Raw genomic sequence first — 57518 nt, forward strand, 5'->3', positions numbered from 1 at the left:
GACAGAATCATATGGTCCAAGTGATTCATCAAATGATGAAAAGAAAGTGGCCAATCACCGTTTCGGGTGGGTATGATTTTGTGGATGTGCGCGATGTGGCTTTGGCTGTCTTACAAGCGGAAAAAAAGGGAAGAGATCATGCCGTTTATATTGTGAATGGGCATGAAATATCGATGGCTGATTTGACGCGGTTTATCACGCATAAAGAACCCAAAGTCATATCGGCTAAATGGTTAGAAAGGATCGCGCCAATGATCGAGCATTTGTATCCAAATATGAGTCCCTATGCGCTTTATACGTTACAGTCTCCTTCGCAATTTAGTCATCATAAGGCAACGGTTGACTTGGGATACCAGCCACGACTGTGGCAAGAAACCATTCAAGATATGGAGATGATAAAAGATGGATTTGATTGGTGATATGCATATGCATACGCTGGTGAGCGGACATGCGTATGGTACGATTCGCGAAATGGCGCAAGCCGCACAAGCAAAAGGTTTAGAAATGATCGGGATCACCGAACATGCCCCGGGCATACCGGGTACGGTGGATCCGTTTTACTATAACAATCTACAAGCTGTCCCTCGAGAATTATATGGGGTTCAAGTGTATCATGGCAGTGAGATCAATGTCTTAAAGGATGGGACCTTATCGTTGGCCCAATCGTATATTGATCATTTGGATTATGCGATCGTTGGGATCCATGTGCAATGTTATGAAAATGCCGGAAAAGAGCAGAATACATCCAATTTGATTGCGTGCATGAAAAATGAAAAGGTGAAGATCGTATCGCACCCGGATGATGATCATACGCCGTTAGATTATGAGCGATTGGTCAAAGCAGCGAAACAATATCATGTGGCTTTAGAGGTCAACAATAGTTCGTTAAAAAAGGTCGATCAGCGATGGAATTGTTTGGAAAATTATCGAACGATGCTCTCGTTGTGTCAAAAAAGGCGAGTGCCTGTCATTATTGATTCCGATGCGCATGATCCGAGTCAAGTTGGCGAATTGAATTTAGCCAAAGCGCTTGTGGAATCGGTCGGGTTTGATCCAAGTTTGGTCTTAAATACCAATCCAGAGAAGTTAAAGAGCTTTTTATTTTGATGAAAAGCTCTTTTTTTTGTATACTATGGGTACTATGAAAACAATTGACGAAATCAAACAAGAATTGATGACAGATCCAAGAAATCAAGACTATACGCAACGGGATATTCCGCCCATCTTTCAAGCGGATCCCCAAGCGAAGATCTTGATCATTGGACAAGCACCAGGAAAAAAAGTAGAAGAATCTTTGATTCCTTTTCATGACAAGTCGGGGGAGAAATTGATGGCTTGGATGGGAATCGATGCGAACACGTTTTATTCCAAAGACATTGCGATCGTACCGATGGATTTTTATTATCCGGGAAAAGCGAAAACGGGGGATAAGCCACCGCGAAAGTTCATTGCGCAAGAATATCATGCATCGTTATTGGCATGTATGCCACAAATTCAATTGACGATCTTGATAGGGAATTATGCGATGAAATATTATTTAGGCAAAGAGATGGAAAAGAATGGAACAGAAACGGTACGAAATTATCAAAACTATTTGCCTACCTATTTTCCGATTGTCCATCCAAGTCCATTGAATTTTCGTTGGCAGAAAAAGAATCCATGGTTTGAAGAAGAAGTTGTACCAGTATTAAAGGATAGAGTTGCACATATTTTAAGATGAGGTTTTTATGAAAAAAGTAACGAAGAGAAGAAATAGTAAAGATGGTGTAATCATGTATCAGAGAATCATCATTGTCTTGATCATTGCGCTTGGTGTTACGATTGCCAGACCATTTGTGAAAGAACGATTTTTTCCAGAAAACAAAGCGGAAATTACGACTCGAGCAGTGAAATTGCGTTTAGAAAATGTAGGAGAATTGGCAACTCAAGATGCCTATGTAACTTCAGTCAATACAGTTGATCAGTCACAGAAATTGTTTGGTTCGTTGAAGATTCCGTTTACACAAACCAAATATGTCTATAGTTATGATTGTAGAGTGAAAGCGGGATATGATTTTGAAAAGATCAAATATACGATGGATGCGGATACGAAAACGGTGACTTTCACTATGCCAAAGTGCAAGATCTTAAGTACGGAAATCGATACGGATTCGTTTAAAGTGTATCATGAACAAGAAAGTATATTTACACCGATCACATTGACGACAAACAATGAGGCATTGGATCAAATGAAAAAAGATGCGCGTAAACAAGCGATTGCGAATGGTATCAAGACGGAAGCCAAGAAAAATGCGGAAACGATGTTAAAAGCATTTGTGAAGCAGGCCGATCCAGAGGATGACTATACATATGTCTTTAAATAAAGTGAAATTGATCATCTTTGATGTGGATGGTACTTTATTGGATAGTGAAAGGCTCTGGAAGGAAACGTTAGGTATCATTAGTAAAAAGTACCATATGCCAGGTCTAGAAGAGCGTTTGTTTCATCGTTTGGTTGGAATCAGTGAGGAAGCGGAAGATCGCATCTATGATGAAATGTTGGATCCTGCCATTCGTGATCGGTTTGTGTCCGATTGGCGACAGTTAGCCAATGCGACCATTGATGAAAAGGTTCCTGTCAAACCGGGTGCTTATGAATGGTTTGCGTGGGTCAAAGAACATGGTTTATGGTTGGGTGTGGCTACGAGTTCCCATCGAAAAGAGACCGAATATCGATTAAAAAAGGCAAAGCTATGGGATGACATCGATCATTTACTTTGTGGTAATGAGATCGAACATAAAAAACCACATCCAGAAATCTATCAGAAAATGTTGGAACACTTTCATCTAGAACCCGATCAAGCATTGGTCATTGAAGATTCATCGATTGGGGTAGAAGCGGCATATCGTGCCAATATTCCTGTGATCCATGTTGCCGATTTGATAGAACCAACGACACAAGATAAAGAAAGAGCATGGATGACCTGTAAAAATTTAAAGGAAGCCTTAGTTTATTTGGATACCGACTAAGGCTTTTTTGGTGTCTTTAAAATTGGACAAATCCTATGATAAGGTGTAGTTGGATAAGTGGGTGGTTCAAATGACAGCACGTAAAACAAAGGTATTCTATTATTTGGATGATTATTTTCATTTTGATAATTTGATCGATCGTTTGGATGTGTCAAAGGTAGATGTGTATTCTTTGTTGGGAAGCTATGGACGAATGAAAGCTTTTAAAAAAGGGCTTTTTACTTCGTATGAAAACAAGAAAATAGAAGAAGATTTTTTTCAATGTGGTAGATACTATGATTTTGATCTTTCATCTTCTATTGAATCGTATTTTAAGCAGCATACAAAGGAAATATTTGAACAGATACAAGAAGAGGATGATGTTGTTTTTTTGATCGAAGATATCGATGCACAACTTCGTTTCTATGATCTGTTTCGTGAATATAAGAAACAGTTTCCTTATCATTTTCATGTTTGTGCTTTGGGCAATTATGATGTGCGTGAGGGCGTTACCGATGGCATGGCGCGTATTTTCCCCTATTATTTTGAAGTGGATTCCATCCATATATACAATGAAAAAGATTTAATAGAAGCAGGAAGTGGTGAAACAGATAGAAGGACGGCACGACAGCTTTTGATCGAACAGATGATGCAGGATGTCAATAGTATCCATTTTTCTCTTTATCATTCGGATCGGGACCATATCTGGTTTTATCAGGATGGATATAAGGAATATAAGGTGGATGTAACGGCGGCATGTAATGCGGTAAAGGAGCATCATGATTTGCATGAAGTGATTCCACGATGGGAGCAACCGGATCAATGTTGTGATCGATTCAGAAAATTACGAAGAGCATATGTACATAAACATCGGATACGGGGATGGGCCAAAGAGAAGGAATGTACGCATCGACAGATTTGTACAGGGCCATGTCCATATTGTGAACAAATAGCTTATGCATTGATGGATCGAAATCCCGAGGAACAACCACAAATGGCACCGAATCCCTATGCCCGCATCACAGGAATCATGCGTTTTCGCGAAGATATCGATGGACCTGGCATTCGATCTTTGGTGCTCTTTGATCGATGTGAGATGCATTGTGCTTATTGTTTGAACAAGGCAACAGTCAATATCTTGCCGGTTACTGAAATGATCAGTGTCAAAGAATTAACGGATCATTTAAAAAAAGATCGTGTCTATCAGGATGTTAGTGGTGGTGGTATTACGTTTGGTGGGGGTGAACCTCTTTTGGAAGCTGATTTTATCAAGGCTGTCCATACGATGTATCCACATTGGGATATTGGGATTGAAACCTCTTTCCATGTAAAAACCGAAGCCGTTGCACTCTTGTTGCCATTTGTATCCTTTTGGTATGTCGACATCAAAGATATGAATCCCGATATCTACTTGGCGTATACGGGTATGACAAATTCATTAGTGATTCGTAATCTTAAATTCGTAGTAGCACAAGGGTATCAAGATCGCTTGGTGGTCCGTGTCCCACATATTCCAAACTATAATACAGCTGAAGATGTGAATCGTTCCAAGCAGATGTTGTTGAAAATGGGCATTACCCATATCGATGAATTTGACTATAAAGTTGTATTGTCCTAATTTGTATGTTACAATGCGAGCATAGATTTCTTCAGGGCGGGGTGTGATTCCCCACCGGCGGTATAGTCCGCGAGCGCAAGCATGAACCGGTGTAATTCTGGTACCGACGGTATTTGTGAAAACATGAGTCCGGATGAGAGAAGAATTTTTTTTAGTATTCGTCCCGGAGAAGGTAGATCTTCGGGCTTTTTTGTTGGCCCGAAAGTAGGAGGACAACATGAAGAAAACACAAATCTACAAATTCACTTTGATCGCCTTATTGAGTGCTTTGGCTGCCATCTTGATGGCATTTACATTTCCTTTGCCTTTGGCACCGACATTTTTAACCTTTGACATTTCGGAATTGCCAGCCTTGTTTGCCGGGTTCTTTTTAGGACCAGGCGCGGGATGCCTTGTCGTCTTGATCAAAAATCTTTTGCATCTTATGATCAATGGCACCACGACGGCTTTTGTGGGCGAGGCCATGAACATCGTGGGATCGATTGGTTTTGTCTTACCAGCGGCTTTGATCTATCGTAAGATCCATACTAAGAAAGGCGCCATCCTTGCCTTGACGATTTCAACGATAGGGGTCAGTATCTTAGCTATTTTCTTAAATGGATGGGTGGCCTTTCCTATGTATATGAAGATGTTTGGTCTTTCGATGGATACGATTGTTTCCATGGGATCGATGACCAATCCTTTGGTGCATAATTATTGGAGCTTGATGATCTTGGGCATTTTGCCATTCAATTTGATCAAACATGGAGTGACCTCTTTCTGTACGTATCTGTTGTATAAAAAAGTCGGAAATGTGTTGCGTACCATGATTGGCATGGAGCCAGATCCTACGTTTTTGGAGCGAAAGCATGCCTAAGTTTGAATGGGCTTTGCCACCTGCACCGATTCCAAAAGAGAAGATCGTACAAGAACAAGAAGCGGATGTGATCATTTTGGGTGCAGGGCATGCGGGTACATGTGCGGCACGATCTGCAGCGGAAGCCGGCGCTTCTGTTATTGTGGTGGAGCAACAAAAGGATGTATCCCAATGGATCTTAGGCATTGGCGAGTGGGGCTATATGAATTCTCAATGGCAAAAGGAACAAGGTGTACCGGAAGTCGATATTGATACATTTGTGAAGGATTGGCAATTGCGTACAAATAATCGGTCGAATGTGGCTTTGATTCGTCGGTATGCCCGGCATTGTGGGTCAACGTTTGATTGGTTGATCGAGCCTTTGAGCGAAGCTGAAAGAAGGAGCATTCATCCGATGATGACACCGCCTTCGAAGCATATGCCCCTTGCACAAGATCATCTTCATTCTTGGACGGGGACACCGCATTTCAGTATGGATTTGATGCGCAAAGTGATGAAAGAAAATCAACAGATTGCGAAAGAACAAGGAGCCCAGTTTTTGTTTGAAACCAAGGCTTTGCAGCTGGAAAAAACCAATCATCGTGTATATGCAGTCTTATGTGAAACAGCCAATCATACTTACATTCGTCTTAAGGCCAAAAAAGGCATTCTGTTAAGTGCGGGGGATTATAGTAAGAACCGCCAAATGTGCGAAGATCTGTTGACGGAAATGGCGGATCTTGTGGATGAGGGAGATTTTTGTGGGCATGGCTGGAATGGGGATGGCATCCGTATGGGTGTCTGGGCCGGTGGTCGTTTGGAGCCTCGTTCGCATGCCGGTATGGGTGGAAATTATTCCTTTCCTGGCTTTGATACGATTGGTTCGACAGCGACGTTGCGTTTGAATACCCATGGACAACGCTATTCCAATGAAGGATTTGGCACCCATGTATTAGCGGCCATTCCCGGTGCAAAACAGCCCAATGGCTTGTTGTGGAGCCTCTTTGATTCGAATATCTTGGCGGAAACAACCTATCAGGCAGCCTGTCATGCTTCGTTTGATTATACCGATTCGAATCGGGTCCAGGATCTGGTGAATCTGATGGGTCGAGCGCAACAACACAAAGGAGAGATGATCTTCCATACGGATGTGGCTGGGGATGTACGGCCGTTTGCGTGTGCGGATACAATCGAGGACTTGGCAGCTACGATATATCCACAAATTGAAGATCAACAACATATGATCCAGGCCGTAGCGCGTTATGATCAATTGTGTGCGTTGGGTAAAGATGAAGATTTTGGCAAGGAAGCCTTTTTGATGCATCCCATCCAAAAACCACCTTTTTATGCGAGTGGACAATATAAAGATTCGCATCGGCCCTTTGGACAATCCATGAAATTATTGGTGACGGTCAGTGGTCTTTTGACGGATGCCTATCAAAATGTATTGGATGCGAATTTTGAACCCATTCCCGGTTTGTATGCGTCGGGCAATTGTTGCGGAGGTCGTTTTGGCTTGCAGTATACAACTTCGATTCCGGGACAGAGCATCAGTATGGCCCAGACGTTAGGTCGTTTGGCAGGGATCGATATGGCTAAGCTTGTGATATAGCGATGGTAGTAGTACTCTTAAAGTAAAGGTGTAGGAGGAATACCATGGCAATACATGTAATTGAAGAAGCCAATCGGTGTCTGCAATGTAAGGTACCTAGATGTCAGCAGGGATGTCCGATTCATACAAACGTTCCCCAGATGATTCGTTTGTTTAAAGAGAGTCAGGTTGAAGAAGCCGCGCAAATGTTATTTGAGAATAATCCTTTATCGGTTGTTTGTTCGTTGGTGTGTGATCATGCGTCACAATGTGAAGGGCATTGTGTGCGTGGCCTCAAAGGGGAGCCCGTTCATATTTCATCGATTGAAAATTATATTTCGGATTCAGCGTTGGAGCGGGTCCAGATTCCTAAAAAAGCGGATAATGGCATGAAGGCAGCGGTCATTGGCGCAGGACCAGCCGGCATCACGATATCCATGATCTTAGCATCTCGTGGATATAAGGTCACTTTATTTGAAAGTCGGGATAAGATTGGTGGCATCATGCGCTATGGCATTCCTGAATTTCGTTTGCCACATAGTATCTTGGATCGTATTGCGCTTAAGATGAAAGAATTGGGAATTTTATATCGACCGAATTTTTCCATTGGCGGCAATGTGACCTTGACCGATCTTTTCAAGGATGGCTATAAGTCCATCTTCATTGGTACGGGTGCTTGGCGACCAAGACGCATGATGATTCCAGGCGAAACATTTGGAAATGTACACTATGGCATCAATTATTTGAACAATCCCGATTCGGTGAATCTGGGTCGTTCCACGGCAATTTTTGGGGCAGGGAATTCGGCCATGGATGTGGCACGAACCGCCGTTCGAAAAGGTTGTCGGGATGTGACGGTCTATGTGCGTCGAAACAAAGTGGCAGCCAATGAAGATGAATATGAATTGGCTAAGATCGATGGGGTAAAATTTGCCTTCAACAAAATTGCGATTGAAGTCAAAGATGAAGGACCGGTCATTTGCGATACGAAGGTCACGGAAGATGGGAAGGTGGAAATTTTAAGAGAAACAGCTCAATTAGTGCCAACCGATTCGGTGGTCATTGCGGTTTCACAAGTGCCAAGACATCGCATCGTGGACAACAATAAAGATTTGAAACTCAATGAACGAGGCAATTTGGCCGTGGATGAAGAAGGCGAAACGACAATGTCCGGTGTCTTTGCGTCGGGTGATGTAGTAACCGGAGCCAAAACGGTCGTCCATGCGGTGGAAGATGCGAAAAAGATTGCGGATGAAATGGACCATTATATGCAAGGTCTTGATCAATAGGCAAAGATAGGGCAGTTTGGACTGCCTTTTTTAGATAGAAGTGGGCTAAAAAGTATGGTATCATCAAAGTAGAGGTTGGAATAAAGCAATGAAATACGAGGAAACAGGATTTCAAGGGGTCGACCACCAGTTTTGCGTATTTGAGATGAAACCGTGGTTGCGAAAAGCAGTGAATAATTTTCCAGGTAGTGAGGATGCAACGCATATTCTGACGTATGGCTATATTGATCATGATGCAGGTGTTAGTTTAGAGGTTTTGGCTTGTGTCCAAGAAAAGGATCCGAAAATCAAATTATGTGATGGCAATGATGCGATATCTGTCAAGATCCGCATTGGACAAGTTATGGATGATGAATTTTATATTTTAGATGAAGATGATGATTTGAATGATCGTTTCCAAACCAAAATTGATGCATTAAAACAATACGAGGCGACAGATGCGATAAAAAAAGCGCGTACATTTCCCTTTGTACGGCCATATCAAAATATTGAATATCCGGATGATATTCAGATCCTATTGTATCGTGAGAATTTGGCACCCGAAATGGTCTGGGTGCGCATGGAAGATGTGACTGATCATTATATCGAAGCAAAACTTTTGAGTGATCCGTATGATCCAAGTTTTGGAGTGCATGCGGGAGATATGTTGAAGGTCTATGCGAATCAGCCACAAAATCAGCCGGTGTATTGTTATAGTGATGTCAGTGAAAAGTCGCTTTCTTGAACCAACGAACAGAAGAGGCTGTTATGAAACATACAAAAAAACTAGAGGATGCCTGTAAACGGCGGCCGGTCACGAATAAATGGTATCAACAATATCTTTCAATCGTTGATGATTTTTCACATGCCGATGGACAAAGTGCCATTGATTTAATGAGCTTATCATCTATTGTTGGTACGAATGGACAGGTAGAAAAAGAATTAAAAGAACAAATCCAAACAATGACGCAAGTGGTTTATCATTTAGTCGATGATCAATTGAATGGGAATGTTATTAACTACGACAAATTAGAGGAATTAGAGAATCAATAAGAAGCGCATTCACGCAATGTCATTAAGTTAAGAAATGACGGCTTTGAGGGGAACACAAAAAATGTGCTCCTCTTTTTTTATGGAAAATTTGAATTTTTTGTTGACATACAGGTTGNCGCAATGTCATTAAGTTAAGAAATGACGGCTTTGAGGGGAACACAAAAAATGTGCTCCTCTTTTTTTATGGAAAATTTGAATTTTTTGTTGACATACAGGTTGAAATGTGTGGCCTATTATCATTTCTGATAATAGGCCAATTGTTTATAGGTATATGTTTTTGGAGGTACTTATGAACAATTATAAATCGTTAAAAAAGCAATTAAAATTTTGCATCAAAACCATGAATGATTCTCCTTCACTATTTGTTGTTGATTCAAATAAGGATTTTACACGGAAAAGAAAACATCTTTTTGGAAGTACTCTTTTCAATGTGCTTTTATTAGAGTCTGGATCTTTAAAAGATGAAATGTTCAAATTGTTTGGATATAAGCTTGATACGCCCACAGCTTCTTCATTTGTACAGGCACGTAGTAAGATTCGTCCAGATGCATTCCGTACATTATTCAATATGTTCAATGAACGAACACAGAAAATCAAGCTTCACAAAGGCTATCGCCTTCTCGCTGTTGATGGTTCTGTTCTGCCTATCAGCAGTGCTATCAAAGATACTAAAACCACTTTTTATAAGGCTAATAATTCGAATAAACCTTTCTCCGCCTATCATCTGAATACAAGCTATGATCTATTGGAATGTACTTATGATGATATTGTTCTTCAAGGAAATGCCGTAATGAATGAAAATGGTGCATTCAATGAAATAGTGGATAGATACGATGGTCCTAAAGCTATTTTCATCGCGGACAGAGGCTATGAATCTATCAATTCTTTTGTGAAAGTAGGTATGAAGAACCATAAGTATTTGATCAGGGTAAAGGATATTCATTCTAGAACAAGCGTACTGCGTAGTTTTGGTCCTTTTCCAGATGCAGAATTTGATATGCATGTTCGCCGTACCCTAACTATTAAACAAACGAATGAAATTAAAGCTCATCCTGAAATATATAAGTTTGTCCCTAAGAATCAGAGATTTGATTTTTTTGACGGAAGCCCTTATTTTGATTTTGAATGTCGTGTTGTACGTTTCAAAATTAGTGATGATACCTACGAAAGTATTATTACAAATTTAGATGAATCCGAATTCAATATACAAGATATTAAAGAACTGTACCACCTTCGTTGGGAGATTGAAACAAGTTATCGTGAATTGAAATATCATCTAGATTTAAATACATTGCATTCAAAGAAAAGAATGTTTATAGAGCAGGAAATCTATGCAAAGCTGGTTCTATATAATTTCTGCAGCAGAGTAAGTAATAATATAAAAATCAAAGAAAAAGACAGAAAATACGAGTATCAATTAAATTATGTACGTGCTTTTCATATAATACGTAACTACCTAAAAGAAAAAGGTGGAAAGAATCCACCTGATATTGAATCACTGATAGCTAAAGAAATACTGCCAATCCGTCCTAATCGCCAGAATGAACGGAAAGTGAAAGCCAAATCACCGGTATCTTTTAACTATCGATATGATTAACAATTAATATTATATAATTTTTAAAATGTAGTAGCAATACTACAATTTTCGTCGTGCCTTCAAATAAAAATACCATCCAGACAATAGTATCTGGATGGTTCGTCATCTCTTAACTTAATGGCATTGCGCATTCACGCTTCTTTTTTCGTCATGATCATACTATGAAATCATTACCTGGATTCGAAACTTCATTTCAATGATGAAATGGAGTTTCTTTTTTTTAGATTTTGAATAAAAAAATAATCTTAGTCGTGTTTTTTACTGTATGTTTTTCATTATAAAATAAGCCCCAATCATTGGATTGGGGTTAGTTCTTTTTTATTTCTTTACTGATCAGTACACACAACAGGATGGTGATCAACATATCGGGGAAGGTATTTCCAAGAATGAAGTCTACATGCATCAAATAGCGATAGAGAATGAAACCAATGATCCAGATGATCATGTTCAGTTTGTGATTGGTTTGGTGTTTTAGAATGAAGTGATCGGCAATTTGAATCGCAATCATAGGAGCAAAGACCGAACCAATGAAATACAAGAAATTGGTGATATCATCCATTGGAAAGAGGATGGCACCAATGACACCTATGATGGTCACTATGATCGCAATCTTAGAGCCATTCCAATCGTCCTTGATGGCTTGGGTGGAAATACCGGCAGAATAGGCATCTAAAAAAGTGGTAGTGACGGTGGATAATACGATGATCAAAAGGCCAATGACACCGAATCCGGCTTTTAAGAGAATTTGGGCAATATCACTTTGTTGGGTATAAATGGCAGCGCCCATCCCAATCATATACATCCAACAAGATGTCAATCCATAGGCAATGCTGCTTACAGCCGTTGCTTGAATGGGATTTTTGGCTTCCTTGGTGTAATCACTGATCAAAGGTAACCAAGAAAGGGGCATCGCAACCGATAATTCAACAGCAGCTCCAAAGGATAAGGTACTATTTGTTTGGATGGTCGTTCCGGTATTCTTGAAAATTGTAAAGCTCAATACAATCGTCAGGATGAATAAGGCCATCATAGTGATGGTATTGACTTTACCTAAATTGGTGATGCCGAGGAATAACCAAACAATGATCAAGGCACCAATCAGGATGGCCCAAAACCATTGACCGGTCGCAAAAATGCCATTGGCAGCTAAGGCTCCATCATAGATCATGATGGCGGTCCAACCCACCAATTGAATGACATTTAAACCGGCAAAGAAATCGCCGCCTTTGTCGCCAAAGGATACTTTGACACTTTCCATGGCACTTTTTCGCATCGTACCACCAATGGTACCGGATAAGAACAATAAAACACAACCAATCACATGACCAATGATAATCGCTAATAAACCTTTGCCAAATCCAAGAGGAGCAAAGTAGGTACCGGTTAGAATTTCGGCTAGAGAAATGGCAGCTCCAAACCAGATCAATCCATTCTCAAAAGTACTAGTTTGTTTCATTGGGCAAATTCCCCCTGCAAGTCAAACATATGATTCATTGGTCCTTGGCCTTTGCCGAGGTCCAACATCGCAGCTAAAGCTTTGGATAAGTAATCTTTGGCACGTTGAACGGATGTTTCTAGATCATATCCTTTGGCTAGATTGGAAGCAATGGCACTGGATAAAGTACAACCTGTACCATGGGTATTGGGATTATCAATACGTTTACCATAAAACCAATGGACTTGTCCTTTTTCGACTAGGACATCATTGGCATCATTGATTTGATGACCACCTTTACATAAGCAAGCACAACCATAGGTGGATTCAATGATCGTGGCGGCCTTTTCCATATCGGTCTCATTTTGGATGGACATATTCGCTAATAATTCAGCTTCTGGAATATTCGGAGTGCAAACCAATGCTAAAGGTAATAGTTTGGTTTTTAGGGCATCTATGGCTTGTTCATCAATCAAACGAGCGCCACTGGTTGCGACCATGACAGGATCAACCACAATATTTTTGGCAGAATATTGCTTTAATTTGTTGGCAATGGTTTCAATCAATTCTTGTTTGGAAACCATCCCAATTTTGACGGCATCGGGAAAAATATCCGTAAAGATGGCATCGAGTTCATGGCCTAGAAATTCGGGGGTGGCATTGAAAATATCGGTTACTCCTGTGGTATTTTGCGCTGTTAAAGCCGTGATGGCACTCGTGGCAAATACGCCATTGGTTGTCATTGTTTTGATATCGGCTTGGATACCGGCGCCTCCGCTGGAATCGGATCCAGCGATCGTACATGCTGTAAACATAAAAATTCCTCCTTTGCATGTATTTTCTATAGCGATAGAAGGTGGTGTCCCCAATCTACCGCTTCAAAACCGGGCACAAAAAAATCAGCCCGGGCTTTGATCAATGTTTGTTTGTCCTGGTTGGATGGATCAGCTATACCAATGGTTTTACAACCCGCTTGATGAGCCGATTGGATCGCATCCAAACTATCTTCAAACACAAGCAGATCTTGTGGTTTTGTGTGTAATTGTGTCGCTATATTTTCATAGACATGTGGATTCCGTTTATCCATGACGGTAAAGATCTTTTGAAAATACGAACGAATATGTAATCGTTTGAAGGCTGCATTAATCAAGGTTTCATCGCCAATGGATAACACATACATGGGCATATGTTGGTCTTGACACGCTTGTAGACACGATACAATGCCTGGCTTTAATGTCACTTCTTCTTTATAATACGTTGTCAACATTTCAATGATTTCGTGTTGGATCTCGATGGAAGATGCATTGAGTTGATAGTGTTCTTTCAAATACAAGCTCGATTCTTCTAAGGACATCGGTGCAATGATCTTGGCAAGATTGGTTTGTGGTATCTTGCCTTTGGATCGAACGTATCGTATGGGTAATGTATCCCAAATGGCCATGGAATCCAAGATCACACCATCCACATCAAAGAGAGCAATCATTTAACATCTGCTCCGTGGCTTGTTTTAAGTCTTTGGTCGCTTGAGTGATATCTTTTTGAGCAAAGATGGCACTGATCACGGCAATGCCAACAATACCAGAACCAGCCAATTCTTTGACATTGTCTTGGGTGATGCCCCCAATCGCAATGACCGGAATGGATACGGCTTCGCAAATGGCTTTTAAGGTCTCATAACTGACATCTTCCGCATCATCTTTAGAACCAGTGGGAAAGACAGCACCCACACCGAGATAATCCGCGCCATGGGCTTCGGCTTTTTTAGCTTGTTCTACAGTTTGTGCGGAAACACCTAAAATAACATCGTTGCCCAATTCTTTTCGGACATCTAAGGCTTCCATATCGCTTTGGCCAACATGAATGCCATCAGCATGCATGGTTTTGGCAATGTCCACATTGTCATTGACAATAAAAGGAACATGGTATTCTTTACATAATTTTTGAATTTCAATCGCTTCTTTTAAGAAATTCTCTTCATCCAATTGCTTTTCTCGCAACTGGATACAAGTAGCCCCACCATCCAAAGCTTCTTTGACTTGATCGAACAAAGTTTGCTTGCCCAACCAATGACGATCGGTTACGGCATAAAGTTCCAAATAGTTATTTGATTTCATACTTGGCCCCTTCTTTAAATTGCATGGTCGTCATTTGATTAAGGGCATCAATGATGCGATTGCGATAGGTGCTGTTGCCTTCATAAGCGGCTAAGTGCGAATAGCCAATTTCACCGGCCAAGCCCATGTCACAGACAGCAGCTGCACAAGCTTCTAAAGGAGTATCGGGATTGGCAGCTAAGAAAGCGGTCATGATTCCTGATAATTGACAACCGGTTCCGGTAATTTGGCCCATTTGCGGCTTGCCATTGCGAATCACATAACAGGTATTGGCATTGGCCACTAGATCAATGGCACCGGTAATGGCAATGACACAATCTTGACTCGCCGCAAAGTGCTTGGCAAAAGTAACCATTGTATCCAGGTTTTCTTCCGTTACGGCATCCGCGGCATTGGCATCGACACCTTGCGTTGTTGAAGTGCCTAAAGCCAACGTTTTGATTTCCGAAATATTACCGCGAATGACATCAAAATGAATCATCTTCATGAGATCCAAAGCCGTTTGTGTACGTAAATGCGAGGCACCTGCACCCACAGGATCCAATAAAACAACATGACCTAATTCATTGGCTTTTTTACCAGCTCGTTTCATGCCTTCAATGGACTGCTGATTCAATGTGCCAATGTTGATATTCAATCCTTGGCAAATGGTCTGAATGTCTTCGACATCTTCGGGCTCATCCGACATGATGGGACTGGCACCAATGGCTAAAATGGCATTGGCCACATCATTGACCGTGACATAGTTGGTGATGTTGTGCACTAAGGCACCGTGATTGCGTACATTCTCTAAACAAGTTTCTAACATAAGATCCTCCTTATAAAAAAAGTGGCATACCAACAAGGGTATCCCACGATATTTGCGTATTTCCCTACGTTGGCATTATCCAAATCAGGTTATTGGTCAAGACCATACAGTCTTTTCTCAGCCGGTTTCGCCAGCTCCCATTTTTGTAACATATTCATCATACGCCGAATAGTGGTATTCATCAAGATAAAAAATCATCACATTGACAAATATCAAAGTGATGATATACTATCACATAGACCAAAATCGATGTGAGGAGAAGAAATATGGGATCTTTTATTCAAAAAGAAATACTAGGTATGCAATGGATCTATAGTTGGGTAGGTCAACTTTTGAAACATATGGGTGTGGATATGCATACCCGCATGGGAGGATCTATTCAATTTTTTCTTTATGATGTGATCAAGATCACGATTCTATTGTGTGCATTGATCTTTCTAATTTCTTATATTCAAAGTTATTTTCCACCCGAACGCAGTAAAACGATCATGGGTCGTTTTCATGGCATTGGTGCCAATATCATGGGCGCCCTACTAGGGACAGTCACGCCTTTTTGTTCCTGTTCTTCCATTCCCATTTTTATGGGATTTACCAGTGCAGGGTTACCTTTGGGCGTTACGTTTTCGTTTTTGATTTCATCACCCATGGTCGATCTAGGCAGCTTGGTCTTGTTGATGAGCATTTTTGGCTATCGCATCGCCTTGGCTTATGTTGCAGTAGGTTTAATCATTGCGGTAGTCGGTGGGTGTGTGATTGAACGAGCGCATATGGAAGATCAAGTCGAAGATTTCATTCGTATGGCCTCATCCACCTCGATTGAATCCCCTACTTTGACCATACCGGATCGATTGGACTATGCCAAAGATCAAGTTGTTTCGACCTTTTGTAAGGTCTTTCCTTATATTTTGGTGGGAGTTGGCATAGGGGCATTGATCCATAATTGGATCCCAGAATTTATGATTGAACGCATACTTGGGAACACCAATCCGTTTGGTGTGATCCTGGCCACCTTTGTTGGGGTACCTATGTATGCCGATATTTTTGGGACCATTCCCGTTGCGGAAGCATTGTTATCAAAAGGCGCTTTATTGGGTACAGTATTGAGTTTCATGATGGCAGTTACCACATTGAGCTTGCCGTCATTGATCTTATTGCATAAGGCTATCAAACCCAAGTTGCTTGGATTGTTTATTGGCGTATGCGTGATTGGCATTCTTTTGGTTGGGTATGGATTCAATCTATGCCAAGGTCTGTTTATCTAGGAGGTTTATGTATGAATGCGATGGATGCAGCTGTTATTTGTAAGGCATTGGGAGATGCCCATCGAATCCAGATCGTGGAATTATTAGTCGATGGCGAATTGTGTGGATGCAAATTATTAGATCATTTTCAAATTACACAGCCTACGTTGTCCCACCATATGAAAGTATTATCCGAATGTGGTTTGGTTGTCAGTCGAAAGGAATGGAAGAATACGTATTATTCGTTAAATTGTGAGACGTTGATGGCATTTCGAGCCTATATCGATCATTTGAATTGCACTTGTAAGGAGGATAAGACAGATGAAATCAAAGGAAGGAATTAGTTTTTTTCAAACCTATTTATCTGTATGGGTATTCTTATGTATGGTTGCCGGTGTCTTGATTGGTCATTTTTTACCCATCATTCCCAATGTATTAGGAAGATTACAGATTGCGGGTATTTCCATGCCCATTGCGATCTTAATTTGGATCATGATCTATCCCATGATGATCAAAGTCGATTTTCAACGGATCAAAGAAGTAGGGAAACATCCCAAAGGCATTTTAATCACATGGATCACCAACTGGTTGATCAAGCCATTTACTATGTATGGTTTGGCCTATGTGTTTCTCTTTGTGGTTTTCAAACATTGGATCACGCCGGACTTGGCTCGACAATATCTAGCTGGCGCTGTATTATTGGGAGCAGCCCCTTGTACGGCCATGGTCTTTGTATGGAGCACATTGACACATGGAGATCCTGCCTATACGGTCGTCCAAGTCGCAACCAATGATTTGATCATCTTGATTGCGTTTGTTCCGATTGTGAAGTTTCTATTGGGTGTTTCCCATGTAACAGTTCCTTATAGTACTTTGTTTGTCAGTATCTTCTTATTCGTGGTAATTCCACTGATTGCTGGTATTTTAACGCGCATTTCAATGACAAAAAAGAAAGGGAAGGCCTATTTAGAAACAACCTTTATCCATCAATTTGATGGGGTGACAACCATCGGATTGTTGTTGACCTTAGTCTTGATTTTTGCTTCGCAAGCCCAAGTCATTGTTTCCAATCCCTTACATATTGTTTTGATTGCGGTGCCATTGATCATCCAGACCTTCTTGATCTTTGGGATTGCGTATGGAACAAGTTATATGGCCCATTTGCCTTTTGCGATTGCGGCACCTGCTGGTCTAATTGGTGCATCCAATTTTTTTGAATTAGCGGTAGCTGTTGCGATTGCTTTATTTGGAACGACCAGTCCAGCGGCACTGGCAACAACGGTTGGTGTATTGACCGAAGTACCCGTAATGTTGACTTTAGTGAAAATGGCGAATCATACCCAATATAGATTTCAAAAAGGAGGAGAATGAGATGAATATTAAAGTATTAGGTGGCGGTTGTAGTAAATGTGAGACCTTATTAAAAAATGTGAAAGAAGCGGTCGCAAATAAACAGATTGATGCAAAAATCGAATATATTACGGACTTTTCAATCATTGCGAGCTTAGGCATTCTCCAAACGCCAGCTTTGATGATTGATGACAAAGTTGTGGCGACTGGACGCGTATTGAAACCCAAACAGATTGAGAAGTTTTTATGAAAAAGTGGAAGGTAGGCTTTATTTGTACGCATAATTCGTGTCGCAGCCAGATTGCGGAAGCATTCGGTAAAGAATTGGCAAGTGATGTATTTGAGAGTTATTCGGCAGGAACACAAATCAAAGATCAAATCAATCCTGATGCCGTACGCATTCTAAAAGCGAAATATGGCATGGATATGATTGCCAATGGTCAATACAATAAGACATTGGATCAATTGCCAAAGTTGGATGTTGTCATTACGATGGGATGTGGGGTGCAATGCCCAATGATAGATTGTACGTATCGAGAAGACTGGGGATTACAAGATCCCACAGGCGAATCGGATGCCGTATTTATCCAAGTCATTGAAGAAATTGAGACACGAATTCGATCATTAAAACAACGATTGACAAAGGATGAGTTATGCATGTTGTAGAAGCAAAATCGCTTTTGACCAAATGGAATGCGATCAATATTTATCGTGGATGTACACATGGTTGTATTTATTGTGATAGTCGAAGTGCCTGTTATCATTTTGATCATGCGTTTGAAGATGTGGAAGTGAAACAAAATGCCCCTGTATTGTTGGAACAGATCTTAAAAACCAAACGAAAAAAGATCATGATCAGTACCGGCTCCATGAGCGATCCCTATCAACCCATCGAAAAGAAATGGGAACTGACCAGAACATGTTTACAATTGATCGATCGATATGGTTTTGGCGCTACTCTCATCACCAAGTCCGATCTTGTACTCCGTGATCTGGATTTATTGGCGCATATTCATCACCAAGCCAAAGCCGTGGTTCAAATGTCATTAACATGTGCTTCGGATACGATGAGCCATATTTTAGAACCGCATGTGTGTACAAGTCGACGTCGATACGAAGTCTTAAAAGCTTGTCAAGCACGCGGCATTCCAACAATCGTATGGTTAACACCTGTTTTACCCTATTTAACCGATACACGACAAAATTTGAAACAAATATTAGATTGGTGTATAGATGCGGATGTCAAAGGCATCCTATGTTTTCATGCGGGAATGACCTTAAGAAAAGGGAGTCGAGATTATTACTATCAAATGTTGGATGCTTCTTTTCCTGGTTTGAAACAACGCTATGAAAAAGTCTATGGAAATGCGTATGAAGTCATGAGTCAACACAACAAAGAATGGATGCAGCTTTTTCATTCAACGTGTCAAGCGGCGGGAATCATGGATGATCCTGAAGAAATTTTTCATTATACATCCACATTGGATCCGTCCTATGAACCATTAACTTTATTTTGATATAGATGGAAAGCGATGATAAAAATATGAAAACGATTTTTTTTGATTTAGATGACACATTATTGGATGTGCATAGCAAACAAATCGATCCTTCTTCAATGGAAATATTACAAGCCCTCAACGCAAAAGGTTATCGATTAGGCATTGCTTCCAGTCGTCCATTGGAAAGAATAATGGGGATTCCACATATCAATGAAATAAATTGGGATGGCTATGTAACGACCAATGGGGTGGAAGTCTATGATCAAAATTTATGTCATTTGGAAGATCATTCCTTCCAACAAGAAGATCTGGACGCGATATTTGCGTTTGGTCAAAAATACCAGATTCCTATTTTTTCTGTAGGACAAATCGAAATGTTGACAGGCATCGATCCTACTGTTCGTTTATTCATGAAAAAATACGATGTGGTTGATTATCAATGTAAACCCTATGAAGGCGAAAAACAAAAGTTGATCACATATATTACAACGGATGTAGAAACGGTCTATCAAAAGTTAAAAGAAGAATTTCCACTCTATCATAGTGTGAAAGGAGGTCCTTTCAATATTGATATTTTTCCAAAAGGCTATTCAAAATTGACCGGTATCCATACTTTGATGCAACATTGGAAGCAACCAAGAAATGATTTTATGGCATTTGGTGATTCGTATTCCGATATATGTACGATCCAAGCAGCCAAGATCGGCGTGGCCATGTATCATGCATTGGAACCCGTAAAAGCTGTAGCTGATTATATTTGTCCCGAAGATCGTCCCGATGCCATAGCACAAACCATCCATCATTTTGGCCTTTTATAAAAGGCCTTTTTTACTTCATGATTCCAATAAGAAAACCAACTTTAAGTGGATCCATGGACTATCGTTGTAAACGAATTGATCTTTGTGCTATTCTCAAAATCAGCGATTGAAAAGTATCCTATGGAAATAAAAAAGAAGACTTTGCGATGGTACGGATAATTGGTGCCAATTTAGAAACAGTAAAGGGTATCATGGGATCATGAAGAATCTGGGTAGAATCAATTTTTTAGCTTTTGAAAATTGTTGTGAGATCCAAAAGCTTTAAAGACATTCATTGGGCAAACAATTATTGATGTTTGTGATGAAACAAGTCCATAAAACACACAATACATGTTGGGATATTGAAACGAATGGCCAATTCCTTTCTATCAACGATAGGGATTTAAAAAACAAAAGGAGTTGGTTATAGTACGGTGAATCGCTTTTTCATAAAGAATTTTTCATGCATGAGTCAATTGTGAACAGATTGTTTCATTTCGATCTGTATACAGACTGCCTTTTTCCCATATGAAATCAAGATCATGATGGATGGAAAAGTCTTCCAAGGGAATTTCTTTTAGGATGCCGGCTTGTATTTGTTTTTGTGCGGCCATGCGATATAAAAAGGAAATACCACAATCTTCGCACAATAAATCAATGATGGTATGCATGTTTTCTACTTCAATATAATGATGAAAATCTTCCATATGCATGCCACGTATGGCTAGATAGCGTTCCAGTATATTGCGTGTACCAGACCCTTTTTCACGAAGCAAGATGCGTTCTTCGATAAGATCTTCGATGGTATGAGGGGTGGCATTTTTAAATACATGTGAGGTCGCACAAACAGGAATATAGGCCTCGGTTCGATAGTGCTTGTGGACATACATATCTTTTGGATAGTAGCCTTCTACTAATGCCATTTGGATGCTTCCTTCTTTTAATTGTTCTAAGAGTTGGGCCGTATTTCCAAAATGGAGATGTAAGTTGAGGTGTGGCTGTTGTTTGAGCAAGGTGGTCAGAGGTTTGATGATGGCATATTCACCAACGGTCATGGTCACACCCAATGAGAATTGTTCTGTTTCTTGTTGGGGTGCGTGCAATTCAGCTTGTAGTTGTGTTTCATCATTTGTCAGGGTACGAAGTCGCTGATAGAGTAATTTTCCCGCTGCCGTCAATTCTAATTTTCGATTTTGATAATGAAAAAGCTGCACTTGATAATAAGTTTCTACATAGCGAATGTGAGCCGATACTGCTGGCTGCGTGATATGTAATTGTTGTGCCGCTTTGGTGTAATTTAAAGTTTGGCAAACACAAAGAAACGTACGAACACGAAAGTCAAGCATTTTGTGATCCTCCTTTCTTTTACCATATAACGATAAAAATAAATTATCAATGAATAATAATTTATAATTTTACATATTGGATAGGAACTTCTATAATCAAACCAATCGAGAGAGGTATTTGGATGAAGAAACAGAAATATGGTGTATTGTTGTGTCTTGTGATTGCGATTCCGTCATGGATCATTGGTATGCATTTTCCCGTGATTGGTGGTGCTGTAATTGGCATCCTAGCAGGAATGCTCATTACGATGTTTTGGAAGGACAAAGGCAAGGCCCAAAGTGGCATTAGCTGGACCGCAAAATATGTATTACAAGCGGCTGTTGTCTTATTAGGATTTGGAATGGATCTAGGAGTGATTGCACAAACTGGGCGGCAATCATTACCTATCATTGTTTGTACCATTTCAACGTCTTTAGGCATTGCTTGGTTGTTGCACAAAAAGATGCATATTTCTGGAAATATTGCGACTTTGGTTGGGGTAGGTTCTTCCATTTGTGGTGGATCGGCGATTGCGGCGACAGCACCCGTTGTGGGGGCAGACGACGAAGAAGTAGCCCAAGCTATTTCGGTCATTTTCTTCTTTAATGTGATGGCTGCCATATTCTTTCCTTTGTTGGGTCAGGCGCTTGGTTTTCATACAACGAGCGGGGAAGCCTTTGGCATCTTTGCGGGGACGGCCATCAATGATACCTCTTCGGTAACAGCGGCCGCAGCAACTTGGGATAGTATGTGGCATCTGGGCAGTGCGACTTTGGATAAGGCGGTAACAGTCAAACTAACGCGGACATTAGCCATCATTCCAATCACATTGGTGCTTGCCGCAAAACAGAGTGGTGCCAAAAACAAAGGGGAAGGATTTCGGTTTCGCAAAGTTTTTCCTTTATTCATTCTCTATTTTATTTTGGCGGCCATTTTTACAACGATTTGTGTACATGCAGGTGTACAAGCAGAAGTGTTTATGCCATTGAAAACGATATCCAAATTCTTTATTGTGATGGCCATGGTGGCCATTGGCTTAAATAGTGATATTGTGAAATTGATTCGTACCGGAGGAAAACCTCTCTTGATTGGTGCATCCTGTTGGGTGGGGATTACGCTAGTCAGTTTAGCCATGCAACATATGATGAATATTTGGTAAGACGGATGTTACAAATCCGTCTTTTTTTCGTTTATATATGAGCAACATTTGATGATAAAATCTTTAATAGAAGTAAACCTTGTATAAAAAGTTGATGTGTGGGTAGAAATCTACTGAATCTGAATCAAACGTCTTCAATTCTTGCAGAGCAATTGTTGTGAAAGACCATTTTGGTTTGAATGGAATGAGGAGAGTAACAACGAGAGAATCGAAAAGATAAGGTCATCGATAATAAATAGGGTCCTAAATGGTTGGAATTTGTCATCTTGTCTAAATGGTAAGAATCTTTGATTTACTGTAATGTTGTATTTGAGGACGGTGGAAAAGAATACTGTTACCAGGCGGATGAAGAACAGGATAAAAAGCTTCCTTCATTTGATAAAACGCTTTACTTGGTTCGCATCGTCCACTTTAAAACTGGATATTGACGGCATGTTTTCACCAAAGACCACAAATCAAATATGGATGTTTCGAAAGAAATTTACAGACCAGTCTATTTTTGACCGTACGGATATCATGGCTACATTGGGTAAAAAGTGTCCAGAGCATCGGAGTTGGTGAAAGAAATGCGAGAGAACAATTTAATTGAATCGGTTTTGGAATTTGGAAAGGGAAGTATCGATTCAAATCGTGAAAGCGGGATAACCAGCACAATTGCGTTCATCATAGAAAACCAAGCCAAGATATGTTAATTTAGGAATGAAAGAAAAAGGGAGGTTCTATGCTCAAAATCCTATTTGTCTGTCATGGCAATATCTGTCGAAGCCCGATGGCTGAATTTATCATGAAGGATCTATGTCGAAAACAGGGATATACCATGGAAGTGGACTCGGTTGCGGCTACCTATGAAGAAATCGGGAATGATATGTATTATCCTGCTCGTTCAAAATTAAAAGAGAAGGGGATCCCATTTTCTAAAAGGCAGGCACGCATCTTAACCAAATCGGACTATCAAAAATTTGATCATATCTATTATATGGATGCGGAAAATCGACGGGATATCTTGCGAATTCTTGGCTCGGATCCACAACACAAAGTTCAACGCTTATTACCCGATCGCGATGTATCTGATCCCTGGTGGACGGATGACTTTGAGACGGCGTATCAAGATATATGGGAAGGATGCATCTATCGTTTGAAACAATTGGCACAAATGATTGATGCATATGAGTAACAATTAATGGTAAACCTCGATATAATGAAATCAATCATATAGAAAAGGAGGTTTATTATGAATAACCGAAAAGTAGTCGTTGTGGGTGGTGGCGTTTTAGGTTCACAAATTGCCTTTCAAGCAGCTTATCAAGGATTTGATGTCACATTCTGGTTACGTATGGAAAGTTCCAAAACGCGCACGCAGCCAAAATTGAATCGATTGAAATCCATTTATTTGTCCTCTTTGGAAGCGTTGAAACCGTATTGTGGAACGGATTATCCGTATTATCCCCATGGATTGGTAGCTGATCTTTCACAAACCAGTGTTGCGGATATCGAAGCTAAACAAGCCCAAGTCGAAAAAGCCTATGCTTCCATTGTCTTAGAATTGGATATGGCAAAGGCATGTAAAGATGCTATGATCGTTATTGAAGCGATGGCGGAAGACTTTCAAGCAAAATGCGATATCTATCAAAAATTATCACAATATTTAGAGCCAGATACGATCCTGGCCAGCAATTCATCGACCATGGTACCCAGTCAATTTGTCGATCATATCAAACGGCCCGAACGTTATTTGGCGATGCATTTTGCCAATGAGATCTGGAAATACAATATTGTTGAGATCATGGGACATTCCCATACCGATCCTCATGTATTTGAACAAGCAGTTGCGTTTGGTAAGGAAATTGGTATGGAACCCATTTGCTTACAGAAAGAACAACCTGGCTATGTGCTGAATTCCTTGTTGGTGCCATTCTTAAATGCCGCTTTGAATTTATATGCCAACGGCATTGCCGATGCGCCAACCATCGATAAGACATGGCGCAAAGCGACAGGAGCTCCATACGGACCGATGCAGATCTTAGATATTGTGGGACTTCAAACGGCTTATAATATTGCTCGAATGAATCCAGCTATGAAAAAAGTGGCCGATATGTTGAAATCCTATATCGACCAAGGAAAGACTGGTGTACAAGCCAAAGCTGGATTTTATTCATACGAGTAGTGTATGGATAAAATACGAATGAATCGTTGGATCTTGTGTAAGTTCAGGATGAAACGACAAGGCTACTTGATTGTGATACTGAACGGCAACGATATGATCTTCTATTTTCGATAAAATTTGCACATCGGGATCGACCTGTGTAAAAAAAGGTGCCCGAATAAAAATCATCTCAACGGCCGTGGACAAAAAAGTACCACGGCTTTTAAAACTATGACTTTGTCGTCCAAATGCATTGCGGCGAATGGTAACTGGCAAAGTTTGCAGATAGACTTCTTGTTGATCTTCAATTTCTTGGGATAATAAGATGCTTCCCGCACAAGTGGCCAATGTAGGCAAGCCCTGTTCAATCTTTTCTTTTAACGGTTGTAGAAGATCTTCTGTTTCTAAAAGACTTCCTTGGGTGGTGCTTTCGCCACCGGGTAAAATGATGCCATTTATTTGGTTTAAGTCTTCTTTGTGCTTGATTTCTAAAGGACGAACACCCAATTGTTTCAATATCTTTTCATGCTCGATAAAAGCACCTTGTAACGCTAAGACACCAACTGTTTTCATTGTCCTCTTTCCTCCATGATCAGTTCAATTTCATCGGCATTGATACCAACCATCGCAGGACCAAGATCTTTGGATAATTCCGCAAGTACATTTGGTTCGTTATAATGGGTCACTGCTTGCACAATGGCTTTGGCACGTTTGGCCGGATTGCCAGAAGCAAAGATACCCGATCCCACAAATACGCCTTCGGCACCCAATTGCATCATCAAAGCGGCATCCGCTGGAGTGGCAACACCACCTGCCGCAAAATTCACGACGGGTAATTGGGCATGTGCATGGACATATTGCAGCAATGGATAGGATACTTGCAGTTGTTTGGCCAAATCAAATAATTCATCGGCTCGTTTGCTGACAACTTGTTGGATCTGTGCCTGCATTTTGCGCATATGACGCACGGCTTGGATCACATCTCCTGTCCCCGGTTCGCCTTTGGTACGGATCATGGCAGCCCCTTCTTCGATGCGACGTAATGCCTCCCCTAGATCTCTGGCACCACATACAAAAGGAACCTGAAATTGGGTCTTATCAATATGATAGGTATCATCCGCTGGACTCAAGACTTCGGACTCATCGATATAATCGATATCCAATGCCTGCAAGATCTGGGCTTCGGCTATATGACCAATGCGACACTTGGCCATCACCGGAATGGATACCGCTTGTTGAATGCCTTGAATCATTTTGGGATCGCTCATTCGCGATACACCACCAGCTGCACGAATATCGGCGGGAATGCGTTCCAACGCCATAACGGCACAAGCCCCAGCCTCTTGAGCAATCTTGGCTTGTTCAGGTGTCGTGACATCCATGATGACACCACCCTTCAACATCTGTGCGAGTCCACGATTGATTGTTTCATTCATTTCTTTCTGCCTCCTTGTTTGTTCATGTTTCTCATGGTACTATCATTCTGGATATATAAAAATACCCAAAATATAAATATTTTAAGATACCAGATAGGAGATAAATATGCTGACTTATGATCTCAAACAATCTAACCTGCCATTTTATATGCAAATCTATCAATGCATCAAAAAGGATATTGTAGAAGGAAAACTTCAACCCCATGAAAAACTACCATCCAAACGATCCTTTGCCCGTCAACAAGGTCTTAGTACCATTACGATTCAAAATGCATATGACCAGTTGATCAGTGAAGGCTTTGTTTACACCCAACCGAAACGAGGCTATTTTGTGGCACCCATTCCAAATATCCCACATGCCAGTCCAGTTTCGTTGGACTATCATCTTGTGGATCCATCTCCTGTTTATAAAATCGATCTATCTGGTAATGGCACCATGCATTTTCCCATGTCCAATTGGGCTAAACTGTCTCGTCGCATCTTCTATGAACAATCCGATTCCATACTGAAACGTTCAGAAAGTGCCGGTACACTTATTTTACGAAAGGCAATTGCTTCGCATCTACAATCGTTTCGCAATATGATGGTCGATCCCAATCAAATCATTGTTGGTGCGGGAACGGAATATCTTTATGGCTTGTTGATCCAATTATTGGGAAGAAATCAAACCGTTTGTTTGGAAGATCCCGCCTATCCTCGCTTATCGCAGATCTATCAAAAACAAGATGTTTCGATCTGTTATGCCGGTTTGGATGAACAAGGCCTATCCATGGAACAACTACAGAAGACAAAAGCCAATATTGTGCATATTTCGCCTAACCATCAATTTCCAACGGGTATCCGTATGCCCACACCTCGACGTTATGAAATCTTGGCCTGGGCCAATCAGCGATCCCATCGCTACATCATTGAAGACGATTATGATAGTGAATTTCGCCGTCATGGCAAACCATTGCCTACCTTATTCAGTATGGACGAAAGTGATCGCGTCATTTATATGAATACGTTTTCGCAATCCTTGAGTCCGACCATTCGCATCAGCTATATGGTTTTACCACTCTCTTTAGCCAAACGGTATTATCAAGAATTATCCTTTTATGCCTGTACGGTATCCAATTTTGAACAGTATACCCTTGCCGCTTTTTTAAACGAAGGCTATTTTGAAAAACACATCAATCGCATGCGGTTGTATTATGGTCGCTTACGCAAACAAATCATGGCCACCATCAAACAATCATCGTTACCAGTCACCATCATTGAAAATGAATCCGGTTTGCACTTTCTCTTACAACTGAAAACCCATCTTTCCGATGCCCAGATCATAAAACGGATGCATGCAGCTTCCATTCAGATCCATGCGTTATCTTCGTATTATCGACATCCGCAAGATCGGCATACCTTTTTGGTCAACTATTCCCAATTGACCCCGGAAAAGATGCAGAAAGTGTGTGATGTATTTCGTTACATTATTTCTGAAAATAATTCTTGAAAATCATTGAAAATATGTTACGATATTTTCACAAAGAAACCGATGAGGCGGAGATCAAACGAAAAGATGTGCCAAAGCGAGTCTGGGACGGTGCAAGCCAGATGGTAACAATTTCGCAAATGGACCGCTGAGGGCATAGTCAAAAGCAATGCTGAGTATTCTATGACGTAGGATCGGCGTCAACGATCAAGAATCTGTTGGGATTCTCTAAGTGTACAGGTGATAACTTGTAAAACAAGGTGGCACCGCGGGTCTATTCACTCGTCCTTGATAGTATTTTACTGTCGGACGAGTTTTTTTATTAGGAGGTAAAAACCTATGTATCCTAGCTTTGCACAAATCCAATCGTATGCGAAAACCTATCGACGCGTACCCTTATGCACCGAAATGTTCGCAGACATGTATACCCCAGTCCAAGTGCTTCAGATCTTGCGAAACGTATCGAAGCACACCTATGTATTAGAAAGTGCAAGTCAAGATCAACAATGGGGTCGCTACTCTTTCTTAGGGTATGATCCCACCATGGAAATCACATGTACCGATGGAAACATGCATGTACGCTCCCTAGATGGAACGGTGAATGAGCAATTTCACACGGCACATCCCAAAAATGAACTAAGAAAGATCATGCAACGCTATACCAGTCCCAGAATGGAAGGCATTCCTCCATTTAGTGGTGGATTGGTTGGATATTTCAGTTATGACTATATCAAATACAGTGAACCTAAATTAAAACTTCATCATCACGATATGGACTTTAAAGATATGGACGTCATGTTGTTTGATTCTGTCATCTGTTTTGACCACTACAAACAAAAAATCATTTTGATGACCGGCGTCTTTACCGATGATCTAGAAGCTTCCTATCAAAAAGCCAAAGAAAAATTGGAAGCTATGAAAGCCCTATTGAAAAAAGGTGACAAAAAACAATTTGCACCCATTCATTTGGAAGAAGACATTCATGGCGAATGTACCGAACGTGAATTTGAAGACATGGTCAATACCGCTAAACATTATATTCATGAAGGCGATATCTTCCAGGTCGTACTTTCCAATCCGATGCGTGCCAAAGCAACCGGATCCTTGTTTGATACCTTCCGGGTCTTGCGAACATCCAATCCCAGTCCTTACATGTTCTATTTCTCCAGTGAAGATATGGAAATGGCAGGAGCTAGTCCAGAGACTCTGGCTAAATTAGAAAACGATACCTTATTTACTTTCCCATTGGCCGGAACGACCGTAAGAGGAAAGACACCTGCTGAAGATAAAGCTTTGGAACAAGCCCTATTATCCAATGAAAAAGAACGAGCCGAACACAATATGTTGGTAGATCTTGGTCGTAATGATATTGGCCGCATTGCCAAGGTAGGCAGTGTATCGGTTGATAAATACATGGCCATTGAACGATTCAGTCAAGTCATGCATATTGGCTCCACTGTAACCGGTACGATTCGTGAAGATCTGGATGCACTAGATGCGTTAGATTCTATCTTGCCAGCCGGAACATTATCCGGGGCACCAAAATTTAGAGCCTGTGAGATCATTGATGAATTGGAACATTCCAAACGAGGCATCTATGGAGGCGCCATTGGCTACATTGATTTTACCGGTAACTTAGATACATGCATCGCCATTCGTTTGGTGTATAAAAAAGATGATGAAATTTGTATTCGCTCAGGCGCTGGTATTGTTGCTGATAGTATTCCCGAAAAGGAATATCAAGAATGTCAAAATAAAGCGAAAGCTGTTGTCCAAGCGATTCAACAAGCACAGGAGGGATTTGAATGATTTTATTGATCGATAATTATGATAGTTTTTCCTACAATGTGTATCAATGGATCGGAACGGAATATCCCGATATCTACGTGGCCCGAAACGATGAAATCACAATCGAAGAAGTCAGAGACTTACAACCCGATGCCATTGTGTTATCACCAGGTCCGAAACGACCCGAAGATGCCGGTATCTGTATCGATTTGATTCGAACCTTTTATAAAGAGATTCCCATTCTTGGAATTTGTTTAGGACATCAATCGATTGCCCAAGCCTTTGGCGCAACTATTACCTATGCCAAACAACTCATGCATGGGAAACAAGATACCATTCATGTGATCAAAACCGATCCCATTTTTGGTGGCTTGACCGATTTTCCAGCGGCTCGATATCACAGCTTATCCATACAAGAAGATACCTTACCGAAAGAATTGGAAGTCTTAGCGAAAAGTGATGACGATGAGATCATGGCTATTAAACACACCAAATATCCCGTTTACGGATTTCAATTTCATCCCGAAAGTGTTATGACACCGGATGGACCGATATTTATCAAACAGTTTATTTCAATGATGGGAGGACAAACAAAATGATCAAAGAAGCGATTGAAAAAATTGTACGAAAAGAAGATTTAACCTATGACGAAGCCTATACCGTTATGAATGAGATCATGTCAGGGGAAACATCACAAGTTCAAAATGCGGCTTTCTTAGCAGCTTTATCGACTAAAAGTGCTCATATGGAAACGATTGATGAGATTAGTGGTTGTGCCCAAGCGATGCGTGAAAAAGCCATTCCATTCGATCGTGGCGATATGGATGTGATGGATATTGTCGGAACTGGTGGAGATGGGGCACATAGTTTTAATGTATCCACGACAGCTGCCCTGGTCTTAGCTAGTGGTGGTGTCAAAGTTGCCAAACACGGCAATCGAGCAGCGAGTTCCTTATCCGGTACCGCCGATTGTCTAGAAGCATTGGGTGTCAATATCAATCAAGATCCAGAAAAAGCCAAAGAATTATTAGAAAAAGTAGGTATGTGTTTCTTCTTTGCACAAAAATATCATACCTCTATGAAATATGTCGGTGCGATTCGTAAAGAATTAGGCTTTCGTACCGTATTCAATATCTTAGGTCCATTGACCAATCCAAGCAAACCAAACTATTTCTTATTGGGTGTATACGATCAATATTTAGTTGAACCCGTTGCGAAAGTCTTGACCAAGTTAGGCGTTGAACGCGGCTTTGTCGTTTATGGTATGGATAAATTGGATGAAATCAGTATTTCCGCACCGACTTTGGTTTGTGAAATTCGCGATGGCTTCTATCGTACGAGTACGATCACACCGGAACAATTTGGCTTCCAACGCGCATCAAAAGAAGACATTGTCGGTGGTACACCAGTTGAAAATGCGCAATTGACCAAGGATATCCTAGCAAATAAGATTCAAGGACCAAAACGAGATATTGTTTGTATGAATGCCGGACTTGGTTTCTATATCTATGGCAAAGCTGCTTCGATGGAAGAAGGTGTCCAATTGGCCAATCAGATTCTTACCGAGAAGAAAGGATTGGAAACATTAGAGAAATTGATTGAGGTTTCCAATGCCTGATATCTTAGAAACAATTGCTGCAGCGACAAGAAAACGAGTCGAAAAAGAAAAAGCCGAAGTTTCCCTTGATCAAGTTAAAGCCCAGGCCGAAGCCATGCCGATGGGAAATCATTCCTTTTATCAAGCCTTAGCCAAACCGGACATATCCTTTATTTGTGAGTGTAAACAAGCTTCTCCATCCAAAGGACAAATTGTGGATGTCTTTCCCTATGTAGACATTGCGAAAGACTATGAACAAGCCGGCGCCGATGCGATCTCGGTCTTGACCGAACCCCAATGGTTTAAAGGAAAATTAGATTATCTACAAGAAATCAGTTCGACTGTTTCTATTCCTTGTTTACGAAAAGATTTTACGATTGATCCGTATATGATTTATCAAGCCAAGATGTATGGGGCGAGTGCTGTTTTATTGATTGTATCCATTTTGGATCCGGATGAAATCAAAGCGTATTTCGAATTGGCAGAATCCTTAGGCATGGATGCATTGGTAGAATGTCATGATGAAAAGGAAGTAGAAATTGCGAAAGCGGTAGGAGCCAAGATCATTGGCGTCAACAACCGGAATTTACGCAACTTTTCCGTGGATTCGACCAATTGTTTACGATTGCGCCAACAAGTTGGCACCGATTGTTTATTTGTCGCTGAAAGCGGCGTCAAAAATCATGTGGATATTCAAAAATTAGAAGATGCCCAAGTCAATGCGGTATTGATTGGGGAAACCATGATGAAAGCACCCGATAAAAAAGCAATGTTGGAAAGGTTAAAGTATGGCCAAGATTAAAATATGTGGGTTACGTCGAGTCGAAGATATTGAAATGGTCAATACCTATAAGCCGGATTATGGTGGCTTTATCATTGACTTTCCCAAAAGCTTTCGTTCATTGGATATAGAAGAAGTAGAGAAACTCACCAAACAATTGGATCCAGATATCATTTCCGTTGGCGTGTTTGTGAATGAAGACAACGAAGTCATTCGTGATTTATTGACACGAAAAGTCATTCAAATGGCCCAGTTACATGGTCAGGAAACGGAAGCGGATATTCAATATCTCAAATCCTTTGGTCCCATCATCAAAGCCTTTGAGATCCATAATGAAGAGGATCTAGAAAAAGCCGCGCAAAGCAGTGCTGATTATGTATTATTAGATAGTGGCAAGGGAAGTGGCCAAACCTTTAATTGGCAAATGATCCAAGCCATGGATCGTGCCTTTTTTCTAGCCGGTGGATTGGATGAAACCAATATTGAACAAGCCATTCAAACGGTCCACCCTTATGCCATCGATATATCGAGTGGGGTAGAAACCAATCGAGTCAAAGATGCCAATAAAATACGAATGTGTGTACAGAAAGGAAGAAAACTATGAGTAAAGGACGATTTGGAATTCATGGAGGACAATATATTCCGGAAACCCTCATGAATGCCGTTATTGAATTAGAAGAAGCCTACAATAAATATAAAGATGATCCGGAATTCAATCAAGAACTGGAAACCTTGTTGAATGAATATGCCGGACGACCTTCGCGTTTGTATTATGCGAAACATATGACTGAAGATCTCGGTGGTGCCAAAGTGTATTTGAAACGAGAAGATCTCAATCATACCGGTGCCCATAAGATCAACAATTGTTTAGGTCAGTGTTTGTTGGCAAAGAAAATGGGAAAGACCCGTGTCATTGCCGAAACCGGTGCTGGTCAACATGGTGTCGCAACTGCAACCGTTGCTGCTTTGATGGGCATGGAATGTGAAATCTTTATGGGTGAAAAAGATACCGAACGACAGGCATTGAATGTCTATCGTATGGAATTATTGGGTGCCAAAGTCCATCCTGTTAAATCTGGAACCGGAACGTTAAAGGATGCCGTTAATGAAACTTTCCGTGATTGGACTTCACGCATTGATGATACGCATTATGTATTGGGTTCGGTCATGGGACCTCATCCATTCCCAACGATCGTGCGTGATTTTCAAGCGGTTATCTCCAAAGAAATCAAAGCACAGATGTTAGAAAAAGAAGGACGCTTACCAGATGCTGTCATTGCGTGTGTCGGTGGTGGATCCAATGCGATTGGTTCTTTCTATCATTTCATTGATGATCCACAAGTCCAATTGATTGGTTGTGAAGCAGCGGGTCGTGGTATCCATACCAAAGATACAGCAGCTACCATCGCAACCGGAAGTTTAGGTATTTTCCACGGTATGAAGTCGTATTTCTGTCAGGATAAATATGGTCAGATTGCACCGGTTTATTCCATCAGTGCTGGTCTGGATTATCCAGGTATTGGTCCGGAACATGCGATGTTGCATGATACCGGTCGAGCACAATATGTACCAATCACCGATGATGAAGCGGTTGATGCGTTTGAATATTTATCACGTACCGAAGGTATCATTCCAGCTATTGAGAGTGCACATGCCGTAGCGTATGCCAAAAAAATTGTACCTACGATGCCAAAAGATAAGATCGTTGTCATTACGATTTCAGGTCGTGGCGATAAAGACGTAGCAGCGATGGCACGTTATCGCGGAAAGGAGATTTATGAATAAAAATATAGAAAGAGCCTTTGATCATGGCAAAGCCTTCGTGGCTTTCGTGACTTGTGGCGATCCCGATTTAGATACAACGAAAAAAATCATTCTGGCCTTGGAAAGAGCTGGGTGTGATTTGATTGAATTGGGGATTCCATTCTCCGATCCAACGGCAGAAGGTCCAGTCATTCAGGAAGCCAATGAAAGAGCGTTATCCAATGGATGTACGACCGATGATGTTTTTGAAATGATCAAGGAAGTACGTAAAGAAACGTCCATTCCGATGGTTTTCATGACCTATGCCAATGTCGTATTCCATTACGGAACCGACAAATTCTGTCAAAAGATGATCGATGCCAATATGAGTGGTATGATCTTACCCGATGTACCGTATGAAGAAAAAGATGAATTTGAAACGGTATGTCATCAATATGGATTGGATTTTATCCGCATGATTGCACCAACCAGTCATGATCGTATCAAGATGATTGCCAATGATGCCCAAGGCTTCTTGTATTGTGTATCGAGTTTAGGCGTAACGGGAACGCGTAGTAAGATCACGACCAATGTCAATGAAATGGTCGATATCGTGCGTAGTGTGAGTGATATTCCTTGTGGTATTGGATTTGGAATTTCTACACCGGAACAAGCCAAAAAGATGACCGAAAAAGCGGATGCAGCCATTGTGGGTTCCGCTATCATCAAGATCATTGCGAAATATGGTAAAGAAGCACCGGATCATGTGGAAGCCTATGTGCGTTCGATGGTTGAAGCTATAAGGTAGAGAAGAAATTCTCTACCTTTTATTTTGCATCCTTTTTTTGATGCGTCGTTTTCCAAACTTCACAGTCGGAAAGAAAAATGAGAAGATGGGAAGCAATAAATAGAAGACCATGGCTTGTTTCGGAAAACGAGTGGCAAGGATGATCAAGACAATATTAATCAAAAGAATAAAGCGCATACGAATGAGAAACAAGCGATGAAATAATTCCATGTATTCACCAAATCGTTTTCGATGGGCGACATAAAATAAGAAAAGTTCCAGTAAAGAAATCACCAAATATAGACAGCCATAAAAGATGACAGATTGTTCGGATATCGAATACATGATCCATTTTGTGGTGACAGGAATCAAAGCTAAGAAGGCCAATAAGATAAAATCAGTAACTACGGTTCCATGATCAGCATCTGTAAATGTTAAAAAGGTTTGGTGAATGTCGTACCAAAAATCGGCGACCACAAAAAAGCTGATAAAAAATAATAGAATGCTGCGAATAAACATCGACATCGAAACATTAGCACTGGGATAGGGAAGTTCCAAGGCCATGATGGTGATATATATCGCAATGACACCATCATTGAATGTTTCAAGATGGGATTTGGTTTTTTTCGATAAAGTGGCACGGACTTCTTCGTAATATTCTCGCATCGATGGTTGATTATTTGCCATGATGAATACCTCTCTTTGTTTTCATCCTAAACAGGATCGATGGGAAAGTCAATCATGCACGATAAAGAGGATAATAGTATATGACTTTTTAAAAGTTAAGAAAACAAAACACGATTCAGAACGTTTCCGTTTTTGGGGATGCGGACAAATTCTTGGACCGACGATGACAGGGAGGAAGAAAAATGTCGTTTACGGAGGAAGAGAAAAAGAAAGCACTTCAATTGTATGATGAAACTGGATCGATAGCTAAGGTAATTCATAAACTCGGATATCCAAGCAGACAAAATATGTATACTTGGATCAAGAATCGAGATATCGAAAAGAAACGCAAGAAATATGATGCTACAGATTCACCAGGGCACAGGCGTCATCCATCATTAGAAATAAAACTTGAAATACTTCACCGTTGCTTTGAAGAAGGAGAAGACATAAAATCAATATCAGAAGAATACGGATATTCAAGGACGAGTATTTATAGTTGGAGAAAGCTGTATTTATCTGGAGGTGCAGCGGCGATAATGAATAAAAAGAAAGATTTGCCAAGAGGAACTTTGATCGTTAATGAAGATGCTGATAAGGGTTCCGATAATAATATTGAACTGGCAGCTAAGATAAGAGATCTGGAGCTAGAAAACGATATATTAAGACAGATAATAGAAATATTAAAAAAAGATCAGGGCATCGATCTGTTAAGACTGAAAAACGCAGAGAAGACAATGATAATCGATGCCCTAAGGAATAAATATGCATTGTCCCTGCTTCTTGCAAAACTTCAGATATCCAAGAGCAGTTACTTTTATCAGCACAAGATACAACAATCACCTTATAAATATGAGGCAATAAAGGTAAAAATTATTAAATTATTCAAAGAAAACAAGGAAAGATACGGTTATAGAAGGATCCATTCACTACTGAGAAAAGATAATATCATTGTATCTGAAAAAATAGTAAGACAAATCATGAAATATAATAATCTAGTAGTAAAAGTCAGAAAATACAAGAAGTATAGCTCCTATCAAGGAGAAATAAGTGAAGCGGCAGAGAATATTATCAATAGAGATTTTCATTCAGAAAAACCCAGTGAAAAGGTGCTGACAGATATCACAGAATTCTCAATACCTGCAGGAAAAGTATATCTTTCACCAATAGTAGACTGTTTTGATGGAATGATACCAAGTTGGACAGTAAGTACCAACCCTAATGCAGATTTGGTCAATAGCATGTTGGATGATTATCATTCTAAGCTAAAAGAAGATGAGAAACCAATAGTTCATAGCGATCGGGGGGGGTGTCATTACCGATGGCCTGGATGGATTAATAGAATGAATAAGTATGGATATACCAGAAGCATGTCTAAGAAAGGTTGCTCACCGGATAATTCGGCATGTGAAGGATTCTTTGGCAGGATGAAGAATGAGATGTTTTATGGCCGAAATTTTGTTGGTGTAACAATTGAAACGTTTGTAGAGATTATCAATGATTATATCATATGGTACAATACCAAAAGAATAAAGGCATCGTTGGGCTATTTGAGCCCTATGGAGTACAGGCAAAGTCTGGGACTAATTTGAAATAACAAGGTCCAAGAATTTGTCCGCACCCCCCTATCTTTCTAATACCTGAAGGTATATAATATAGATAATACATAACAAAGAAAGAGGGAGAGTATATGAATCATAAGCAAATGTTAAAAGTTTTTGCTGTGCCTGTTTCTGCTGCATTTATCATGGGAATCGGGCATCAAGTTGTTTTAGCCGATGAAACAGAACAACCTATCGATGCTACAGAAACGGTAGATACGACTACAGAACAATCCACGACAATGGATCAATCGCCAATTCAACAACAAGATGTCAATGCGAGCGCAACTGTTGCTCCACAACAAACATCCAATGTATGGATTGGACAACAGGGGTATGCCAGTTTAGAAGAAGCGGTCAAAAATTCAAATGATGGGGATACGATTACTTTAGGCGAAGGTCGTTTCACTTTGTATAATTCGCCTAATATTCAGTCATACACCAAAGGTAAATCGTTGACATTTATTGGTCAAGGTATCGATAAAACGTATTGGGGCATTGGAGCGACTGTTCCGGATCCAAGTAAATTTGGAACTGAATATAATGGGGACTATAGTTTTGATGGAGCCAAAACGGTTACTTTCAAAGATATGACGTTACAATCGAAAGCGAAAATCGATTATCTTGGCTTTATTCGTATTGATGATACGATCGTTGAAGATTGTAAGATCAATGGAAAAACGTTCTATTGGGGATACAAAACAGCAATATTCAAGAATACGACCTTTGACGATACAGATACGGATTATGCCATTTGGACATATAGTTCACCAATTATGACCTTTGATGGCTGTACGTTCCATGGTGCAGGTAAGTATATCAATGTATACACGGACTATAGTACTGGTAAAGAAAATCGTACGGTCAATATCAATAATTGTACGTTCATCACGCAAAAACATAATAAAAGTGCTTTGAATATCAATGATAGTAATATGGGAAACTATAAGTATTATGTTAACTTTACTGGCCATAACGTGACCGAAGGAATCCAACCACACACATTGACATGTTCACGTTTATTTGGTTTCTCCAATAATAAAAATAATAGTGGACGTTTGGTCGTAAAAATGGATGGTGTACCTATTTGGCAAGATGCAAAAATGGTCAGTCATTCCATTGATACAGCTAATGATAAATATACAGATGGCTACAAAGACGATGCATTTGATTATACATATGGAGAATGGGTCAAACAAGAAGATGGCTCTTTCAAACGCCATGTTAAACGAGTTTGCCAATACTGTGGTTATGCAGAAGAATATGATGAAATAAAGGCAGCTCCAGTAAAACCAACAGAAGATTCAAAATCACAAGAAACACCTGCTTCTAAGGCACCTACAACTGTAAATACAATGTCTAAAGTAACGCCAAACAAAGTAAATGCAGTAAAAGCGACAACAAATGACGTGGATACGAGTGTTCAAACGAATATTGGTTTGTCAATTTTGGGTGTATTTGCAGGTATTGCAGGTATATTGGGATATCGTAAAAAGAACAAATAAATCAAAATGCCCCACCTTTTTAGGTGGGGCTAAATACGTTTATAGAGTACGCGTAATAATTCGGGTTGTGTTTTGCATTGAGTGATCTTTTTGATCAAATCATCATCTTTGACGATGGTCATGATCTCATCATAGATCCGAATCAGCAATTTATCGTTTTCTTCAACATTCTTTGGTAGACCCAATAGAATGATGATTTGAACATCATCCACAGGATGCGAGAAAATTCCAAACGCAATGACCAATTCATTACTGATTGTTTGAATGGTATGAGGTAAGGCCAGCAGATGACCAAAGATCATCGTTCCTTTTTTCTCACGATCATGCATGCGTTCTTTAAAGCCTGCATCGACGGATCCTTCATCAATCAAACAATCCATCATGAAATCACAAGCCGATGTATAGGTATCATAATCACTCAAGTCAAAGAAGTTTTCTTCTTTTAATAAATTGGCTAATACATACCAGTTATCGTCCATGCTCGTATTGCTGGGTTGCCAATATTCAGCTTTCTTTAAGCGTGAACGTAATTCATCTTCATCAAAGATTTCACGAATATAGATGACGGGTCGATTGAGATCAAAATCAATCGGTACCGTAGATAAGACGACATCATAAGCATTCAATTTATCGGGGGTGATCTCATTGGGCATAAATGTATCCACACGTGTATCACTATCGACAACATGTTGCAATTGAACCATGATCAAACGACTCGTAACAATACCCGAACCACAAACCAAGGCCATATGTTCATTGCGATGATGCAAGTTATTGACTTCGATAAACACCCCAAAGTAAGTCGCTAAGAAACCAATTTCACTTTGCGGAATCTTAACATCAAATTTCTTGGATACGACATTGGCGGCAATGGTTGCCATTTCAAACGCAATGGGGTATTTTTTCTGAATTTCTTCAATCAGTGGATTTTCCACTTTGATACCATAGCGCAAGCGATTGATCATAAACATCAAATGATACATAAATTCTTCGGTGAATTCATAGGTATCAATTTGAATATCCAATTGATCATTGATGGCTTTTGTGATTTCCTCAGTCAATGGTGTGATCTTGTCATCCAATTTGATGTTGTAGAGTTCCTCTGCATTGGTTGGTGTTCGCATACCAATGATTGGCATCAACATATAGATCTTTTCTTCAATCGGGAAGTCCACTTGCAGCAAATGCCCTACTTGATCGACCACGGTATTCACAAAGCCGAAGCCATCACGAGCTGCCAAAGCATAATAATACGTAGGTAAATGACCAATAAAATGTCCTTTTAGAAAACGGTCCATCATCAAGATAAAATATTTCTTAAATTGTTGCTGAACGCGATCCGAAAAAGGATGACGAGTAAAATTGCTTTGGATAGTATCCAATATTTCTAGATCAATGGGATAATCATTAAATAAAGCATCGTAACAGTTTTCAATCACATATCGACGAATATTGATTTCACTCCCTTGCAGGATCAATCCCTGACTGGTCTTGCCAATGATTGATAAATTATAAGGTTCAATCGTTTTCCGTAATTTTTTTAGGTCTTTGATCAATGTGGTACGGCCCACATTCATTTCATAGGCAAGATCATCGGTCAATACCGGTGAAAAAGAAAACATCAATTTACCAAAAATATAGTCCATTCGACGCGATGGTGAATTCATCAGATCATCGGTCGCAATAATATGACTATAGGCGGTTTGGAAGGAATCCACATCAAAGATGCGCAAGCTACAAATGCCCAAATCGGTTTCGATGATGCCGCTATCTCCTAAGGTTTCATTGATAGTCTTGATGTCATTGCGAATCGTACGATCCGATACACTCAGTTTTTGCGCTAATAAATCAATAGAAAGGCTTGTACCACCACGCATTAAAGATAAGATATCCGCTTGTCGGTTATCGCCAAATAAACTCTTCATACAAGTCCCCCATTCTCTCCTATATTATAATCATAAATCCAAGAGAAGTTGTTAAATTATGATTTTTCATTTCAAATGCAAAAAGGTGTATTAATGAATTTCGGGATTCTGGAAAAGAGGTGGACTATTTTCTTTCTTTTGCCTTGANGAAGTTGTTAAATTATGATTTTTCATTTCAAATGCAAAAAGGTGTATTAATGAATTTCGGGATTCTGGAAAAGAGGTGGACTATTTTCTTTCTTTTGCCTTGAAAATGAACGCATTAAATGAAAGGGGTTTCTTACCTATGATATGCGTGTAAACAGAACCTGAGGCGTTCAAAAAGGAGGAGAATATGTCAGAAAGTTGGTTAGGTTTAGAGGATAAAGTTATTATCGTAACTGGTGGTGCTTCCGGTATCGGAAACCATGTAGTCACTACATTGGTCAAGGCCGGTGCCAAAGCGGTTATCGTGGATCTAACGGTAGAAACCGGTGAAGAAAAAGATGGCGCTTACTGTGTACAATGCAATGTCACTGATCCAGACAGTGTCAATGCGATGACAAAAGCGGTATTGGATAAATATGGACACATTGATGGCTTGGTCAACAATGCCGGTATCAATAAACCAAGATTGCTGGTCGATGTCAAAGGTGAACATCCGGAATATGAACTGGATGTGAAAACATTCGATCAAATGTTTGCCGTCAATGTCAAAGGTTTATTCTTGGTAGCACAAGCAGTTGCTCGTGAATTGATCAAACAGGGACATGGAGCCATCGTCAATATGTCAAGTGAATCCGGTAAAGAAGGAAGCCAGGGACAAAGTGCTTATTCCGCTACAAAGGGTGCTTGTGACAGCTTCACTCGTTCCTGGGCAAAAGAACTTGGTAAATATGGTGTTCGCGTCGTAGCCTGTGCACCTGGTATCATGGAAGCAACCGGACTTCGTACTCCAGCGTATAACGAAGCATTAGCGTATACACGCGGTGTGAAACCGGAAGATCTTTCAACCGATTACAGTAAACAGGTACCGCTTGGACGTGATGGAAAATTGGATGAAGTCGGCAACCTGGTTGCATTCTTAGTATCGGATCGTGCAAGTTATATCACAGGTACGACATACAATATTTCCGGCGGTAAATCACGCGGATAGAATTTAAAAAGGAGGAAACATGATGATCTGGTTATATGCATTGGTGATTGGCATCGCATTTGTCATTCAGTTTGTATTGAGCTCAAAACAAATGTCACAGTTCAATAAAGAGTTTGTAGCTCTGCGACGAAAAGGTAAGGTGGTTGTCGGTCGAAAATCGGGCGGATTCTTTGCAGGAGCCATCGTCATGTTCCAAATAGATGACAATGGTGTGATTCAGCAGAGCAAGAAGATCGAGGGAACAACGTTCCTGGCCAAAGTAAAAGATTTTCCTGGATTTGAAGGCATCTATGTGCGAGATCTAAGTCGCGAGATGGTCCCCAAGTCACATCGGAATTTGCGCAAAGCCGTGGAGGATGCCGCTTTGACGTATTCTAAATATGTAGCTGGTGAACCAATTCCGGATGCACCAAGTCCAGCACAGAAGCTGAAGCTCGCCTTTGCCAGAAACAAGTCAACAGATTGACGGAAAGGTAGAGAAATATGAACGCAATTGTTAGTTTCGCAAAAGGTTTTATGAATTTGTTCGCATTAGGTGGACAGCAATTTACATCGTGGGTTACAGGTATCATCCCGACAGTCGTAATGCTGTTGGTATTGATGAATGCCATCATCGCTTTAGCCGGTCAGGAATCGGTAGACAAGGTCGCTAAGGTTTGTGGAAAGAATCCGGTATTACGTTACTTTGTATTGCCATTTATTTCCGCATTTATGTTAGGTAACCCGGTTGCATTGTCAATTGGTAAATTCTTGCCAGAATTCTACAAGCCAGCTTATTATGCATCCGCAAGTTATCACTGCCATACCAACAGCGGTATCTTCCCTCACATCAACGCTTCCGAGTTGTTCATTTACTTGGGAATTGCGAATGGTGTCACTAAATTGGGATTGGATGCAACGCCATTGGCTGTTCGTTATCTATTAGTAGGATGGGTTGCCAACTTCATCTCTGGATGGGCAACAGAATTCACAACAAAATATGTTGAAAAACAACAAGGTATCAAGTTAAATCGTAGCTTTGACAAAATGGGTCAAGAATAATAGCAAGGGAGAAAGAGTATGTCAGAATTAAGAGCAATTCGTATTGAACGCGGGCCACAGGGATTTGGTGGACCATTGGTGATCAAACCAACAGAAAAGAAAAATAAAGTTATGTACATCACAGGCGGTGGAACTCCTCCTGAATGCTTGGATAAGATCGTTGAATTGAGCGGTATGGAACCTGTCGACGGTTTCCATGGATCGGCACCGGAAGATGAATTGGCGATGGTCATCATCGATTGTGGTGGAACCCTTCGCTGCGGTATCTATCCGCAAAAACGTATCCCAACTGTCAATGTCATGCCAGTAGGTAAATCCGGACCTTTAGCGCAATATATCACGGAAGATATCTATGTATCAGCTGTTACTTCTAAACAGATCTCTTTAGCTGATGAAAGCGAAGCCGCTGCTGTGGAAGCTGCTCCAGCCAAAGAAGAAAAACCAAAAGGCAATGGTTTCAATGCGGATCAAAAAGTATCTGAGACCTTGGCTGCCCAAAAGAATAAATCCATAATGACTCGTATTGGTTTGGGCATGGGAAAATTTGTCAACACATTCTATCAATCGGCACGTGATGCGATCCAGACATGTATCACAACATTGCTGCCATTCATGGCATTCGTCAGCTTGCTGATCGGTATCATCAATGGATCTGGATTTGGTAACTGGTTTGCGTCAATCTTGACACCATTAGCTGGTAACGTCTTTGGATTATTGATCCTAGGTATCATCTGTTCCATTCCAGGTTTGTCAGCTTTGTTAGGTCCAGGAGCCGTTATCGCACAGATCGTTGGTACTTTAATTGGTGCTGAAATCGGTAAAGGAAACATCGCCCCTCAAATGGCATTGCCTGCATTGTTCGCTTGTAATACCCAGGCAGCCTGCGACTTCATCCCTGTTGGTTTGGGATTGGCAGAAGCTGAGCCAGAAACCATTGAAGTTGGTGTTGTCAGTGTCATGTATTCAAGATTCTTGACTGGTTGGATCCGTGTATTGATCGCGTTTGCAGCTAGTGCAGGATTGTATGCTTAATGATATAATTAATTAAGAAAAATAAAATACTACAATATTGAAGAAAAGGAAGGAATTCGACATGGAAGAAATTTATAAGAATCAGGTAAAATCAATTGGAAAAGATGTAGGTGCATTTGCAGGAGCTGACTTTCTGATCATCTTTGGTGACAGTGCACCAGCCGAATTAAAAGACTACTGCTATGGCGTTGATGTCAATCCGATCAATGGGCAGATCAAAGCAGGGGATGTGCTCCGCTTTGATGATCAGGAATATACGATCACGAGCATTGGGGATGAAGCCCCCGTTACTTTGACAGGCTTAGGACACTGCACGATCCGTTTCAGCGGTGATACGACACCGGAAATGCCTGGCAGCATGTATGTTGAAAAAAAGCCATTGCCTGAGATCCATGTCGGTACCGTCATTCAAATTGTAAGAAAATAGGTGAAAGTGTATGGAAAAAGAAGGCATCCATGAATATTTCCAAGTCGATGTCAATCAATTCCTCCACAACAATTCACAAACAGGTAAACTGATGCATCAGTTTACCTTCCATGAAGATGGCCATGGAGGATTGGTCAAGAAGATTCGTTACGATAAAGGAACGATCATTCCTTGGCATTGGCATCATTGTGGACATGGTTTCTATGTTCTAGAAGGAACGTTGGAAACCAATCAAGGTTCGTATAAACCAGGTGACTTTGTCTGGTTTGATGCGAAAACGAAACAATGGCATGGTGCTGGTGATAAAGAAGATGCTGTTGTGCTCTTTGTCACGGACAGTCCATGTGATATGAATTATTTATAAAAAAAGGAGGCAGACATTGTGGAGTTTGAAATTGAAGGCACGCTAAAATTGCCAACCCTCTATTTTGATGATGAGAAATTGGTCGTCAAAGAACGAGATGGTTCAAAAAAAGTTTATGCCTATACAGATATGAGTCATTTTGAACTATCGTATAAACAAATGTTTGCCAACTTTGCGACCTTTTCCTTTCAATATCAGAAGAAGTCGATTGTCATTCCGTATAATAAACTCTATACAAAGAAACTGGAACATGCCGTCGATCAAATCAAAGAAAAACAAAGGCAACCTAAAAAAAACTCTTCTTCCACCTTTGCTTTCGATGATTTACCAACCGATCCTTTTGAATTTATGAAAAAATTCAAAGAAATGTTGGATCTGGGTATCATAACCCAAGAGGAATTTGATGAAAAGAAGAAGGAAGCATTTCAATTAAAAAAGTAACTGGAGCAGAATTATGATTTCTGCTCCTTTTTCGTTATAATGGAAACAGGAGGTTTACTTATGATCATTCAAAGTAAACGTGTCTGGATCCAAAATATTTTTATGCCAGCACAAATTGAAATTGAAAATCAAAAAATTAAACAAATTTTAGAATATGGGCAAAAACCCGTGGATGTCGATTATGATAATCAACGCATTGTTCCAGGTTTTATTGATCAACATACCCATGGTGCCTATACCTTTGATACCAACGATGCCAATCCCGAAGGATTGCGCAATTGGACCAAACACATTACCGATGAAGGGGTAACAGCCCTTTGTCCAACGACCATTACCCAAAGTCATGAAGTGCTTTCCAACGCCTTAAAAAATGTGGCTTATGTGGTTGAAAATGGCTATGAAGGTGCCGAAATCTTAGGTATTCATTTTGAAGGTCCGTATTTGGATAAAGAACACAAAGGCGCACAACCCGAAGAATATTGTGTGAAACCCAATGTAGAAGAATTCAAAGCCTATCAAGCCGATGCCCATGGTCTAATCAAAGTCATCACCATGGCTTGTGAACACGATGAAGATTTTGCCCTGACACACTATTGTGCCTCCCATGGTATCTTGGTTTCCCAAGGCCATTCGGGTGCTACCTATGAACAAGCTTGTCTAGCCATTGCCAATGGAGCTCGTTCCATGACCCATGTCTACAATGGTATGACCGGTTTTCATCATCGGAAACCCGGTTTAGTCGGAGCTGCTATGCGCTTTCGTGATGTCTATGCCGAATTGATTTGTGATGGAAGACATGTTGATTCAGCCGCTATCAATGCGCTGTTTATGAGCAAAGGTAGAGCTTCGGTCATCATGATTTCTGATGGCTTGAATGCCAAAGGTTGTCCTGTAGGCAGTCATCATATGTTTGGTGGTCATGAAATTGAAGTCTATCCTGATGGCAGTGCCCATCTGGTTCAAGCTGGAAATTTAGCCGGTAGTACGTTGCGTATTAATCGCGGACTACAGGTTGTTGTAGAACAAGCCCAAGTACCATTTGATTATGCAATCAATGCATGTACGATCAATCCAGCCAGAGCTTTGGGTGTCGATGATCGCAAAGGAAAATTATGTGCTGGCTATGATGCCGATATTGTCGTATTAACGGATACGTATGATGTCGTGCAAACCTATGCACGCGGAAAGGCATGTAAATGAAACTGATTTTAACGCGTATCGATAATCGTTTGATTCATGGACAAGTTTTGACAGAATGGTGTGAATATGTACAAGCTGATGTGGTCGTTGTGGCCAATGATGCCGTAGCCAAGGATCATTTACGCAAAAGTTTGATGAAACTGTCCGAACCAAAAACCGTAACAACCTATTATTACACCTTAGAGCAGACGATTCAGGTTTTCAAAGCATGGACTGCTTCACAAAATGTTGTTCTTCTTTGTGAAACGCCACAAGATGTATTACAGCTCGTACAAGGTGGTATTCCCATTCATCAAGTCAATGTAGGAAATATGCATATGGCCCCCGGCAAACAACGCATTGCGACAAGTGTAGCCATTGATGAGAATGATCGAGAAGTCTTTCAAAAATTAAAAGCATGGGGAATCGAATGTGAAATTCGGCCCATGCCACAAAGTACCATTGAAAAAAGCGATGCTTTGTATTAAACATCGCTTGCACTATAGAGATGATAAGCAGCATGCGCATTTTGTGCTGCTTTTTCAATGGCTTTTTCCATCGCTTTGATGGCTAAGATACCCACCATATCCATATCGGTAGCGACTTCATTGGTTGCCATCGCAAAGATGGTATCGCCATCATTGGACGTAGCCACTGGATGAATACAATGCGCATAGGCATTATGCGTTAGCGAGGCCACTTTATTCATTTGCGCTTTATTGAGATCCGCATTGGTAAAAACACAACCAATGGTCGTATTTTCATGGGGATTGGATTGATTTTCTATTCCCTGTATCAATGCGTTTACGGTATCGATGGGTTCTTTCTTTGCATAATCATAGGCACCAGCGATACGATGGGTAGAATTGGCTTTAAAGACATCCCCACAGGCATTAACAGCAACAATGGCTCCTACTTTTAAATCGTTGACTTGTATAGCGGCATGGCCCAATCCGGTTTTCATGGCTTTTTCAAAACCAAAGGCTTTACCAACACTAGCTCCTGTACCAGCCCCAATATTACCGCTAGATAAGTCCGTATGTTCACTATTTACACACGCTTGATAGCCCATCGCTTTATCCGGATAGGCTTTTGGATCACCTAAGCCACAATCAAATAACGAAGCCTGACAAACAATAGGAATATAAATGCCTTTCATATCAAAGCCAATGTGGTGTTCACTCAAATACTGCATGACTCCACTGCTGGCTTCTAACCCAAAGGCGGAACCACCCGATAAGGTAACGGCATGAATCTTTTGCACCATATTTTTAGGATTCAATAAATCTGTTTCTCGTGTGGCTGGTCCACCACCGCGTACTTCCACACCAGCGGTTGCACCTTGTGGACAAATAATGACGGTACATCCCGTCCCGCCTTTTTCATCTTGGCTATGACCAATTTGAAAGCCAGGGATTTCATTCCATTCGATCCATTTCATTTTCTTTCTCCTTACATGTATATAAATCGGTACGACGAATCTGCCAAAAAGGCATGCGCTGACGAATGCGATCAATTTGCGATAGATCAATATCGGCCATCGCAATGCCTGGTTTTTCATCCATTTCCATGATTTTTTGACCATTGGGATCCACAATCATCGAATGCCCATAGCTTGTATAGTTTTGATACGTATAGGCTGGATTGACCGCACAAAGAAAGACTTCGTTTTCCAATGCACGCGTTCGACATAAGATGTCCCAATGGGCTTTGCCAACGGATTGATTGAAAGCCGCCGGAACAAATAAGATCTTGGCGCCATGTTGGGCAAGGATGCGTGCTTGTTCGCAAAAGCGAATGTCGTAACAAACCAGTATGCCCATATGGTCCACGACACAAAATTGATCCCCTGGACGAAAAACATCTGCTTCGGTATAGTCGATTCGTCCATGAAAATGCATCAGATGCATCTTGCGATAGGAAGTAACCAATTGTCCTTTATCATACACAAAACAGGTATTATAGATAGAGCTGCCTGCTTTTTCGGCCATGGTTCCACCAATGATGCGTTGATGATTTTGATGGGACATTTTCTGTAAAAGATCCATTGCTTCCGATTGATAAACAATGGAAGCTTTCATCGCTTTATTTTCATAAGGAACTGTCCACATTTCTGGTAAGAGAACGATGTCGGCTTCTTTACATTGGGATAATTGAATTGCCATATTTTCAATGTTTTTAGCGACATCTTTATCCACATACGATTGTATCAATGCGATTTTCATATCCATTCATTTTCCTTTAACCATGTATAAATGCCACCATCATGGCAACTCGGTGCAATTTGAATGCCTGGTAGTCTTTTTAATTGGGATTCGCCATTGGCCATAACGACACCGATTTCAGCACAATCCAACATTTCCATATCCAAGGCCGAATCACCAAAGGCCAGATATTGATTGATGGGTTCATGAAAATGGTTCATCAAGGCTTCAATGCCTTTGTATTTGGAGATGCCATTGGCACGAATTTCAATCCAATTCTTCATATAGATGGGTACGATGCCAGGCATTTTATCTAATTCGGGAATGGGTTTTAAAGGATCATTGGGCTTCAATAATAAATTGGATAAATGATCGGCGGGATGCCATGGATGAATTTTCACATCTTTAAAATGAAAAGTATCGATGATTTCTTGTACTTTTGGATCCCATTTGGAAGCAAATTTGACTTTTTTGCCAAAACCAACCACGCCTAATTCATGGATTTCGGCATAATTCATGATTTGTGCTACATCATCCACTGCAATGGAATGATCAATGAGGGTATGGAAATTTTTATCAAATACATAGGAACCAATGCCAGTAATATATCCATCCCAATCAATCAAATCTTCAAAATGATGTTCTTTGACTAAGGCAGGAGGGCGACCCGTACACATACAGAGTTTATAGCCTTTGGCTTTTAAGGCATGTAAAGCTTGAATATGTAACGGTGGAACGATTTGGGAAGCATGATCATAAAGGGTGTTATCTAGGTCGATAAAGATCGTTTGTATGTTGGTTTTCATATTTGTATTATAATGCTATGATGGAAACATGACAAATTTTCAAGAAGATCTATTAACCTGGTATCAGAAAAATAAACGACCTTTATTATTTCGGCAAGATGCCAATGCATATAAGATATGGATCAGTGAGATCATGGCCCAACAAACCCGGATCGAAGCGATGCTTCCGTATTTTGAACGATTCATTGAAAAAGTACCGGATATTCCAACCTTAGCTACGATTGCGGATGAGCAGCTCAATAAACTCTGGCAAGGATTGGGCTATTATAGTCGGGCGCGGAATCTGAAAAAATGTGCCCAAGTATGTATGGAAAAATACGATGGACAGTTACCGAAAACCAAAGCCGAATTGGAACAATTACCAGGCATTGGTCCATATACAGCTGGTGCCATTGCTTCGATTGCGTATCATGAACCGGTTAGTGCCATCGATGGAAATGTATTGCGAGTCTTTAGTCGTTTGTATGATATCCATGCCGACATCAAGAAAAGTGCCGGTAAGAAACAAGTCAGTGCCAAAGTTGATGAAAGTTTACCGGATGGACAACATATTTCCGATTATAATCAAGCTTTGATGGAATTGGGGGCTTTGGTTTGTATTCCGAAAAAACCTCGGTGTGAACAGTGTCCGATTCGTAGCTATTGTCAAACCGAGGATCCGAGTCAATTGCCGGTGATGTCCAAACCCAAACCAAGAAGAGTGGAGCATAAGCATCTCTATATTTGGGTGTATCAAAATAAGCTTCGAATCGTGAAGCGAAAAGAAAAAGGGTTGTTGTATGGATTGTATGGATTTGATGAAGAAAAACCAGATCGATATTATAAAGAAATTCCATTAAAACCATATACGCATATATTTAGTCATGTAGAATGGCATATGGAAGCCAGTCTGGTTTTTGTGGATAGGGAAGATGAAAATTTTCATACATTGGCAGAAATTGATGCTATGTATGCGATTCCTAGTGCTTTTACACCATTTTTAAAGCAAGTTCAATCGGATTTCATGTTCTAAGCGTTTAAGTTGTGTTATATTATATAAGTCGGAATATACCTTTCGAATGGAGGGAAATAAACATGGGAATTTTTAATGTTTTTTCAGAAGAACAACGAGAAATTAGATCATTAGCGAAAGAAGCAGAAAAAGTCATGGCTTTAGAGCCACAGATGCAAGCTTTAAGCGATGATCAATTGCGCGAAAAAACGAGTGAATATCGAAATCGACTACAGCATGGTGAAACTGTAGATGATATTTTATATGAAGCATTTGCGACGGCTCGAGAAGCTGCTTATCGTGTCATCAATGAAAAGCCATTTAAAGTACAAATCATGGGTGCATTAGCCATGCATAAAGGCGATATTGCCGAGATGAAGACTGGTGAAGGTAAAACTTTGACCGCAACGATGACCGTTTATGCCAATGCGTTAGCTGGACAAGGTGTCCATGTCATTACCGTCAATGAATATTTGGCTGGTCGTGATGCCGGATGGATGGGTGAGATTTATCGTTTCTTAGGTTTGACTGTCGGTGTCAATAAACGCGAATTAAGTCCGAAACAAAAACGAGAAGCCTATGCGTGTGATATTACCTATACGACCAACTCGGAATTGGGATTTGATTACTTACGTGACAATATGGTCACCAGTGTAGATGAGTGCGTCATGCGTGGTTTACATATGGCCATTGTCGATGAAGTCGATTCGGTCTTGATCGATGAATCCCGTACGCCATTGATCATTTCGGGTGGTAAGAAAAATACCGCGAATCTATATATTCAAGCCGATAAGTTTGTGAAGACACTAACCGCTCCTGAATATGAAACGGATAGTTTTACCCATGAAAAGAAATTGATCAGTGGAGATTATGATATTGATGAAAAAACGCGTCAGATCATGTTGAGTGAAGAAGGTGTAACCAAGGCGGAGAAGTATTTTAAGATTGCGAATCTATATGATACGGATCATACCCAATTGGTGCATCATATCAATCAAGCCTTGCGTGCCAACTATATTATGACTAAAGAAGTGGAATATGTAGTCACGGATGATAAAGAAATTGTGATTGTCGATCAGTTTACCGGTCGTTTGATGCCTGGTCGTGCTTATTCGGATGGTTTGCATCAAGCCATTGAAGCCAAAGAGGGCGTTCCAATCAAAGAAGAAACGTCTACATTGGCAACGATCACCTATCAGAACTTCTTCCGTTTGTATGAAAAATTAGCAGGTATGACTGGTACAGCCAAAACCGAAGAGGAAGAATTCTTGTCTACATATAATATGCGTGTTGTTTGTATTCCAACCAATCGTCCGATTCAACGTAAAGATTTACCCGATGAAATCTATGCACATAAAAAAGATAAATATGAAGCATTGGTTCGTGAAGTCAAGGCTTTATATCACAAAGGACAGCCGGTATTGGTAGGTACCATTGCGGTCGAAACGTCCGAATTGATCAGTGGCATGTTGAAACAAGAAGGTATTCCACATAATTTGTTGAATGCAAAAAACCATGCCAAAGAAGCCGAAATCATTGCGTTGGCTGGTCGTCCAAAGAGCGTAACCATTGCCACCAACATGGCTGGTCGTGGTACCGACATCAAGTTGACACCAGAAAGTCGTGAATTGGGTGGATTGGCTGTCTTAGGTTCCGAACGTCATGAATCCCGTCGTATCGATAATCAGTTGCGTGGTCGTTCCGGACGTCAAGGAGATCCTGGTTTCTCGCGTTTCTATGTATCATTGGAAGATGATTTGATGATTCGTTTTGGTGGTAATAAGCTACAAAAATTGTTTGAGCGTGTGGGCGATGAAAAGATTGAGTCCAAAGCGGTTACGCGTTCGATCACCCAAGCCCAAAAGCGTGTAGAAGGCTATAACTTTGATATGCGTAAACAATTGTTGGATTATGATGATGTATTGCGTCGTCAACGTGAAATTATTTATGCAGAGCGTAATAAGATCTTGGAAAGCAGCGAAGTGCACGAAATGGTGCATGATATTTTTGAAAACGCCTTGGATCAAACGATTGAGGCCAATTTAACCGAAAACAAGAAAAATGTGGATGCGACTAACTTAGTGAAGTCATTGGAAATGATGGGTCTACAAGATGAGAAGGCCATCCATGTATCCGAAATCGAAGGAAAGAGCATCCAGGAAACCAAAGAATATTGTTTGAATAAGATGTGGAATGGTTATGAAGATGAAATTAAGTTGGTCAAAGATCAATTTATGCCATTTGAAAAGACCGTGGTATTGCGTAATATCGATCGAAACTGGATTCAACATATTGACCAAATGGATAAGTTGCGTGGTGGTATTTATTTGCGTAGTTATGCGCAGAATAACCCACTCCAACAATATGTTGAGGAAGGATTTGCGATGTTTGATGAGATGAACCATCGCATCAATCGCGAAATTGCTTTCTTCTTATTGAAAGTACGTGTACAGGAGAATGCCTAATGGAAGTGTATGAATTAAAACAAGGATTAACTACTCACCTAGAGAAGTTGGAGTCTCTAGGTGAGTCTCTTTGACTTAGATACGAAAAAAAAGACCATTAAAGAATTGGATGATCAAACCATGGATCCCAATTTCTGGAGTGATCAGAAAAAAGCCCAGAAAGTCATTCGGCAAAAGAATAGTTTGAGCCATATTGTCGAAACGTATGTGTCTTTGTTGGAAGAATTTCAATCATTGGATGAAACGGCGGATGCTTTGAAACAAGATTTTGACGCGGAATTGATGGAAATGGCCGAAGAAGAATATCAAGAGGCCAGCCATACATTTGAAGACTTTGAAATTGAAGTGTTGTTGTCGCATGAATACGACCAAAACAATGCAATCTTGGAAATTCATCCAGGTGCTGGTGGTACAGAATCGTGTGATTGGGCCAGCATGTTGTATCGGATGTATACGCGATATGCTGAAAAACATGGTTTCAAAGTGAAAGTGTTGGATTATCTGCCTGGTGAAGAAGCCGGTATCAAAAGTGTCACCTTCTTAGTTGAAGGGGATAAGGCCTATGGCTATCTCAAATCGGAAAAGGGTGTACATCGTTTGGTGCGTATCAGCCCGTTTGATGCGGGTGCACGAAGACATACTTCGTTTGCATCGTTAGATGTCATGCCACAGTTTAATGATGAGATTGAAATTGATATCAAACCAGAAGATATTGAATTTGAAACGAAGCGAGCTTCCGGTGCTGGGGGTCAGCACATCAATAAAACCGATTCGGCGGTTCGTTTGGTGCATAAGCCAACCGGTATTGTCGCAACGTGTCAGAATGGTCGTTCCCAACATGAAAATCGAGAAGAGGCCATGCGGGTCTTGAAGTCGCGTTTGTATCAGTTGGAAATTGAAAAACAAGAAAAGAAATTGGCGCAGATCAAGGGTGAACAAGCAGCGAATGAATGGGGTTCCCAGATTCGTAACTATGTGTTGCATCCTTACAATTTGGTCAAAGATGTGCGTACGGGATATGAAACCAGTCAAGTCCAAGATGTTTTGGATGGCGATTTGGATGGATTTATCTTTGCGTATTTAAAATCAAAGGTGCAGTGATTGCTGCACCTTTATTTTATGTCTTTGAATTGGCCATCAACGATGTTGTTTTCTTTATCGTATTCTTTGGACAGTTTATGAATACGATGTTGAGAAACAAATACGCTGCAGGCTTGAATGATCAATAGGATACCACCAACTTTTAATACGGTAGAGACGGTATCGATGGGATTGACAATCAGGATACCACCAATGATCGCAATCAAGATGGAATAAATTAAAGAAATCAACCAATTGGTATAACCAAGATCTTTTTGAACCAGACTGGTTTGAATATGAACAATACCATTGAATAAGATTACGATTCCAATCAAGATGGAACTCATACCAATCACAAAGCCAGGATTGCGAGCCATGACAAGTCCAATCAATAGGAAAGGAATCGCAATCAATAAGGGGCCGCTGGATAGGCTGTCTCTGCGAACAAAATAGATATAGAAATTATAGATTGCATACACAAAGAAGATCCATCCCAAGACTTGAATGATGGTACCCAATGCTTTGACGTCGAAGACCAAAAGAATGATACCTAAAATGGCATATAATATGGCACTAACTATGATTTCTCGTTGACATTTTTGTAAAAAATTTCTCATAAAACTTACGCCTTCCTTTTCTCTCATTATACCCTAGGTGTACCATTTGCGCATTCTTTTTATGATGAGTATACTAAAGATAACCGATGTGGAGGTATGAATATGAGAGTCGTTGTGTTGATCGATGATGGATATGAAGAATTGGAAACCATGGGTCCCATCGCTTTATTAAGACGAGGCGGTGTCGATGTGGATATCGTTCGTTTAGAAAAAGAAGATGTGACAGGACGTTTTGGCGTACAATATACGCCAACTATTCCTTATGAAGACTATGATTTTGAAAAGGCGGATTGTTTAGTGATACCAGGTGGTCCGCAACATAAGGTCATGCGCAAAGATGAACGCGTATTGAAATTGTTGCATGAATTTGCAAAAGATAAGATGATTGGTGCCATTTGTGCTGCACCGACGATTCTTGGACAAGAAGGTCTATTAAAGGGAAAGAATTATACTTGTTTTGAATCGTTGAATGGTGATTTTGGTGGTCACTTTCATCGTCAATATGTTGTCCGTGATGGTAATTTGATCACGGCTTGTTCAGCAGCTGCGAGTGTTGAATTTGGTTTTGCACTTTTGGAGGCTTTGACCGGTAAGACCCATGCCGATCAAGTAAAGGAGTCTGTTTATTATGGGTTCGATCACTAACTATATTCGTTCTGGCGAAAAACATCGTCAGACCCATTATGTGGGTATGGAAATTGAGCATTTTATTCTTCATAAAGATACGGGTTTGCCCATGCCATATGCAGATATTGAACGTTTGTTTGATCAAATTGAATCAAACTATCCGCAAAAGACGTATGAAAAAGGCCATATCGTGGCCTTAGGCAATGAAGAGATGTTGATTACGTTGGAACCAGGTTGTCAATTGGAATTTTCTTTCCGTTATACGGATCATATTGAAGAGATTGAAAAGATGTATCAAAAGGCGATGCGACCCATTCAATCCTTTGTGGAGTCCAATCAGTATTCAATCGTTTATAGTGGCGGAATTCCAAGTGTACCAGTAGATGCGTATGATCGAATTGATAAAGATCGTTATCAATATATGGAAGCGTATTTTGCCCATTCAGGTACGCGTGGTAAAGAAATGATGAAGGGTACGGCTTCGATTCATGCTTCCATTGATTTTGCGGATGAGGCAGATTTTATCCAAAAATATCGGATGGCCAATATCTTGCATCCACTCTTTGCACTGATTTGTTTCAATACACCGAAGTATGCAGGAAAACCAAATACTGATATCTTATTACGGGATTCGATTTGGCAACATACCGATCCACAACGATGTCATATCATTGATGATCTTTTTGCACCGACTTTTGGTTATGAAAGTTACGAACGCTATGTATTAGATAATCCATTGATTCTCATGCATGAAAAAGATCAATTCATTCCAACAGGAGAACAAACGTGTCGAGAAGTGGCAGAAACGTATGGTTTTGGAAAACCAGAAATTGAACATTATTTATCAATGGTTTTTCCGGATATTCGTTTAAAGAAATGTATCGAAATTCGTTCGGCGGATAGTATGCCATTACCGCAATTATTGGCGTATGCCTCTTTTATCAAGGGATTATTCTACGATGAAAAGATCATCCATACAGTGAATGAATGGACGCATTCGATCGATGCGATCCAAGTAGCCAAACAATCGATTCAAAAGGATGGATGGCAGGCCCAAGTCTATGGTCACAATGTTCAGTCATTGGTTGAGGAATTGATGGCTGCTTCAAAATCGAATTTATCAATCAAAGAACAAGGATATTTGAAAGCCTTGGGGAGTCAAAATGGCAATCGACCAACAGTATAAAGAATATATCGAGAAGCACTTTTTAGAAAGTAAGAAAAGTGCTTTTCAAATTGAAAATGCGATTTTGGAAAGCGAGCTAAATGCGGGTGGACAAAACTATACGCATACACTCCACATTCCTAAAATATTCACTCAAGAAGATAAACAACGATTTCAGGATATTGTCGATAGGACCTATCGAATATTTGAAAAAGTAATTCAAGCATATAAAAAGGATGAAAAGATTCGATCGTTATTTCCATTTTCGAAACAATTGGAAAATTTTATTTTGTTGCCCAATCGATACGATGTCAGTATACCGATCTGTCGGATCGATATTTTTTATGATGAGAAGACCAAAGATTTTCGTTTTTGCGAATTTAATACCGATGGGACCTCGGCAATGCATGAAAATGCCAAATTAGCAGCATTATTATCATTGAACAATGTGTATCAACAAGATTCTCATACGTATGAACAAATGGAATTGGAAGATCATTGGGTGGATGCTTTTTTATCGTTGGCCGATGAAAATGTACCCGATCATCCGATGGTAGCTATCGTGGATTTTCTAGAAAATGCGTATTTAAATGAGCTCTATGTCTTTCAACAAATCTTTAAACGGCATGGTTGTCAATGTGAAGTGCTGGATATTCGTGATTTGGCTTTTGATGGCAAACATTTGCGGTCCATCTATACGAATCGAAAAATTGATATGGTGTATCGTCGTGCTGTTACAAGTGATATTGCTGATCGTTGTGCAGGCCTTGATTTTTTAGAAGCTGTTAAACAGCAAGCAATCACTTTGATTGGTGGTTTTCAAACACAGATCATTCATAATAAACAAATCAATCAAGTGTTGCGTCATCCATGGATGCAAGCGTATTTGACCGATGAAGAAAATGCATTTATGGATGCACATTTACCGAAGACCTATGATCTCAATCAGAAATTGCCCATTGATATCCAGAATAAGGATCAATGGATCATTAAGCCCAAAGATTCCTATGGTGCCCAAGGAGTATGGGCAGGTGTGGATTTGAGTCAAGCACAATGGCTAGAACAAGTGCAACGTTGTATGAACCGGAATTATTTGGTGCAAGAATATATTCAACCCTATCGGAGTCCAAATATTGATTTGGTTAGGGATGATGTATTTAAATCCTTTACCAATATGACAGGTCTTTATGTATACAATGGCCAGTTTGCGGGCGTGTATTCGCGTTGTAGCGATGGTGGTGTGATTTCTACGCAATATAACGAGCGGTCGATACCTACTTTATTTGTGTTATAATAGGTAAGAAAAGGGGAATTTGGAATGGGAAAACGAGTACGAATTTGGATCATGCGTATCATTGCGATTTTGATCGTTGCGTTCATGGTTGTTGAATTGGGTGCCAATATCTTTACAAGCAATACGTCTTCAAAAAGTGATAAGACGGAAGAAAAAACGACAACGAAAAAATCAAAATATTCGTATGTGAATGAAACTTCGGTCTTTCATTTAGATGGAATCAATCAGGATGTTTTATTGCCAAAAGGCATGACGGTCCAATCAAAAAATGAAGATCAAAATACGCATGCGATCACATATAATTTTGGTGGTGTAAAATATGATGGCTTTTCCGCAAGCATTATAATCACAACCAAAGAAAGTAGTAAGAATGGTACATTTGCGGATGGTGAATTGGTTTCTATGGATACATTGGCTAATGGTTTAAAAGACAATGGGGAATATTCCAATTGGAATTATTTGACTTTCCGCGGTGACACCAATAATTATCTGGAAGAAGTGCAAACGATTCATCAAGAAAAGGATGCGACA

General features: G+C 40.4%; 62 protein-coding genes and 2 riboswitches (2 of these 64 cut by a window edge). Of the genes, 48 read left to right on the top strand and 14 right to left on the bottom strand.

Translation table 11 applies throughout. From position 1 onward, the window contains the following. The 12 genes from EDX97_RS00610 to EDX97_RS00665 form a co-directional block, all read left to right on the top strand. A protein-coding gene (locus EDX97_RS00610) for an NAD-dependent epimerase/dehydratase family protein (RefSeq protein ID WP_183164208.1) crosses the window boundary here: on the top strand, positions 1–419 show its final stretch. 508 nt of this gene lie to the left of the window's left edge; only the last 419 of its 927 coding nucleotides appear in the window; its start codon lies beyond the left edge, outside the window; its stop codon occupies positions 417–419. Beyond that, positions 403–1107, top strand: a complete 705-nt coding sequence (locus tag EDX97_RS00615) for a phosphatase (RefSeq protein WP_128519291.1) — start codon at positions 403–405, stop codon at positions 1105–1107. Before EDX97_RS00610 ends, EDX97_RS00615 begins: the two co-directional genes overlap by 17 nt. Before the next feature lie 34 nt (positions 1108–1141). Beyond that, positions 1142–1720 carry a uracil-DNA glycosylase family protein gene (locus tag EDX97_RS00620; RefSeq protein ID WP_128519292.1) on the top strand — a complete coding sequence of 193 codons (579 nt, stop codon included), beginning with the start codon at positions 1142–1144 and terminating at the stop codon, positions 1718–1720. Positions 1721–1727: 7 nt separating this feature from the next. Then, a complete protein-coding gene (locus tag EDX97_RS00625; RefSeq protein WP_128519293.1) occupies positions 1728–2363 on the top strand; it encodes a DUF4230 domain-containing protein in 636 nt (211 codons plus the stop codon). Continuing rightward, positions 2350–3009 carry an HAD family hydrolase gene (locus EDX97_RS00630; RefSeq protein WP_183164209.1) on the top strand — a complete coding sequence of 220 codons (660 nt, stop codon included), beginning with the start codon at positions 2350–2352 and terminating at the stop codon, positions 3007–3009. The genes EDX97_RS00625 and EDX97_RS00630 overlap by 14 nt, the downstream gene beginning before the upstream one ends. A gap of 70 nt (positions 3010–3079) precedes the next feature. After that, a complete protein-coding gene (locus EDX97_RS00635; RefSeq protein WP_128519295.1) occupies positions 3080–4606 on the top strand; it encodes a 4Fe-4S cluster-binding domain-containing protein in 1527 nt (508 codons plus the stop codon). Between the two features lie 23 nt (positions 4607–4629). Beyond that, positions 4630–4755: riboswitch (FMN riboswitch) on the top strand. Between the two features lie 68 nt (positions 4756–4823). Next, positions 4824–5462 (top strand): ECF transporter S component, encoded by a 639-nt coding sequence (locus EDX97_RS00640; protein WP_128519296.1) that lies wholly within the window; start codon positions 4824–4826, stop codon positions 5460–5462. Next, a complete protein-coding gene (locus EDX97_RS00645; RefSeq protein ID WP_128519297.1) occupies positions 5455–7053 on the top strand; it encodes an FAD-dependent oxidoreductase in 1599 nt (532 codons plus the stop codon). Before EDX97_RS00640 ends, EDX97_RS00645 begins: the two co-directional genes overlap by 8 nt. A gap of 44 nt (positions 7054–7097) precedes the next feature. Then, positions 7098–8321 (top strand): NAD(P)-dependent oxidoreductase, encoded by a 1224-nt coding sequence (locus tag EDX97_RS00650; RefSeq protein ID WP_128519298.1) that lies wholly within the window; start codon positions 7098–7100, stop codon positions 8319–8321. A 169-nt stretch (positions 8322–8490) separates the two neighbouring features. Then, positions 8491–9045 carry a hypothetical protein gene (locus tag EDX97_RS00655; protein WP_183164210.1) on the top strand — a complete coding sequence of 185 codons (555 nt, stop codon included), beginning with the start codon at positions 8491–8493 and terminating at the stop codon, positions 9043–9045. A gap of 23 nt (positions 9046–9068) precedes the next feature. Further along, positions 9069–9353, top strand: a complete 285-nt coding sequence (locus EDX97_RS00660; RefSeq protein ID WP_128519300.1) for a hypothetical protein — start codon at positions 9069–9071, stop codon at positions 9351–9353. A gap of 289 nt (positions 9354–9642) precedes the next feature. After that, complete coding sequence (locus tag EDX97_RS00665; protein WP_245977966.1) at positions 9643–10950, top strand: IS4 family transposase; 1308 nt, start codon at positions 9643–9645, stop codon at positions 10948–10950. A gap of 307 nt (positions 10951–11257) precedes the next feature. Here EDX97_RS00665 and cytX read toward each other — a convergent pair whose 3' ends face one another. Genes cytX through thiM form a run of 5 tightly spaced genes read right to left on the bottom strand, consistent with a single transcriptional unit; the run spans position 11258 to position 15307 of the window. Then, the gene (gene cytX / locus EDX97_RS00670; RefSeq protein ID WP_128519301.1) at positions 11258–12406 is read right to left on the bottom strand and encodes a putative hydroxymethylpyrimidine transporter CytX; all 1149 of its coding nucleotides are present in this window, start codon (positions 12404–12406) and stop codon (positions 11258–11260) included. Further along, on the bottom strand, positions 12403–13200 hold the full coding sequence (thiD, locus tag EDX97_RS00675) for a bifunctional hydroxymethylpyrimidine kinase/phosphomethylpyrimidine kinase (RefSeq protein ID WP_128519302.1): 798 nt from the start codon (positions 13198–13200) through the stop codon (positions 12403–12405). The genes cytX and thiD overlap by 4 nt, the downstream gene beginning before the upstream one ends. Before the next feature lie 26 nt (positions 13201–13226). Next, positions 13227–13868 carry an HAD family hydrolase gene (locus tag EDX97_RS00680; RefSeq protein ID WP_128519303.1) on the bottom strand — a complete coding sequence of 214 codons (642 nt, stop codon included), beginning with the start codon at positions 13866–13868 and terminating at the stop codon, positions 13227–13229. Continuing rightward, complete coding sequence (gene thiE / locus EDX97_RS00685) at positions 13852–14499, bottom strand: thiamine phosphate synthase (RefSeq protein ID WP_128519304.1); 648 nt, start codon at positions 14497–14499, stop codon at positions 13852–13854. The genes EDX97_RS00680 and thiE overlap by 17 nt, the downstream gene beginning before the upstream one ends. After that, positions 14486–15307: a hydroxyethylthiazole kinase gene (thiM, locus tag EDX97_RS00690; protein WP_128519305.1), complete on the bottom strand. Its 822-nt coding sequence runs from the start codon at positions 15305–15307 to the stop codon at positions 14486–14488. Before thiM ends, thiE begins: the two co-directional genes overlap by 14 nt. Positions 15308–15350: 43 nt before the next feature. Further along, positions 15351–15458: riboswitch (TPP riboswitch) on the bottom strand. Between the two features lie 115 nt (positions 15459–15573). On the opposite strand from thiM, the gene EDX97_RS00695 reads away from it, so the two are divergent. From EDX97_RS00695 to EDX97_RS00725, 7 genes are read left to right on the top strand one after another with little or no spacing between them, the layout of a single operon-like run. Further along, complete coding sequence (locus EDX97_RS00695; RefSeq protein WP_128519306.1) at positions 15574–16569, top strand: permease; 996 nt, start codon at positions 15574–15576, stop codon at positions 16567–16569. An 11-nt stretch (positions 16570–16580) separates the two neighbouring features. After that, the gene (locus EDX97_RS00700) at positions 16581–16892 is read left to right on the top strand and encodes an ArsR/SmtB family transcription factor (RefSeq protein ID WP_128519307.1); all 312 of its coding nucleotides are present in this window, start codon (positions 16581–16583) and stop codon (positions 16890–16892) included. Continuing rightward, positions 16870–17919 carry an ACR3 family arsenite efflux transporter gene (gene arsB / locus EDX97_RS00705; RefSeq protein ID WP_128519308.1) on the top strand — a complete coding sequence of 350 codons (1050 nt, stop codon included), beginning with the start codon at positions 16870–16872 and terminating at the stop codon, positions 17917–17919. Before EDX97_RS00700 ends, arsB begins: the two co-directional genes overlap by 23 nt. 1 nt (position 17920) lies before the next feature. Continuing rightward, positions 17921–18148: a thioredoxin family protein gene (locus EDX97_RS00710; protein ID WP_128519309.1), complete on the top strand. Its 228-nt coding sequence runs from the start codon at positions 17921–17923 to the stop codon at positions 18146–18148. Continuing rightward, on the top strand, positions 18145–18564 hold the full coding sequence (locus EDX97_RS00715; RefSeq protein WP_128519310.1) for an arsenate reductase ArsC: 420 nt from the start codon (positions 18145–18147) through the stop codon (positions 18562–18564). Before EDX97_RS00710 ends, EDX97_RS00715 begins: the two co-directional genes overlap by 4 nt. Continuing rightward, positions 18552–19415 carry an SPL family radical SAM protein gene (locus EDX97_RS00720; RefSeq protein ID WP_128519311.1) on the top strand — a complete coding sequence of 288 codons (864 nt, stop codon included), beginning with the start codon at positions 18552–18554 and terminating at the stop codon, positions 19413–19415. The genes EDX97_RS00715 and EDX97_RS00720 overlap by 13 nt, the downstream gene beginning before the upstream one ends. Positions 19416–19441: 26 nt before the next feature. Further along, positions 19442–20215 (top strand): HAD family hydrolase, encoded by a 774-nt coding sequence (locus EDX97_RS00725; RefSeq protein WP_183164211.1) that lies wholly within the window; start codon positions 19442–19444, stop codon positions 20213–20215. Between the two features lie 440 nt (positions 20216–20655). Here EDX97_RS00725 and EDX97_RS00730 read toward each other — a convergent pair whose 3' ends face one another. Then, positions 20656–21540 (bottom strand): LysR family transcriptional regulator, encoded by an 885-nt coding sequence (locus tag EDX97_RS00730; RefSeq protein ID WP_128519313.1) that lies wholly within the window; start codon positions 21538–21540, stop codon positions 20656–20658. 122 nt (positions 21541–21662) lie between these two features. Here EDX97_RS00730 and EDX97_RS00735 point away from each other — a divergent pair, with 122 nt between their 5' ends. From EDX97_RS00735 to EDX97_RS00750, 3 genes are all read left to right on the top strand, one after another. Continuing rightward, positions 21663–22679 (top strand): YeiH family protein, encoded by a 1017-nt coding sequence (locus EDX97_RS00735; RefSeq protein WP_128519314.1) that lies wholly within the window; start codon positions 21663–21665, stop codon positions 22677–22679. A 721-nt stretch (positions 22680–23400) separates the two neighbouring features. After that, complete coding sequence (locus EDX97_RS00745; protein ID WP_128519316.1) at positions 23401–23853, top strand: low molecular weight protein-tyrosine-phosphatase; 453 nt, start codon at positions 23401–23403, stop codon at positions 23851–23853. 57 nt (positions 23854–23910) lie between these two features. After that, on the top strand, positions 23911–24843 hold the full coding sequence (locus EDX97_RS00750) for a 3-hydroxyacyl-CoA dehydrogenase (protein WP_128519317.1): 933 nt from the start codon (positions 23911–23913) through the stop codon (positions 24841–24843). Here EDX97_RS00750 and pdxT read toward each other — a convergent pair. Both pdxT and pdxS read right to left on the bottom strand, forming a co-directional pair. Next, on the bottom strand, positions 24832–25395 hold the full coding sequence (pdxT, locus tag EDX97_RS00755) for a pyridoxal 5'-phosphate synthase glutaminase subunit PdxT (RefSeq protein WP_128519318.1): 564 nt from the start codon (positions 25393–25395) through the stop codon (positions 24832–24834). The genes EDX97_RS00750 and pdxT overlap by 12 nt on opposite strands. Beyond that, positions 25392–26258 (bottom strand): pyridoxal 5'-phosphate synthase lyase subunit PdxS, encoded by an 867-nt coding sequence (gene pdxS, locus EDX97_RS00760; RefSeq protein WP_128519319.1) that lies wholly within the window; start codon positions 26256–26258, stop codon positions 25392–25394. The genes pdxT and pdxS overlap by 4 nt, the downstream gene beginning before the upstream one ends. Positions 26259–26364: 106 nt before the next feature. Here pdxS and pdxR point away from each other — a divergent pair, with 106 nt between their 5' ends. The 8 genes from pdxR (at position 26365) to trpA (ending at position 34443) form a co-directional block, all read left to right on the top strand. Further along, positions 26365–27747: a MocR-like pyridoxine biosynthesis transcription factor PdxR gene (gene pdxR, locus EDX97_RS00765; protein WP_128519320.1), complete on the top strand. Its 1383-nt coding sequence runs from the start codon at positions 26365–26367 to the stop codon at positions 27745–27747. A gap of 318 nt (positions 27748–28065) precedes the next feature. Continuing rightward, entirely contained in the window at positions 28066–29535 is a 1470-nt protein-coding gene (gene trpE, locus EDX97_RS00770) for an anthranilate synthase component I (RefSeq protein WP_128519321.1), read from the top strand. Next, a complete protein-coding gene (locus tag EDX97_RS00775) occupies positions 29532–30113 on the top strand; it encodes an anthranilate synthase component II (protein WP_128519322.1) in 582 nt (193 codons plus the stop codon). The genes trpE and EDX97_RS00775 overlap by 4 nt, the downstream gene beginning before the upstream one ends. Next, positions 30110–31132, top strand: a complete 1023-nt coding sequence (trpD, locus tag EDX97_RS00780) for an anthranilate phosphoribosyltransferase (RefSeq protein WP_128519323.1) — start codon at positions 30110–30112, stop codon at positions 31130–31132. The genes EDX97_RS00775 and trpD overlap by 4 nt, the downstream gene beginning before the upstream one ends. Next, entirely contained in the window at positions 31125–31913 is a 789-nt protein-coding gene (gene trpC / locus EDX97_RS00785; protein ID WP_128519324.1) for an indole-3-glycerol phosphate synthase TrpC, read from the top strand. The genes trpD and trpC overlap by 8 nt, the downstream gene beginning before the upstream one ends. Next, positions 31900–32496 (top strand): phosphoribosylanthranilate isomerase, encoded by a 597-nt coding sequence (locus tag EDX97_RS00790; RefSeq protein ID WP_128519325.1) that lies wholly within the window; start codon positions 31900–31902, stop codon positions 32494–32496. The genes trpC and EDX97_RS00790 overlap by 14 nt, the downstream gene beginning before the upstream one ends. Beyond that, the gene (gene trpB, locus EDX97_RS00795; RefSeq protein ID WP_128519326.1) at positions 32493–33677 is read left to right on the top strand and encodes a tryptophan synthase subunit beta; all 1185 of its coding nucleotides are present in this window, start codon (positions 32493–32495) and stop codon (positions 33675–33677) included. Before EDX97_RS00790 ends, trpB begins: the two co-directional genes overlap by 4 nt. Then, positions 33670–34443 carry a tryptophan synthase subunit alpha gene (gene trpA / locus EDX97_RS00800; RefSeq protein WP_128519327.1) on the top strand — a complete coding sequence of 258 codons (774 nt, stop codon included), beginning with the start codon at positions 33670–33672 and terminating at the stop codon, positions 34441–34443. Before trpB ends, trpA begins: the two co-directional genes overlap by 8 nt. Before the next feature lie 12 nt (positions 34444–34455). Here the strand turns inward: trpA and EDX97_RS00805 are convergent, their stop codons facing one another. Then, the gene (locus EDX97_RS00805; RefSeq protein WP_128519328.1) at positions 34456–35109 is read right to left on the bottom strand and encodes a TMEM175 family protein; all 654 of its coding nucleotides are present in this window, start codon (positions 35107–35109) and stop codon (positions 34456–34458) included. A gap of 182 nt (positions 35110–35291) precedes the next feature. On the opposite strand from EDX97_RS00805, the gene EDX97_RS00810 reads away from it, so the two are divergent. Together EDX97_RS00810 and EDX97_RS00815 are read left to right on the top strand one after the other, a co-directional pair. Next, positions 35292–36680, top strand: coding sequence for an IS3 family transposase (locus EDX97_RS00810; RefSeq protein WP_128519329.1), 1389 nt, complete (start codon positions 35292–35294; stop codon positions 36678–36680). 98 nt (positions 36681–36778) lie between these two features. Then, on the top strand, positions 36779–38194 hold the full coding sequence (locus EDX97_RS00815; protein ID WP_128519330.1) for a hypothetical protein: 1416 nt from the start codon (positions 36779–36781) through the stop codon (positions 38192–38194). Between the two features lie 29 nt (positions 38195–38223). On the opposite strand, the gene EDX97_RS00820 is transcribed toward EDX97_RS00815, so the two are convergent. Beyond that, positions 38224–40119 (bottom strand): BglG family transcription antiterminator, encoded by a 1896-nt coding sequence (locus EDX97_RS00820; RefSeq protein WP_128519331.1) that lies wholly within the window; start codon positions 40117–40119, stop codon positions 38224–38226. A 334-nt stretch (positions 40120–40453) separates the two neighbouring features. Here EDX97_RS00820 and EDX97_RS00825 point away from each other — a divergent pair, with 334 nt between their 5' ends. The 9 genes from EDX97_RS00825 (at position 40454) to EDX97_RS00865 (ending at position 46226) form a co-directional block, all read left to right on the top strand. Further along, the gene (locus EDX97_RS00825; protein ID WP_128519332.1) at positions 40454–41254 is read left to right on the top strand and encodes an SDR family oxidoreductase; all 801 of its coding nucleotides are present in this window, start codon (positions 40454–40456) and stop codon (positions 41252–41254) included. Between the two features lie 19 nt (positions 41255–41273). After that, positions 41274–41720, top strand: a complete 447-nt coding sequence (locus EDX97_RS00830) for a transcriptional regulator GutM (RefSeq protein ID WP_128519333.1) — start codon at positions 41274–41276, stop codon at positions 41718–41720. Positions 41721–41737: 17 nt separating this feature from the next. Continuing rightward, positions 41738–42295 carry a PTS glucitol/sorbitol transporter subunit IIC gene (srlA, locus tag EDX97_RS00835; RefSeq protein WP_128519334.1) on the top strand — a complete coding sequence of 186 codons (558 nt, stop codon included), beginning with the start codon at positions 41738–41740 and terminating at the stop codon, positions 42293–42295. A gap of 18 nt (positions 42296–42313) precedes the next feature. Beyond that, positions 42314–43327: a PTS glucitol/sorbitol transporter subunit IIB gene (gene srlE, locus EDX97_RS00840; protein ID WP_128519335.1), complete on the top strand. Its 1014-nt coding sequence runs from the start codon at positions 42314–42316 to the stop codon at positions 43325–43327. A gap of 61 nt (positions 43328–43388) precedes the next feature. Continuing rightward, positions 43389–43754 carry a PTS glucitol/sorbitol transporter subunit IIA gene (locus tag EDX97_RS00845; RefSeq protein ID WP_128519336.1) on the top strand — a complete coding sequence of 122 codons (366 nt, stop codon included), beginning with the start codon at positions 43389–43391 and terminating at the stop codon, positions 43752–43754. A gap of 10 nt (positions 43755–43764) precedes the next feature. Beyond that, complete coding sequence (locus EDX97_RS00850) at positions 43765–44118, top strand: cupin domain-containing protein (protein ID WP_128519337.1); 354 nt, start codon at positions 43765–43767, stop codon at positions 44116–44118. Positions 44119–44136: 18 nt separating this feature from the next. Then, positions 44137–44559 carry an SHOCT domain-containing protein gene (locus EDX97_RS00855; RefSeq protein ID WP_245977969.1) on the top strand — a complete coding sequence of 141 codons (423 nt, stop codon included), beginning with the start codon at positions 44137–44139 and terminating at the stop codon, positions 44557–44559. A 60-nt stretch (positions 44560–44619) separates the two neighbouring features. After that, positions 44620–45759 (top strand): N-acetylglucosamine-6-phosphate deacetylase, encoded by a 1140-nt coding sequence (nagA, locus tag EDX97_RS00860; RefSeq protein ID WP_128519338.1) that lies wholly within the window; start codon positions 44620–44622, stop codon positions 45757–45759. Then, complete coding sequence (locus EDX97_RS00865; RefSeq protein ID WP_128519339.1) at positions 45756–46226, top strand: PTS sugar transporter subunit IIB; 471 nt, start codon at positions 45756–45758, stop codon at positions 46224–46226. The genes nagA and EDX97_RS00865 overlap by 4 nt, the downstream gene beginning before the upstream one ends. Here EDX97_RS00865 and EDX97_RS00870 read toward each other — a convergent pair. Genes EDX97_RS00870 through EDX97_RS00880 form a run of 3 tightly spaced genes read right to left on the bottom strand, consistent with a single transcriptional unit; the run spans position 46223 to position 48748 of the window. Beyond that, positions 46223–47179, bottom strand: coding sequence for a P1 family peptidase (locus tag EDX97_RS00870; protein WP_128519340.1), 957 nt, complete (start codon positions 47177–47179; stop codon positions 46223–46225). The genes EDX97_RS00865 and EDX97_RS00870 overlap by 4 nt on opposite strands. Continuing rightward, positions 47157–47969: a nitrilase-related carbon-nitrogen hydrolase gene (locus EDX97_RS00875; protein WP_128519341.1), complete on the bottom strand. Its 813-nt coding sequence runs from the start codon at positions 47967–47969 to the stop codon at positions 47157–47159. The genes EDX97_RS00870 and EDX97_RS00875 overlap by 23 nt, the downstream gene beginning before the upstream one ends. Next, on the bottom strand, positions 47960–48748 hold the full coding sequence (locus EDX97_RS00880; protein ID WP_128519342.1) for an HAD-IIB family hydrolase: 789 nt from the start codon (positions 48746–48748) through the stop codon (positions 47960–47962). The genes EDX97_RS00875 and EDX97_RS00880 overlap by 10 nt, the downstream gene beginning before the upstream one ends. A 28-nt stretch (positions 48749–48776) precedes the next feature. Between EDX97_RS00880 and mutY the strand changes: the two genes are divergently transcribed. From mutY to prfB, 3 genes are all read left to right on the top strand, one after another. Continuing rightward, the gene (gene mutY / locus EDX97_RS00885) at positions 48777–49760 is read left to right on the top strand and encodes an A/G-specific adenine glycosylase (protein WP_128519343.1); all 984 of its coding nucleotides are present in this window, start codon (positions 48777–48779) and stop codon (positions 49758–49760) included. 62 nt (positions 49761–49822) lie between these two features. Next, positions 49823–52204 (top strand): preprotein translocase subunit SecA, encoded by a 2382-nt coding sequence (secA, locus tag EDX97_RS00890; RefSeq protein WP_128519344.1) that lies wholly within the window; start codon positions 49823–49825, stop codon positions 52202–52204. Further along, positions 52204–53305, top strand: a protein-coding gene (prfB, locus tag EDX97_RS00895; protein ID WP_128519345.1) for a peptide chain release factor 2 whose coding sequence is annotated in 2 segments (ribosomal slippage) — positions 52204–52275 and positions 52277–53305 — 1101 coding nt in all. Because the reading frame shifts where the segments join, the coding sequence is not laid out codon by codon here. The genes secA and prfB overlap by 1 nt, the downstream gene beginning before the upstream one ends. 11 nt (positions 53306–53316) lie before the next feature. Here prfB and EDX97_RS00900 read toward each other — a convergent pair. Beyond that, on the bottom strand, positions 53317–53901 hold the full coding sequence (locus tag EDX97_RS00900) for an HdeD family acid-resistance protein (protein WP_183164212.1): 585 nt from the start codon (positions 53899–53901) through the stop codon (positions 53317–53319). A gap of 102 nt (positions 53902–54003) precedes the next feature. Between EDX97_RS00900 and EDX97_RS00905 the strand changes: the two genes are divergently transcribed. The 4 genes in view from EDX97_RS00905 to EDX97_RS00920 are tightly spaced (at most 24 nt apart) and all read left to right on the top strand, a layout consistent with a single transcriptional unit that may run on beyond the window. Then, positions 54004–54546: a DJ-1/PfpI family protein gene (locus tag EDX97_RS00905; protein ID WP_128519347.1), complete on the top strand. Its 543-nt coding sequence runs from the start codon at positions 54004–54006 to the stop codon at positions 54544–54546. After that, the gene (locus tag EDX97_RS00910; RefSeq protein WP_128519348.1) at positions 54530–55714 is read left to right on the top strand and encodes a glutamate-cysteine ligase family protein; all 1185 of its coding nucleotides are present in this window, start codon (positions 54530–54532) and stop codon (positions 55712–55714) included. The genes EDX97_RS00905 and EDX97_RS00910 overlap by 17 nt, the downstream gene beginning before the upstream one ends. Beyond that, positions 55692–56987: a hypothetical protein gene (locus EDX97_RS00915; protein WP_128519349.1), complete on the top strand. Its 1296-nt coding sequence runs from the start codon at positions 55692–55694 to the stop codon at positions 56985–56987. Before EDX97_RS00910 ends, EDX97_RS00915 begins: the two co-directional genes overlap by 23 nt. A gap of 24 nt (positions 56988–57011) precedes the next feature. Further along, positions 57012–57518, top strand: partial view of a hypothetical protein gene (locus EDX97_RS00920; RefSeq protein ID WP_128519350.1) — the 5' portion only. 225 nt of this gene lie beyond the right edge of the window; only the first 507 of its 732 coding nucleotides appear in the window; the start codon lies at positions 57012–57014; its stop codon lies off the right edge, out of view.

The sequence above is a fragment of the Absicoccus porci genome (genome assembly GCF_003725415.1).
In the GTDB taxonomy this organism is placed as follows: domain Bacteria; phylum Bacillota_I; class Bacilli_A; order Erysipelotrichales; family Erysipelotrichaceae; genus Absicoccus; species Absicoccus porci.

Excerpts from the sequence above, each read along its gene's own strand:
- trpB (WP_128519326.1), top strand. The coding sequence starts at position 32,493 with ATGAGTAAAGGACGATTTGGAATTCATGGAGGACAATATATTCCGGAA.
- nagA (WP_128519338.1), top strand. The coding sequence starts at position 44,620 with ATGATCATTCAAAGTAAACGTGTCTGGATCCAAAATATTTTTATGCCA.
- cytX (WP_128519301.1), bottom strand. The coding sequence starts at position 12,406 with ATGAAACAAACTAGTACTTTTGAGAATGGATTGATCTGGTTTGGAGCT.
- EDX97_RS00810 (WP_128519329.1), top strand. The coding sequence starts at position 35,292 with ATGTCGTTTACGGAGGAAGAGAAAAAGAAAGCACTTCAATTGTATGAT.
- trpA (WP_128519327.1), top strand. The coding sequence starts at position 33,670 with ATGAATAAAAATATAGAAAGAGCCTTTGATCATGGCAAAGCCTTCGTG.
- EDX97_RS00850 (WP_128519337.1), top strand. The coding sequence starts at position 43,765 with ATGGAAAAAGAAGGCATCCATGAATATTTCCAAGTCGATGTCAATCAA.
- thiE (WP_128519304.1), bottom strand. The coding sequence starts at position 14,499 with ATGAAATCAAATAACTATTTGGAACTTTATGCCGTAACCGATCGTCAT.
- EDX97_RS00645 (WP_128519297.1), top strand. The coding sequence starts at position 5,455 with ATGCCTAAGTTTGAATGGGCTTTGCCACCTGCACCGATTCCAAAAGAG.
- EDX97_RS00730 (WP_128519313.1), bottom strand. The coding sequence starts at position 21,540 with ATGCTTGACTTTCGTGTTCGTACGTTTCTTTGTGTTTGCCAAACTTTA.
- EDX97_RS00875 (WP_128519341.1), bottom strand. The coding sequence starts at position 47,969 with ATGGATATGAAAATCGCATTGATACAATCGTATGTGGATAAAGATGTC.
- EDX97_RS00710 (WP_128519309.1), top strand. The coding sequence starts at position 17,921 with ATGAATATTAAAGTATTAGGTGGCGGTTGTAGTAAATGTGAGACCTTA.
- EDX97_RS00625 (WP_128519293.1), top strand. The coding sequence starts at position 1,728 with ATGAAAAAAGTAACGAAGAGAAGAAATAGTAAAGATGGTGTAATCATG.
- EDX97_RS00725 (WP_183164211.1), top strand. The coding sequence starts at position 19,442 with ATGAAAACGATTTTTTTTGATTTAGATGACACATTATTGGATGTGCAT.
- thiM (WP_128519305.1), bottom strand. The coding sequence starts at position 15,307 with ATGTTAGAAACTTGTTTAGAGAATGTACGCAATCACGGTGCCTTAGTG.
- EDX97_RS00715 (WP_128519310.1), top strand. The coding sequence starts at position 18,145 with ATGAAAAAGTGGAAGGTAGGCTTTATTTGTACGCATAATTCGTGTCGC.
- EDX97_RS00910 (WP_128519348.1), top strand. The coding sequence starts at position 54,530 with ATGGGTTCGATCACTAACTATATTCGTTCTGGCGAAAAACATCGTCAG.
- arsB (WP_128519308.1), top strand. The coding sequence starts at position 16,870 with ATGAAATCAAAGGAAGGAATTAGTTTTTTTCAAACCTATTTATCTGTA.
- trpE (WP_128519321.1), top strand. The coding sequence starts at position 28,066 with ATGTATCCTAGCTTTGCACAAATCCAATCGTATGCGAAAACCTATCGA.
- EDX97_RS00695 (WP_128519306.1), top strand. The coding sequence starts at position 15,574 with ATGGGATCTTTTATTCAAAAAGAAATACTAGGTATGCAATGGATCTAT.
- EDX97_RS00700 (WP_128519307.1), top strand. The coding sequence starts at position 16,581 with ATGAATGCGATGGATGCAGCTGTTATTTGTAAGGCATTGGGAGATGCC.
- EDX97_RS00880 (WP_128519342.1), bottom strand. The coding sequence starts at position 48,748 with ATGAAAACCAACATACAAACGATCTTTATCGACCTAGATAACACCCTT.
- EDX97_RS00900 (WP_183164212.1), bottom strand. The coding sequence starts at position 53,901 with ATGAGAAATTTTTTACAAAAATGTCAACGAGAAATCATAGTTAGTGCC.
- EDX97_RS00630 (WP_183164209.1), top strand. The coding sequence starts at position 2,350 with ATGTCTTTAAATAAAGTGAAATTGATCATCTTTGATGTGGATGGTACT.
- EDX97_RS00815 (WP_128519330.1), top strand. The coding sequence starts at position 36,779 with ATGAATCATAAGCAAATGTTAAAAGTTTTTGCTGTGCCTGTTTCTGCT.
- EDX97_RS00615 (WP_128519291.1), top strand. The coding sequence starts at position 403 with ATGGATTTGATTGGTGATATGCATATGCATACGCTGGTGAGCGGACAT.
- EDX97_RS00640 (WP_128519296.1), top strand. The coding sequence starts at position 4,824 with ATGAAGAAAACACAAATCTACAAATTCACTTTGATCGCCTTATTGAGT.
- EDX97_RS00825 (WP_128519332.1), top strand. The coding sequence starts at position 40,454 with ATGTCAGAAAGTTGGTTAGGTTTAGAGGATAAAGTTATTATCGTAACT.
- EDX97_RS00865 (WP_128519339.1), top strand. The coding sequence starts at position 45,756 with ATGAAACTGATTTTAACGCGTATCGATAATCGTTTGATTCATGGACAA.
- EDX97_RS00635 (WP_128519295.1), top strand. The coding sequence starts at position 3,080 with ATGACAGCACGTAAAACAAAGGTATTCTATTATTTGGATGATTATTTT.
- srlE (WP_128519335.1), top strand. The coding sequence starts at position 42,314 with ATGTCAGAATTAAGAGCAATTCGTATTGAACGCGGGCCACAGGGATTT.
- EDX97_RS00680 (WP_128519303.1), bottom strand. The coding sequence starts at position 13,868 with ATGATTGCTCTCTTTGATGTGGATGGTGTGATCTTGGATTCCATGGCC.
- trpD (WP_128519323.1), top strand. The coding sequence starts at position 30,110 with ATGATCAAAGAAGCGATTGAAAAAATTGTACGAAAAGAAGATTTAACC.
- pdxT (WP_128519318.1), bottom strand. The coding sequence starts at position 25,395 with ATGAAAACAGTTGGTGTCTTAGCGTTACAAGGTGCTTTTATCGAGCAT.
- srlA (WP_128519334.1), top strand. The coding sequence starts at position 41,738 with ATGAACGCAATTGTTAGTTTCGCAAAAGGTTTTATGAATTTGTTCGCA.
- EDX97_RS00905 (WP_128519347.1), top strand. The coding sequence starts at position 54,004 with ATGAGAGTCGTTGTGTTGATCGATGATGGATATGAAGAATTGGAAACC.
- trpC (WP_128519324.1), top strand. The coding sequence starts at position 31,125 with ATGCCTGATATCTTAGAAACAATTGCTGCAGCGACAAGAAAACGAGTC.
- EDX97_RS00750 (WP_128519317.1), top strand. The coding sequence starts at position 23,911 with ATGAATAACCGAAAAGTAGTCGTTGTGGGTGGTGGCGTTTTAGGTTCA.
- EDX97_RS00805 (WP_128519328.1), bottom strand. The coding sequence starts at position 35,109 with ATGGCAAATAATCAACCATCGATGCGAGAATATTACGAAGAAGTCCGT.
- EDX97_RS00845 (WP_128519336.1), top strand. The coding sequence starts at position 43,389 with ATGGAAGAAATTTATAAGAATCAGGTAAAATCAATTGGAAAAGATGTA.
- EDX97_RS00620 (WP_128519292.1), top strand. The coding sequence starts at position 1,142 with ATGAAAACAATTGACGAAATCAAACAAGAATTGATGACAGATCCAAGA.
- EDX97_RS00820 (WP_128519331.1), bottom strand. The coding sequence starts at position 40,119 with ATGAAGAGTTTATTTGGCGATAACCGACAAGCGGATATCTTATCTTTA.
- EDX97_RS00660 (WP_128519300.1), top strand. The coding sequence starts at position 9,069 with ATGAAACATACAAAAAAACTAGAGGATGCCTGTAAACGGCGGCCGGTC.
- EDX97_RS00870 (WP_128519340.1), bottom strand. The coding sequence starts at position 47,179 with ATGAAATGGATCGAATGGAATGAAATCCCTGGCTTTCAAATTGGTCAT.
- EDX97_RS00665 (WP_245977966.1), top strand. The coding sequence starts at position 9,643 with ATGAACAATTATAAATCGTTAAAAAAGCAATTAAAATTTTGCATCAAA.
- pdxR (WP_128519320.1), top strand. The coding sequence starts at position 26,365 with ATGCTGACTTATGATCTCAAACAATCTAACCTGCCATTTTATATGCAA.
- EDX97_RS00745 (WP_128519316.1), top strand. The coding sequence starts at position 23,401 with ATGCTCAAAATCCTATTTGTCTGTCATGGCAATATCTGTCGAAGCCCG.
- EDX97_RS00915 (WP_128519349.1), top strand. The coding sequence starts at position 55,692 with ATGGCAATCGACCAACAGTATAAAGAATATATCGAGAAGCACTTTTTA.
- EDX97_RS00650 (WP_128519298.1), top strand. The coding sequence starts at position 7,098 with ATGGCAATACATGTAATTGAAGAAGCCAATCGGTGTCTGCAATGTAAG.
- EDX97_RS00775 (WP_128519322.1), top strand. The coding sequence starts at position 29,532 with ATGATTTTATTGATCGATAATTATGATAGTTTTTCCTACAATGTGTAT.
- thiD (WP_128519302.1), bottom strand. The coding sequence starts at position 13,200 with ATGTTTACAGCATGTACGATCGCTGGATCCGATTCCAGCGGAGGCGCC.
- EDX97_RS00830 (WP_128519333.1), top strand. The coding sequence starts at position 41,274 with ATGATGATCTGGTTATATGCATTGGTGATTGGCATCGCATTTGTCATT.
- mutY (WP_128519343.1), top strand. The coding sequence starts at position 48,777 with ATGACAAATTTTCAAGAAGATCTATTAACCTGGTATCAGAAAAATAAA.
- EDX97_RS00735 (WP_128519314.1), top strand. The coding sequence starts at position 21,663 with ATGAAGAAACAGAAATATGGTGTATTGTTGTGTCTTGTGATTGCGATT.
- pdxS (WP_128519319.1), bottom strand. The coding sequence starts at position 26,258 with ATGAATGAAACAATCAATCGTGGACTCGCACAGATGTTGAAGGGTGGT.
- EDX97_RS00790 (WP_128519325.1), top strand. The coding sequence starts at position 31,900 with ATGGCCAAGATTAAAATATGTGGGTTACGTCGAGTCGAAGATATTGAA.
- secA (WP_128519344.1), top strand. The coding sequence starts at position 49,823 with ATGGGAATTTTTAATGTTTTTTCAGAAGAACAACGAGAAATTAGATCA.
- EDX97_RS00720 (WP_128519311.1), top strand. The coding sequence starts at position 18,552 with ATGCATGTTGTAGAAGCAAAATCGCTTTTGACCAAATGGAATGCGATC.